This window comes from Clostridium sp. CTA-1 (genome assembly GCF_054768215.1).
Genome location: NZ_BAAAAP010000023.1, coordinates 1 through 57,646, shown reverse-complemented (window position 1 = coordinate 57,646; position 57,646 = coordinate 1). Strand labels below are relative to the sequence as shown.

The following is a 57,646-nucleotide window of genomic DNA, read 5'->3' as shown; positions in this document are numbered from 1 at the left end:
GGATAGATATGATCTTAAATAAAATATGTACTAAAAATAACAAATAATAATTATTATTTAATAATAAGTATTGACAAAATTTTCTTTATAAGTTAGAATATAATTGTAATTAAAAATTAATTTTAAGCTATTAAATTGTTTATTAAATTATATGAACTGTTGATAATATAACATAATATATAAATATATAAATATATAAATATATAGGAGGGTTTTTTATGAAATCATTAAGAGGTACAAAGACAGCAGAAAACTTATTAAAATCTTTTGCAGGGGAATCCCAGGCTAGAGGAAGATATACTTATTATGCTAGTGTAGCTAGAAAAGAAGGTTTTATACAAATCTCAAACATTTTTATAGAAACAGCAGAACAAGAAAGGGAACACGCAAAAAGATTTTATAAATTTTTAAAGGAAGATCTTCAAGGTGATGCTATTGAAATTACTGCTTCATATCCAGTTGCATTATATGATAATACTGCAGATAACTTAAAGGCAGCAGCTTCTGGTGAAAATGAAGAATGGACAGAGTTATATCCATCATTTGCAAAGGTAGCAAGAGAAGAAGGTTTCCAAGAAATTGCAGTGGCTTATGATATGATATCAAAAGTAGAAAAAGAACATGAAAAAAGATATCTTAAATTATTAGAAAATGTAGAAAATGATAAAGTATTTAAAAAAGATGAAAAAGTACTTTGGAAATGTAGTAATTGTGGATTTATCTATGAAGGAACTGCAGCACCAGAGAAATGCCCATCATGTTTGCATCCAAAATCTTATTTTGAAATAGCCTGTGAAAACTATTAATATATAAATATTTAGTGATATAAGTTATTTTAAAGGCTCAGTTAGTAAATTTTTATAGAACTATAGATTTTTATATTAAATACAAAAAGCTATGAAACAGAGGGATAACACCTTAATTTCATAGCTTTTATTTTACAATGAATCAAGTAATATTTAATAAAATACATCTTTAAATAGTGTTATGTTCTATATCTAAAATTTATAAATGATTTATTAGCATTTTTTCGTCTTATACATAATATAGATATGATGTAGTTAAAACTAAAAAATTATTGTGTTTAGGAGGAACGTTAAAATGAAAAAGATTATGGCGTTGGTAATTTCATCGGCTATAGTATTAGGAGGAAAGGGTGTAGTAGGAGCAAAAGGAGATTATAATGTAAATAGAATAGGTGGAGAAAATAGATATGAAACATCAATAAATATAGCTAAGCATTATAATAGTGAAAAGTTTGAAAATGTAATCATAGCGAATGGAAATAATTTTCCTGATGCTTTGGCTGGATCTGCGCTTTCAAAAAAATTAAATGCACCAATATTGTTAATTGATGAGAATATAAATTCTAGTAGAGAAACTATTAATCTTATAAAAAGTAAACTTGTTAAAAATGGTTCCATATATATATTAGGAGGAGAAGGGGCCGTTGATAGGGTATATGAAGATTGGCTTAAAGATCTTGGATATAAAAATATTAAAAGGTTAGGTGGAATAAATAGATTTGCTACAAATAAAAGTGTTGTAAAATCATTAGATGTAGAAAAGGGAAGTCCAATAGTTATTGTTAATGGTTTTGGATTTGCAGATGCTTTAAGTGTGTCTAGTCCTGCAGCGTCAAAGGGATATCCAATTTTTATGAGTAATTCAGATAAGTTACCTAATGAGATAAAGGATATAATAAAGGATATATCACCTACTAAAGCTTTTATAATAGGTGGAGAAGGTGTAATAGGAAATAGTATTGTGGATGAATTAAAAAATATTGTACCATCATTAAATAAAGATGATATAGAAAGGGTTGATGGTAAAAATAGATATGAAACATCTTTAAATGTATGCAGGAAGTTTAATTTGTCATCAGATACTGCTGTCATTACCAGTGGAGAGAATTTTCCAGATGCTTTATCAGGAAGTGCTTTAGCTTCTAAGATGGATGCTCCTATAATATTAACAGATGGTGTTAATGTATCACAGCAAAAGGAATATTTAGATGATAATAATTATAAAAACCTTATTTTGTTAGGGGGAACAGGAGTTATAAATACTGAATCACAGCGTATATTAGAAAACAAACCAGTTATTTCAGATAAAGATGCTAAAAACTTGCTATTTAATGGAGATGAAGAATTTAAGAAAATGCTTAAAATAGAAGTTCATAAAGAATCTTATATAGATTTAGCTGGAATAAGCTATGCTCCAGTGAAGGATGATCTAAGTAAATATGATTCTATATATGATTACTTAAATAAAAATTTTAAGCTTAACACTTATTATACAGAAAATTTTATAAAAAACATGATAAGCTTTGCATTTAAAAATATAGATGGACAATGCTATATGAGATATGGAAATCCTGAACCAAGGCTTATTGTTAAGAATGCTAAAATTATAGAAAAAAAATATGATGGAAATAAAGTTTATGTTTCTCTAAAAGGTTATTATCATGGTCAAAAAGACATAAGTACTTCAAAAGCTACATTGATATATGATGGAACTAAATGGGTTATAGATGAGTTTGATAATTGGTATTAGGTTAATTTATAAATAAATTTTAAATGTAAAAGGCTATGGAATATATGTTTATACCTTAATTTCATAGCTTTTATTTATAATTATAGATGATGTTTATGTTTAAAAATTATTAAAAAAATAAGCTTAAATCTTATTTAATTTAAGATTTAAGCTTATTTTTAAGTTCTTTTGTTTTCTATTATTTTAATTTAATGATATTGTCTTCTCCAGCTTTAACATGGTTGCCAAGTTTAGCAATTTCTAATTTTTGATCATCAGTTAAATTAGTAAATATTATTGGAGTTATTATTGAAGGAACTTTATCCTTAATTTTATCAATATCTACCTTTAATATTGGATCTCCTGCTTTAACTTTAGCATCTTGTTCTACTAAGGCTTCTAAGCCTTCACCTTTAAGATTAACTGTATCTATTCCAAAGTGAATCAAAAGCTCAAGTCCGTTTTCTGCTGTTATTCCTATAGCGTGTTTAGTTGGAAATACTGTAGTTATTATACCATCTACAGGTGATAATACAGTTCCATTTTTAGGTTCTATAGCAAATCCATCACCCATCATTTTTTGAGAGAAAACTTCATCTGGAACATCAGTTATAGAAAGTATTTTCCCTTCTATTGGAGATACAAATTTATCTTTAGAAGAAACTTTTACAGTTTCTTTTTTAGGTTCTTCTATCTTAACATCTTTAGTTACAGTTTTTCCGGATATAACATCTTTAATTTGCTCTTTTAACTGATCAGATTTTGGTCCAAAGATAACTTGTATATTATTACCAACTACCATAACTCCAGAAGCGCCTAATGATTTAAGTTCTTCTTTATTTACTTTATCAATACTATTAACACTTACTCTAAGACGAGTTATGCAAGCATCTAAGTTAGCTAAATTTTCTTTTCCACCTAAAGCTTCTAATACTTTAGCCGCTAAAGAGCCTTCAGAAGAATGGCTTACATTTTCAGTATTTGTATCATCTTCACGACCAGGAGTTTTTAGGTTCCATTTTCTTATAGCGAATCTAAATCCAAAATAATAAATTACGGAGAAAGCTAAACCTACAGGAATTACAAGCCACCATTTAGTTCTGTTTGGAACTACACCAAATAGGATAAAATCTATAACTCCCCCGGAGAATGTCATACCTATTTTAATGTTTAGTATGTGCATTGTCATGAAGGATAAACCTGCAAATAAACAATGTATTGCAAATAATGCCGGTGCAACAAATAAAAATGAGAATTCAATTGGTTCTGTAATACCTGTTAAGAATGCAGTTAGAGCAGCAGAGGCCATTATACCACCAACAAGTTTTTTCTTTTCAGGTTTAGCCTCTTGATATATAGCTAAAGCTGCTGCTGGAAGTCCAAACATCATGAATGGGAATTTACCAGTCATAAAAGTACCAGCTGTAAATGGAACAGCATCTTTTAATTGAGCAAAGAATATAGTTTGATCACCGTTTACTAATTGACCAGCTTTATTCACATATTCACCGAATTGATACCAGAATGGGTTATAGAATATATGATGTAATCCAAATGGAATTAATGCTCTTTCAATAACACCAAACACAAAAGCCGCTAAAGTTTTATTAGCATCTATCATATTATGAGAAAAGGTATTTAATCCACTCTGAATTGGTGGCCATATAAATACCATTATTAAACCTACAAAAATTGCAAAAGTTGCTGTTACTATCGGTACGAATCTTTTACCTGCAAAGAAGCCTAAATAAGAAGGTAATTCTATATTGTAATATTTCTTATATAATTGAGCCGCAATAATACCCATTATAATACCGCCAAATACTCCAGTTTGGAGAGTTGGTATACCTAAAACACTTGCAAATTCAGGGTGAGATTTACCTATTAATCCTGGAGTTATACCAGTTACAACACCCATAGTAACATTCATAATTAAGAATCCAACTATAGCTGCAAGTCCAGCAACACCTTCACCACCAGCGAGTCCTACTGCGACACCTACTGCAAATAATAGAGCTAGATTAGCAAAAACTATATTACCAGATTGCTCCATAACTTTTGCGAAACCTTGAAAAACAGGGGAATTTAATGCTGGAGCTAGTTTTAAAAAAGCTTCGTTTTGAAACATATTACCAAAAGCCAATAAAATACCAGCAGCAGGCAATAATGCTACAGGAAGCATTAAAGCTTTACCAACTTGTTGTAAAATACCAAATGATTTTTTAAACATAAATAAGTTCTCCTTTCATATCATACAATAAATTTATTTTATTAATAATATTGTTTACTAAAATACAAAAGGCATGAGCAAAACTTTAAATAAGATTAAAAAGTGTAGAATACACCTATAGTAATCTTAAATATTAAAGTCTCACTCATGCCTGATCGAATCAGTAACACGTAAACTTAACTATTAAATTTATATATACTATATCATATATTTTTTTTATTATCAATATAAGTTTTAAAAAATATATATAAAAATTAAAATGTAATTAATAATTTTTTAAATTTTTATGTATTTAGACAATATGAGAATATTCAAAAAAACAATAAAGCATAAAAATATATTGTTTTATAATAATGGTTGTTTTTTAAAATAATTATAAGTGTTTAAAAATACCATTATTGCGCATAATAATGGTAATTGAAATATTAAAATCCAAAGGAGGATAATTTATGAGAGTACCAAACCATATTGGTATAATTCCAGATGGAAATAGAAGATGGGCTAATAATAAGGGAATGGAAAAGCAGTGTGGATATGATTTTGGTCTAAATCCAGGGCTTATGCTATTTAGACTTTGCAGAGCAGCGGGAATAAATGAGATTACATATTATGGTTTCACTACAGATAATACTAAAAGACCTAAAGTACAAAGAGAATCTTTTACAAAGGCCTGTATTGAAGCAGTAGAAATGTTATGTAATGAAGATGCTTCACTACTTGTAGTAGGAAATACAGAATCACCAATGTTTCCGAAAGAACTTCTTCCCTATACAAAGAAAAGAAAAGTATTCAAAGAAGGTGGGATAAAAGTAAATTTCCTTGTAAATTATGGTTGGGAGTGGGATCTTGAAGCTTTAGAAAATAATAATTTAAGTAGTAGAAATAAAATAAATAAACATATAAAATCCACGGATATATCAAGGGTAGATTTAATAATAAGATGGGGAGGAAGAAGGAGATTAAGTGGATTTTTACCAATACAATCAGTATATTCTGATTTTTATATAATAGAAGATTATTGGCCAGATTTTAAACCAGAGCATTTTTATGGAGCATTAAAATGGTATGATGAGCAGGACATAACGCTAGGTGGTTAAATTTAGTATAAATAAATTTATGCACTAAATTTAATATATTAATATTATGGCGCATAATATCATATATAAGATAATCTACTATATAAACAAAATGGTAGATTAGGTACAAGATTTTCCTTATTGAATATAATAGAAATTGTGAAGAAATAAAATGAGGAGATATTTGTATGTATAATATGCAACGGATGATGTGCTGTAGTTTTTACGGAATGGATTTTACAAAACATGATTTTAATAAGGCGCTAGAGTTAGTAAAGGGTGCGGTTCAAGGTGAAAGAGAAGATGAGCTTTTATATGACTATTTAATAAGTAAAGCACCTACTAATGAAGAAAAAGAAATCATAAGAACTATACGAGATGATGAAAGAAAACATAGAAAAATGTTTAAATTTATATACAAATTTTATACGGGGAAAGATATAGAAGCTTCAGATGGAGCAGAGGACTTTGAAAAGCCTGAATCTTATATAGATGGAGTAAAAAAAGCTTTGTTCGGTGAGTTAGCTGCAATGGAAAAGTATAGAGAAATAAGAAAGGGACTTCCAAATAGATATCATAGGGATATGGTTTTTGAAATTTTAACAGATGAAATAAAACATGCAATTAAATATAATTATATAATAAGTACAACTCATAAAAAAAATAAAAGAATTACAGAAGCAGAAGAAAATATAGCTATGAATAACCATGAGATGAGAACAATAATGTGGTAATTTATAATCAAAAATTTATATTAAATATGGAACCAATAATATATACAATGCATAACATAATAATGTAATTTAAAAAATATTTAATGAGGTGTAATTATGAGAGATTGCAGTATGAGTAAAATGCCAGCGAAAATGAAAGAAAAGCCAATGGATAAGAAACCAATGTATGATGATATGGAAATGCATCATATGCATCAAATGTGTCACCCAATGCCAACTCCATATATGTCTTCCATGATGGGAATGGATAATATGATGGGAATGTACTCCATGATGGGAATGGATGATATGATGGGAATGCATCCTATGATGGGAATGCATCCTATGATGGGAATGGGTCAAATGCCTATGCAGGGAATGATGAATCCAATGCAAGGAATATGTTTTATGATGATACCATGCCATATGATGGGAATGCATCCAATGATGCCAATGCATATGCATCCTATGATGCATATGAAGGATATGAAAGGTATGAAAGATATGAAGTGTATGGATGAAGATTATATAGATATGGAATAACAGTATTATAACAAGTATATTTATTTTATTATTATAAAATAAAAGGTACATAATAATGATATATACTATTATTAAGATTTTTGTTATAACTAAATTTTAGTTTTTAGGGCCTATGCTTAGGTTAATATTTATTTAAACATATAGTGTTTTGTAAGAGTAATATATTATAGTAGTATATATCCATGTGCCTTTTATAAAATATATGTATAAGATAATAGAAATTTTAGTTAAAATTATTGACAGTTTTATAACAAAGGAGTATATTTAAAGTATACTCATTAAGTATACTTTTAGGAGAATAAATATGAAAATTACACAAGAAGCGGATTATGCATTAAGAGTTATACTCTATTTATCAAAATTAGGTTATGGAGAAAGAGTAGAGGCTAGAATTATATCAGAGCAAGAAGGATTACCTTTAAGATTTTTACTAAAGCTTCTAAGAAAACTTACAAAGTCAGGAATAGTAGTATCCTTTAGAGGTGTTAAAGGCGGATATGCATTAAATAAGCAGCCTAAGGATATAAATCTGAAAGATGTAATAGAAGCAATAGATGGACCAATTTGTATAAATAGATGTATATATGATCCTAGGTATTGTAATGCAGGTAAAAATGGAAATTGTGAAATACATAGGACTTTATGTAAAATACAAAGAAAACTTGTAAGTGAATTAGAAGCTGTAAATTTTCAAGAAATTTTAGATCAAAAGGGGTCGATAATTCTATGAAAATTAAAAAGATAGAACATTGAAACTTTGTTTATGTAAAAGTATACCTAAAAGGTCTATTTTTAGAATAGGAAATTTGTTGTTAGGAGTTAAAAATATAAGTAAATATATGAAAAGAAAGGAATTAAATATATTCCTTTTATAAATAAATAAAACTATACCAAATAGGTAAACATTATGAAGGAGGATGGGTTATGTCAATGTGTACAAATTGTAAAACTTGTAAATCAGCAGATAAAGTTCTTCAAGGATTTATATCTAATATGGATATGGAAACTTCTCATCATAGGGTAGAGGATCAAAAAATAAAATGTGGTTTTGGTCAGTTAGGTGTTTGTTGTAGACTTTGTGCAAATGGTCCTTGCAGAATAACTCCAAAATCACCAAGAGGAGTATGTGGTGCTAATGCAGATACTATAGTTGCAAGAAACTTTTTAAGGGCAGTAGCAGCAGGAGCAGGATGCTACCTACATATAGTAGAAAATACTGCAAGAAACTTAAAAGCCACAGGGGAAAATAAAGGAAAGATAAAAGGAGAAAAGGCTTTAAATAGATTAGCAGAAATCTTTGAAATAAAAGAAGAAGATATATACAAAAAAGCAGTTAAAGTAGCAGATATGGTTTTAAAAGATTTATATAAACCAAGGTATGAAAAGATGGAAATAGTAGAAAAAATGGCCTATAAACCAAGATATGAAAACTGGGAAAAGCTTAATATATTACCTGGTGGGGCTAAGTCAGAAGTTTTTGATGCTGTAGTAAAAACTTCTACAAATTTAAACAGTGATCCTGTAGAAATGTTATTACATTGTCTAAATCTAGGTATATCCACAGGCCTTTATGGATTAACATTAACAAATTTATTAAATGACGTAATGCTTGGGGAACCAGTTATAAGACCTGCTAAGGTTGGATTTAGGGTTATAGATGAGAATTATATAAATATTATGATAACAGGACACCAACATTCAACTATAGCACACCTTCAAGATAGATTGATAGATAAAGATATAGTAGAAATGGCTAAAAAAGTTGGAGCTAAAGGTTTTAGATTAGTTGGATGTACCTGTGTAGGTCAAGATTTACAATTAAGAGGAGAACATTATAAAGAAGTATTCTCAGGCCATGGTGGAAATAATTTTACCAGTGAAGCTATAATTGCTACAGGAGCAATAGATGCTATAGTATCAGAATTTAACTGTACATTACCAGGTATAGAACCTATTACAGAAAATCTAAAAGTAAAAATGATTTGTCTAGATGATGTAGCTAAAAAATCTAATGCAGAGTATTTAGAGTATTCTTATGAAGATAGAGAAAAAATCAGTGAACATATTATAAAAGAAGCGTTAAATGCATATAAAGAAAGAAGAAAAAATATCAAAGTAAACATACCTAGAGATCACGGTTATAATGATGTTATAACAGGAGTAAGTGAAGTTTCTCTTAAAGAATTTTTAGGTGGAACTTGGAAACCACTATTAGATTTAATAGCGGAAGGAAAAATAAAAGGGGTAGCTGGAGTTGTTGGATGTTCTAACTTAACAGCTATGGGACATGATGTATTTACAGTAGAGTTAACAAAGGAACTTATAAAAAGAGATATAATAGTTCTTTCAGCAGGATGCTCTAGTGGTGGACTTGAAAATGTAGGTTTAATGTCAACCTCAGCAGCTTCTCTTGCAGGAGATAATTTAAGATCAGTATGTGAAAGCTTGAAAATTCCACCAGTACTTAATTTTGGACCATGTCTTGCTATAGGAAGACTTGAAATTGTAGCTACAGAATTAGCTAAAGATCTTGGTATAGATTTACCACAGCTTCCATTAGTTCTTTCAGCACCACAATGGTTAGAGGAACAAGCTTTAGCGGATGGAGCATTTGGATTAGCTTTAGGATTACCATTACATCTTGCTATATCACCATTTATAGGAGGTAGTAAAGTTGTATCCAAGGTATTAACAGAAGATCTAAAGAATTTAACTGGAGGACAATTAATAATAGAGGATGATGTAAAAAAAGCTGCAGATAAACTAGAAGCAATAGTTTTGGATAGAAGAGAGAAATTAGGACTTAAATAGTCATTTCAATAATTATATTTTTACGTTGATCTGAAATTTAAGCTAATATTGTTTCGGATCAATGTAAAAATATTAGCTACAAGATTAAATTCAAAATGATTTAATATGATTATTATATTGGTTTTTAAATGAGTTAAGGGGGAATTCTTTATGAAAAGAATTATGATAAACAAGGATTTATGTGAAGGATGCCTAAACTGTGTTCTTGCCTGTATGTCAGAGCATAATGAAAGGGGAAAATCCATATATGATTTAGATTTAGAAGATAAGGTTAATGAAAGTAGAAATCATATAGAGTTAGATATGCTAGGTAATAAAACCCCTATATTTTGTAGACACTGTGATAATCCAGAGTGTGTAAATACTTGTACAACCGGAGCTATGAGTAAAGACGAAAAGACGGGTGTAGTATCTTATAATAAAGATAAATGTGCAGCCTGTTTTATGTGTGTAATGAACTGTCCCTATGGAGTATTGAAGGCAGATGAAAAGAACAGTAAAGTCATAATAAAATGTGATTTGTGTAATGAAAGAGAAATACCTAGATGTGTAGAAAACTGCCCTACAGGAGCTATTTATGTAGAAGAAATTTAAATTATATAATACAAGATTAAATAATCTACAGTGTTTTAGTTTAAGATTTTGTTAAGAATAAAGTTAACATTTTGTAGTTTAGATCATAAAATAAAAAATAGAATGGAAATAAACTACCAGAGATTAGTATGAAATTTTCTTTAATAAAAAGATAGATTTTAAAATACAATGAAAAATATTAAGGCTCAGGAGGTAAGTAATATGAAATATGTAGTAATAGGGTCTAGTGCAGCAGGAATTTCAGCAGTTAAAACCTTGAGAAAATTAGATAAAGATTCACAAATAGTTATGATTTCTAAAGATGATAAAGTATATTCAAGATGTTTATTACATCATTTTATAGGTGGAAACAGAGAAATAGAAGGATTATCTTTTATAGAAAAAGATTTTTTTGATAAGTATAATGTAAAATGGATAAAAGGTAAAAAGGTAGAAAATATAGATATAGATAAGAAGATAGTAAAGGTACAAGGTGAAATTTCAGAACATTATGATAAATTACTTATATCCTCAGGTTCGTATGCTTCTATACCACCAATTAAGAATTTAAGAGAAGCTAAAAGAGTGTATACACTAAGAGATTTAGACGATGCTATAGATATAAAAGAAGAGGCTAAAAAAATTAAAAAAGCAGTGGTAATAGGAGCTGGATTAGTAGGCATAGATGCTACTATGGGATTAATAGAAAATGATGTAGAAGTAACTGTAGTAGAAATGGGTAATAGAATGCTTCCTCTTCAATTAGATCAAAAGGCATCAGAAACCTATGAAGAATTATTTAGAAAACATAATGTTAATATAAAAACTAATGTAGGAGCTGAGGAAGCTTTAATAAATGAAGATGGCAATGTTTTCGGGATAAAATTAAACAATGGTGAAACAGTAAACTGTGATATTGTAATTGTAGCAGCGGGAGTTAGACCTAATATAGATTTTATAGATACTGAAAAAATAAAAATAGAAAGAGGAATAGTAATAAGCGATAACTGTGAAACAACAGTTAAAGATATATATGCTGCTGGGGATGTAACTTTTAGAGCTCCTATATGGCCGATAGCTATGAAGCAAGGAAGAATAGCTGCTCATAATATGGCAGGAGAAAAAAAATTATTAGATGATAATTTTGGTGCAAGAAATTCTATGAATTTTTTAGGGGTATATACTATATCTTTAGGTATAGTAGAACCACAGGATGAAAGCTATAAAGTAGATATAATAGATAAAAATGGGGTTTATAAAAAAATAATACACAAAGATGGAATTATATATGGGGCTATACTTCAGGGAGATATAGCTTATGCTGGAGTATTAACAGAACTAATAAAAAATAAAATAGATATATCTAAAATAGATAAGGATATATTTGATATAAGTTTTGCTGACTTTTTTAATATAAAAGAAAATGGAGAATTTAGTTACAGAAAATAAGGAAAATATTTAGTGTTTCCATCAGGCTGTTGATAAACATATTTTATCAACAGCTTTTTAATTTGTATAAAAAGTATTTTTAAGTTTTTAAAATAATAATAATTGATTAACATTGAGTTAACATTAATAATGATATAATTTTAAGAATGCAAATAGGGAGGAAGTAAATATGCGTTTACTAATTATAGAGGATAATATTGAGCTTGCTAATTCAATGAAAATGGGATTAGAAAAAATGGGATTTCATATTGATGTATCTAATACAGGGTCAGATGGAGAAGAAAAAGCTAGTATAAATGAATATGATGTAATTCTTTTAGATTTAAATTTACCAGATATAGATGGAATAGAGATATTAAATTATTTAAGAAGTGAGTCAATTGAAACACCAGTAATAATTGTTACTGCTAGAGATGAAGTAGAGCAGCTAGCTTTTGGATTAGATAATGGAGCAGATGATTATATAACAAAACCCTTTAAATTGTTGGAACTAAGAGCGAGGATTCATGCGATAATCAGAAGGTTTCATGGAAGAACAAATCCTATTATAAATATTGGAAATCTTCAACTAAATCCTATTACACGAACAGTAGAAATAGAGAATAAACCAGTTGCTTTAGCATCTAAAGAATTTGACATATTAGAATATATTTGTTATAGACATCCAGCAGTGGTATCTAGTGAAGAAATTGCAGAACATATTTATGATGAGAATTTCGATCCATTTTCATCTGTATTAAGAGTACATATTGCAAGGCTAAAAAAGAAATTAAGTAATGCTTCTGGAAAAGAAATTTTAATTAATATTAGAGGAAAGGGATATGTTTTATGTATAGAGTAAATATAAAAAGCGGTTTAGCTATAATTATATATTCTATAATCTTAACTTTAGTGTTAGGAATAGACATTTATGGTTTTAAAATTTCATTTAGTAAATCACCAGAAAAAGTGGTTATGGATAAGGCCAATGTTTATATGATGGATAAAAATGACTACGAAAACGTAATTTCGTTTAAAACAATAAAGCCTTCCATGAGTAAGATAACAGAAGTAGGCCAAATTGGAAGTGTTTATGAAAATATTGGATCTAAAAAATTATATATGTTTATATTTATGTTTTTTATTGTGCTAGTAATATCATCTTTTTTATTATGGATAAAATTAAGCCACATACATGATAAAGAGATGAAAAATATTATTAAAAAGTTAAATGTATTAGATGATAATATAGAACCTGATATAGTAAGTAAATCTTTTGCAATGGCCTATGAGAATGTCAAAAATAAATTTAATAAAAATTTAAATGACTACAAAACATTAAATTCTTATTTATCCCATGAACAGAAGAATGCTATATCCATTTTAAGAACTAATTTAGAAGCTGATGGAAATTATCGGTATATTAAATTTATTGACAATATTTCAGATAGTATAGATGATATTTTAACACTAAGTGATATAAGAGATGATAAAAATATGACAGAGGTAGATGTTTCTTTAATATGTGCATCAGTTTGTGATACATATCGAAAGATATATAAACATATAAATTTTCAGTTTGATGACGAAAGTAACACAACTATTTTGGCTAAAGAAAGATGGATTTATCGTGCTATAAGTAATTTAGTAGACAATGCTATAAAGTATGGTGGAGGAAATCCTATTGAGGTAACTGTAAAAAATAAAAATAATAGTGTCATTGTTACTGTTAAAGATAATGGTATAGGAATAGAGAAAAATTCCATAGAAAAAATTTTTAATAATAAATACAGGATTAATGAATTAAAAAAAGATGGATATGGAATAGGATTAAGTTTGGTTTCTCATGTATGTGAATTGTGCAACGGATTTGTGATAGCAGAAAGTGAATTAAATAAAGGTTCTTGTTTTTATTTATCCTTTTGTGAATATAAAAAAACCAATTAACATTGAATAAACAATTGATTTGTTATACTGGCTATACAATAAAATTCAAAAAAGGAGAGTAGGGCATGTATATTTTAAAAAATGCATTAAAAAATCTTACAAGAAACAAAGGGCGTAATATATTACTCTGTATTATTATGACAGCAATACTTTCTAGTGTAGCTATTTCTGTTATTATTAATACTACCTCATCTGAAATTGTAAAAGATTATAAAGATAAATTTGGGGCAGAAGTATATATTCAAACAGATATGAAAAAATTAAAAGAAGCTATGCAAAGTGGAAAGTTTGATTCTAATAAGGTAACAGGTATTACTAATAATTTAATTAGAGATCTTGCAAAATCTGAATATTTAAAAGAAACTAAGATGCAAAGTAAATATTATGGGGTTAGTGATAATCTTAAAGCATTGGATCAAGATGAGGATAATAGTCAAATGGGAGGAGTAATTATCGGAGATGCAGGTTCTGGGCAAGGAATTAATATGCCTAATTTGCCTGTTGTAGGTAATGATAAAATTGAAAACTTAGAAGATTTTTCAAAAGGAAATAGAAAAATTATAGATGGAAAAATGTATTCTAAGAAAGAAGAAGCTATAGTTAGTGAGGAGTTTGCTAAATTAAATAATTTAAAAGTAGGAGACACTATTGAAGTTGAAAATACTAATAAATCTGAGAAATATGATCCACTTAAATTAAAAATATCAGGAATATATCAAGATCTTACGACAGACAAAGAAAATCAGCAAGGAGTTATGCCTAAAATGGCTATAACTAATAAAAGAAATGAAATTTTAACATCTTTGGATACATTAGATTCTTATAACCAAAAAGTAAAAAAAGATAAAGATTTATTTACAATAGAAGCAAGATTTTTTCTAAAGGATCCAGATTTACTATCTAAGTTTGACAAAGAAGCTCATGAAAAAGGATTGAGTGATATGGCAAATGTATCAACGGATAAAGGAAATTATGATTCAATTGTTAAACCTGTTGAAGGATTGCAAAAAATATCTAATGTGTTTATGACGTTAGTATTAGTATTTGGAGGCAGTGTTTTAATATTAATATCTATATTAGGAATTCGGGAAAGAAAATATGAAATTGGTGTTCTCAGAGCTATGGGAATGAAAAAAGGAAAAATTGCTCTTGGAATTATGTTTGAAACATTATCTATAATAGTTATTTCATTGGTTTGTGGATTATCTATAGGTAGTTTTTCAGCACAACCAATTTCAAATATACTTATGAAAAATCAATTAAAAGTTCAAAGTGAAGCTATGAATGATGGATTTGCAAATATAGCAAGTATAGGTAGTAATATAACAGATGCTACAAATGCAACATTAACAAATCTAAATGTAAGTCTTACAGGAAGTGCTATTTTAGCAATTATAGCTATAGCACTATTACTTGGAGCAATCTCTATAGGTATTGGAGTTATTTATATAATGAGATATGAACCTATGAAAATATTATCAGAAAGGAATTAATTGATATGAGTATATTAAGATTAAAAAATTTATGTTATCGATATGAAGATGGAGATAAAGACGTTTTAAAAAATATAAATATAACTTTTAAAACAGGAAAAGTAATTGGTATTGTGGGGAAATCAGGATCAGGAAAGAGTACTCTTTTATCTTTAATATCTGGATTAGATACAAGTACGTCAGGAGAAGTTTTATATAAGGATAAAGATATAAAATCTATTGATAGGGATTTATATAGGGGAAAAAACATTGGAGTTATATTTCAAGGGTATAATTTATTACTTAATGCGACAGCTATAGAAAATATAATCTTATCTATGGACATAAGTGGGGTTAAAAAGAAATTTAAAGAAGAGTATGCTTATGAAATATTAGAAAAAGTAGGAATTGATAGAGAAAAAGCTAAAAGAAGGGTATTAAAACTTTCAGGGGGAGAACAACAACGTGTAGGAATAGCTAGAGCACTTGCTCATGATCCTGATATAATAATTGCAGACGAGCCAACGGGAAATCTAGATGGAGACACAGAAGAAACAATAATGGATATATTAGTTAAATTAGCCCATGAAGAAGATAAATGTGTTATTATAGTAACTCACTCAAAAAAAGTTTGTACCTATTTTGATGAAACCTGGGGTATAAATTCCGGTAGATTGATTTATGTAAAATAATATTTTAAAATTTAATCCTTATTAAAACATATTATATAGAAAGAGGTATCTCAAAATAAAATTAAATCTATTTTGAGATACCTTATTTTTGTGTTACTAAGAGTTATAAATTTATAACTTTATTTAATCTTAGTTTTCATAGGTGGTTTCAGAGGCGACTTCTAACTTTTTATGAGGTCTCTTAAATAATTTTAACAAAACTGATTTTTTTATTTCTAATAAAATTATAGACACAAGAATTAAAGCCATTCCTAATATTTGAACTAAATTTAAAGATTGATTAAATACTATAAAACCTAAAACAGAAGCTATAACTAGTTCCAAAGAGGATACCATACTAGCAATGCTAGCTTCTATATATTCTACAGACTTTACATAGGCGGTGTTTGCAATAAGGGTACCTATAACACTCCAGAATATGTTTTTAAATAGGAAAAATAAATTATTAGAGCTTTTAAAAATATGAATGTTGTTTTTCATATCCATAAAAGGAAATAAAAATATAGCTGCAAATAAAAATGAATAAGTCAGTAAAGAATTATGGTTATAATGGTATCTTTCATTACTTACTTTAGCTAAAAGTATTTGTAGTGCAAAGGTAAATCCAGATATAAGACCCCAAAATATACCCTTGGTACTTAGGTTAAAACTTCCTAATTTGTGCATTTCACACATCATAAAGCAACCTATTAAAATTAACAGCATAGATATTGCTTTTTGTGTTGTAAACTTTTCTTTAAACATAAAGTAGGAAATAGTTACCACCCAAACTTGAGAAGTGTATAAAAACATAGTTGCCAAGGCTAAAGGAAGTAAATTTATGGTTATATTAAAGGCTATAAAACATCCTGCTATAACCACTATGCCATAAATTATAAAAAATAAAACACCTTTTTTATCTACTTTAAACAAAGAAGGATCTTTTTTAAAGGAATATATCAAGTAAAATATTGCAGGTATACTTGTTTTAAAAAAAGAAATAGTATAGTTATCAAAACCTAGATCTGCTAAATGCTTAGTAGGAACTCCTACATATCCCCAAAACATAGCTGCTAAAAAAACTAATATAAGTCCTAATTTTTTGTCGCTTACACTTTTAAACATTTTATCCCTCCACAATTTATAAAGACACTTTTGCCATCTTTCTTTTGTTTATAATAGTCATATGGAAATAAGTCCAACTTATGTACGTCAATACAATTATATCATTTTATTTATATTATGATAATGTTCTATCAAAGACTTTGTAATTATAATGCTCCTACATGATATTGAAAATCATTATCCTATATGATAATATTATTAATGGATACATATATTCAGGGGGCGTTTTATGATAAAAAGAGTTTTATTATTAATTATAGGGTTTATTTCTTTAGGGTTAGGTGTAATAGGTGTATTTTTACCTATATTACCTACAGTTCCTTTTTTATTATTATCATCTTTTTGTTTTATTAAAAGTTCTAAAAGAATAAGTATATGGTTTGAAAATACTAATATTTATAAAAAACATGTAAGAAGTTTCAAAGAAAATAAAGCTATGACATTAAAAACTAAATTATCTATACTAATACCTGTATATGTAATGCTTATAACTTTATTTTTTGTGAAGGATATTTTAGCTATGAGAATAGCTATAGTTGTTTTATTAGTAGTTAAAACTATAGTATTTATAAAAATTAAAACACTTAAGGAGGCGTGAATTTTATGATGCTAGATAAAAGACTCATAAATTTATGTAGTGAGTCTAAGAAATATGTAAAGCTTACGGTATTGATGAATTGGATATCTATGATTTGTAATGCATCCGTAATAATATTATTAGGTAAATTTATTAACTGTGTATATAAAGAGGACAAGGTAAATTTAATAAAATATACACCTTTAGTAATTTCTATTTTGATTATAAGATTTATATGTAATATTTATTATAGTAAATTTTCTTATTTATCCTCTGCAAAATCAAGAAGTACACTAAGAGAACTTATTTATAAAAAGCTTTTAGATTTAGGACCTAACTATAATAAAACCTATAGCACCTCAACTATAGTACAGTTAACAGGAGAAGGAGTAGAAACTTTAGAAAATTATTTTGGAAGATATTTACCTCAATTTTTCTATTCAATGTTAGCTCCAATTACTTTATTTTTTATTTTATCTTTTATATCTATCAAAGTAGCTTTAATTTTAATAATTTGTGTACCTTTAATACCTATATCCATAGTGTGTATTATGAAAATAGCTAAAAAAATATTCAGAAATTATTGGAATATATATTCTGATTTAGGAGAAACTTTTTTAGAAAACCTACAAGGATTAACTACGTTAAAAATATTTAATAGAGATGAAGAAAGACATGAAAAAATGAACAAAGATGCAGAAAACTTTAGAAGAATAACTATGAAAGTATTATCTATGCAATTAAACTCTATAAATGTAATGGATTTTATTGCTTTTGGTGGGGCTGCTTTAGGAAGTATAGTTGCACTAAATGAGTTTAAAAATGGAAATGTATCTTTAGGGGGAGTTTTAATAATAATTCTTTTATCTTCAGAGTTTTTTATACCTTTAAGATTATTAGGATCTTTTTTTCATGTATCTATGAATGGAATAGCAGCATCAGAAAAAATATTTAAACTTTTAGATAGTAAGGTAGAAAATGAACAATGTTCTTTTAAATCTATAGAAGAAAAAAATAAGAAAATAAGTATAAAATTAGAAAATGTAGACTTTGGCTATGATAAACATAGAAAAGTACTTAGTAATGTAAATTTATATATGGATAATGGTGAATTTGTAGCAATTGTAGGAGAAAGTGGTAGTGGAAAAAGTACCATTGCTTCACTTATATTAAAAAACTATGGAATAGATAAAGGGAATATAAAGATAAATAACTTAGAATATAAAGATATTTCTTTTAAAGATATATGTAAAAAAATTTCACTTATCTCTACTAATAGTTATATATTTAATGGAACAATTTTAGAAAATCTGTTAATGGCTAAAAAAGATGCAACTAGGAAAGAAATAGAGAGAGCTTTAAAAGTTGCAAATTTATATGACTTTGTAGAAGCTTTACCTAATGGATTAAAAACTAAAGTAGGAGAGGGTGGAAGTTTATTATCTGGTGGTCAAAAACAAAGATTAGCTTTAGCCAGAACTATTTTAGGGAATAGAGATATGATTATTTTTGATGAAGCTACCTCTAATATAGATGTGGAAAGTGAAGAAAAGATTTGGCAGGCCATTTATAAATTATCCAAGGAAAAAACTATATTAGTGATTTCCCACAGATTAGCTAATGTGAAAAATGCAGATAAAATTTATGTGCTGGATAAGGGGAAAGTTGTAGAAAATGGAAATCATATAGATTTATATGAACAAGGGTCATATTATTATGATATGCTTACAAAACAACAGGCATTAGAAGGCTTAGGAGGTGCATAAAATGAAAAGAAGATCTGGATTTAGTATAATGAAAAGGCTTATTTTAGAAGTTAAGCCTTTAATGCCAATAATGACCATTACAGTAACTATGGGGGTTTTAGGGTTTTTAGCAGCTATTTCTATTACTTCCTTTGGAGCTGTAGCTATAGGGGATGTTTTAGGAGGAAAAAGCATAGTATCCTTTAAAAGTGCCATAACAATAATTATTGTTTCTGCAATATTAAGAGGTTTATTTAGATATGTAGAACAACTTTCCGGTCATTATATAGCCTTTAAAATATTAGCAATATTAAGAGATAAAGTTTTCACTTCTTTAAGAAAATTAGCACCAGCAAAATTAGAAACAAAAGAAAAAGGAAATTTAATTTCTATAATAACCTCTGACATTGAACTTTTAGAAGTTTTTTATGCTCATACTATTGCACCCATATTAATAGCTATAATTACATCAACTATAATAACCATAGTATTATTTAATATTAATATTTATTTTGGGATATTAGCTATAGTATTTTACTCTATCATAGGTTTTGTTATTCCTTATTATTCTTCAAAGATAGGCAATAAATCAGCTTTAGAATATAGAAATACTTTTGGAGAAACTAATTCTTATTTGTTAGATTCCTTAAGAGGATTAAAAGAGATATTACTTTATGATAATGGACAAGAAAGATTAGATAATATAAATAAAAACTCTAATAAATTAAATGAAAAATTAAAGGGTATAAAAAATCATGAGGGTATAATAAGGGCTACAACAGATTTTACTATAATGTTTGCTATAGTAACTTATAGTTTAGTAGGATACAATTTATATATGAAACATATATTAGATCTTAGTTATATGATTTTAGCAATTGTTATTATTGCTTCATCCTTTGGACCAGTGGTAGCTTTAAGTAATCTTTCAAATAATTTGCTCTATACCTTTGCCTCTGCTGAAAGAGTATTTAGTATTTTAGATGAGGAGCCTATGGTAGAAGAAATAGACAGGGGAGAAAAAATATTAAATACTAATATAGTATATGATAATGTAAGCTTTTCCTATCAAGGAAGAAAAAATAAAATATTAGAAAATGTGAGATTATCTATAAATGAAAAAGAAAAGATAGCCATAGTAGGAGAAAGTGGTACAGGCAAAAGTACCTTTGTAAAACTTCTTATGAGATTTTGGGATGTTAATAAAGGGGATATTTTTATAGGAGAAAATTCTATTAAAAATATAGAAACAAAAAATCTTAGAAAAAATCAAACCCTAATAAGTCAAGAAACTTTTTTATTTAATGAAACTATAGAAGAGAACATAAAAATGGGAAATATAAAGGCTAGTAGGGAACAGGTAATAGAATCTGCTAAAAAAGCATCTATACATGATTTTATAGAAAATCTTCCTAAAGGCTATGAAACAAAAGTAGGAGAGCTTGGTGGAAATTTATCATCAGGAGAAAAGCAAAGGATAGGGCTTGCAAGGGCGTTTATAAATGAAGCACCTATATTAATACTAGACGAGCCTACTAGCAATTTAGATACTTTAAATGAAGGACAAATACTAAAAGCAATAAATGAGAATTGTGAGCATAGAAGTATAATACTTATATCCCATAGAAAATCTACCACAGCTATATGTAATAAAACTATAGAATTAAAGAATTCAAAGATGGGCCTAGTTGAAAGTAGTTTTGCTTTAAAATCTATTGAAAATGATGATTTAAATAAAAAATCAGAAAGGAAAGTGGCACTAGCATAGATTTAATAAAATTAAATATTTAAAAGAGCTGCGGTTTTAAGGGGTGTTATTTATATGAAGAAATCCAGAATAGAAAAGCAAAAGGAAAGTATAGAATTTATGATAGATCTATATTGTAGAAAAAAACATAAAACAAAAGAAGCATTATGCGATGAGTGCAGGGAACTTTTACAATATGCCAATTTTAGATTAGATCATTGCAGATTTGGAGAAAATAAACCAAACTGTGGTAGTTGTAAAATTCATTGCTATAAAAAGGAAATGAGAGAGAAAATAATAGAAGCAATGAAATTTTCTGGACCAAGAAGCTTAATATATAATCCTAAAATAGCCTTTCAACATTTAGTAGATAAGCTTAAATATAAATAAAATATTAAAGTGGGATGTCTCAAGATAAAATAGATTTAATTTTAAAACCCCAAATATAAAAATTAAATCTATTTTTAGACATCCCATTTTAGTTTTATTTGTACATACTTTGTAAAAAAAATTTTTACTATGGTAAATTTCTTAGACTATATTGGATATTTATAGTAATAATTTATAATTATAGTCCACAAGAGTTTTAACTTCATATATAAGTTTATACAAAATAGTTATAGTATTCGTTCTTTAATCTTTTTTCGTCTATAATTTTAATTTTCTTATATCCTAAGGAAATCATTCCTTTTTCTTGAAAAGAATTTAATGTTTTAGTAACTGTAACTCTACAGCTACCAATAAGTTGAGCAATTTCTTCATGAGAATAATCAATTATATAACATTTATCATTTTTATTTTTCTTAAAATGCACACCTAATCTTACTAGTAATTGAGCAAGTTTTTTTTCAGCAGGTAAAAAGGCCATATTACTAACTTGAATTGATAGATTTTTCATTGTTAAAGACATAAGATGAAACATTTGAACCATTAATTCTGGATACTTAGTTAAATAGGGATATAGATTTTCAAGACTTACTGAAATTAGTTCAACATCTGTGGCAGCACTAACAGATGTTAACCTAGATCCATAACTAAAACAGGAGGATTCTCCAAATAATTTTCCCTTTCTTAATATTTCAATAGTAAGTTCAGTTCCTTCTGGTGAAATAAGAAACATTCTAACACGGCCAGATTTTATTAAATAAAAGTTTTCTGCCACATCCTCTTGGAAATAGATTATTTCATCTTTGTTATATTTTTTAATTGTACCAGCTTCTTCAAATATTTTATAGAAATCAGAATTAATATCTATAGAAGAGCCAGGAAGAAATCTATTGTTTTTTATCATATGTAGTCCTTTCTTAAAATGAAATTTTATAAATCAATTGTAGCCTAAACTACAATCTTTTTTCAAGATTAAAGGTAAAATTTAATTTGCAGAATTTTTATGGGAGGCAAAAATATTATGGAAACTAAAGAAAAGCTATGGAGCAAATATTTTATATTAGCATTAATTATTACAGTAGGGGTAAATTTAACTTGTAATTTATTATTATCTACCATATCTATATATGCTAAAAAAATTACTGGGGTAGACAGTTATGCAGGTATAATGACAGGAGCCTTTACATTAGCAGCTTTATTTATAAGAATATTTGCAGGAAAGTTATTAGACAAACTTGGAAGAAAAAAAATATTGATATTAGGGGTAGCTATTACTGCTTTTTCAACTATAGGATATATTTTTAGTAATGGGATAGTATTACTTGTAATATTTAGAGTAATGCAAGGCTTTGGTTTTGGTATTTCATCTACAGCAATAGCTACTATTGTTACTGATGTTACACCACCAACAAGGATGCTTGAGGGAATAGGGTATTCAGGTGTTGGTATAACTATTACTACAGCTATAGGACCATCTATGGCACTTCACATAGTTGGAGGTGGATACGATAAGTTTAACTTATTATTTATTACAACTTTTGCAGTGGCTATAATTACTATATTAGTAGCACTTTTCTTATCCTATGAGAAAAATATTAATACACACTGTGAAAAATTTAAGACTATAAAAAGTGATACAGATTCTAATGGTATTAGTAAAGAAATATTAGTGCCATCTTTAATTCTTTTTTTAGCAGCAGTTGCAGAAAGTACTATATTATCCTTCACAGCATTGTATGGCATAGAACTAGGATTTAGTAATATAGGTTTATTTTTTACAATAAACGCACTAGGAATATTAGCATCAAGATTATTTATAAATCAAATAGTTGATAAGCTTGGAATGAATACTGTATTGTCTATTGGACTTATAATATTTGCATTTTCTATATTTGGAATGGCTATGGTAAAGACAATGTATATATTATTAATATTGGGATTCTTATGTGGTATTATGATGGGATCATTGTTACCTATAATTAATGTAATGATTTTAAATACTGTAAATCAAGATAAAAAAGGGGTAGCAAATGCTATTTACTATGCATTATTGGATGGTGGCTATGGAATAGGATCAATATTGTGGGGAAGCATTGTTATAACCTATGGATATAGAGCTATATATGCCTTAGCAGGTATTGTATTAGCGGTAGCTTTTGTAATATTTGCATTAAATTTATTTTATAGGGGATCTACAATATTAAAAAGACACTATGAATAAAAGGAAAGTTATAAAGCCATGAGAAATTTATTTTTCTCGTGGCTTTTTTATAAAGTAATGTAAATATATCTAAATCAGGATAAAGAATAAGAATAAATTTAAGAATATAATATATGCATAAAAAACTTATAATAATAGGTAAACATAAAGGAGTTTAGTTAATTTGAATGCTTGACGGTAAATTATTGCAAATATATAATAGATTACTGAAGCTTAATAATACTTAAATATAAAAAAATAAGTATTAAAGCGTATTACATAAGAAATCAGACGATATATAAAAGAAGGGATGTAAATCATGAAAAATTTAAAAAGAAGAGTATCAGTGATTATTTGTATTATGCTAGCTTTTATGCTAGTATCATGCAATTTAAAGAAGGGAGAAAATAAAGAAGCACAAAAAAATATAAAAATTACAGATTCCTATGGGAAAGAACTAACTTTTGATAAAGCTCCAGAAAGAATAGTTAGCCTTTCACCTGGAGCAACGGAAACCATATATGCTTTAAATAAAGAAAATACATTAGTTGGAAGATCAGATTTTGATGATTATCCAGCGGCGGTTAGCAAAGTAAAATCAGTTGGTGGAGTAAAGGATCCAAGTATAGAAAAAATAACTGAATTAAAACCAGATTTAGTTATAGGTGGAGCTCATTTTTCAAAGGATACTGTGAAAAAACTTGAAGACTTAGGAATTAAAGTAGCAGTTCTTTATGGTGCAGAGGACCTAGATGGAGCTTATAAAAACATAATGGATATTTCTACTATATTAGGAGTAGCTGAAAAAGGTCAAACTATAGTTAATGCTATGAAAAAGAAAGTTGAAAGTGTTGAAAATAAGGTAAAGTCATTAAATAAACCTAAGATCTACTATGTGGTTGATTTTGGAAAAGCAGATTTTACTGCTGGAGGAGATACTTTTATAGGTAAAATGATTGAAAAAGCAGGTGGAGATAATATTGCTAAGGACACAAAGGGATGGAATTATTCTTTTGAAAAAATAGTTGAAAATAAGCCGGAAATGATAATATTATCAGATAAATTTAATATTAAAAAGAATTTTTTAGCTACTGATAAGTATAAAGATCTTCCTGCAGCAAAGAAAAATAAAGTATATGAAATTGATGATAACATGTTATTAAGACAAGGCCCAAGACAAGCGGATGGACTAGAAGCATTAGCAAAAATTATTCATCCTGAAGCATTTAAATAATCAATAATGAGGAGACATTAAATGAAAAAAAAGAGTTTATTCATTGGGTTAATAATAATTGCTATAATAGCTTCTTTAGTTTCTATAACTATTGGAGCTGCTAGTATAACTCCTTTTAAAGTTATAGAGGTCATTTTAAATAATTTTGTGGGAAATATAAATGATTACACACTACAGAAGATAATATGGGACATAAGAATGCCAAGAATAATACTTGCGGCTTTGGTAGGAATAGGTCTATCTGTTACAGGAACGTCTTTTCAAGGAATATTTAAAAATTCAATGGCAGATCCTTATGTTCTTGGAATATCTTCAGGAGCAGCTCTTGGAGCAACTATATCTATAGTTTATAAATTAGAGACAAAAGGAGCTTTAGTAACCACTTTATGTGCATTTATAGGAGCTATTTTAACTATTTTTATAGTTTATAATATAGCTAGAGTAGGAAATAAAATTCCAACCACTACATTATTATTAGCAGGAATAGCTTTGAACTTTTTTATGTCCTCTTTAATTTCAATGTCTATGATATTACATAAAGAAGCTATAGAGAGAATTATTTACTGGACAATGGGGAGTTTCGGAAATGCTTCTTATAAACAAATTTATTTTTTAGCTCCAATAGTTATAATAATATCTTTTATTTTTTATTATAACTATAGAGCGTTAAATATAATGGCCACAGGAGAAGATGGTGCATATATACTAGGAATAGATAGTGAAAAGTTTAAAAAGAAGATGATAGTTTTAAGTTCAATAATGGTAGCAGCAATAGTATCTGTTAGTGGAATAATAGGATTTGTAGGATTAATTACTCCTCATATAGCAAGGCTTATAGTAGGAGCTAACCATAGAGAAGTTATTCCTTTTTCGATGGTTTTAGGAGCTTTATTTTTAATAATATGTGATGCATTAGCAAGAGGTATAATGACGCCTACAGAATTACCAGTAGGTGCTGTTACCAGTTTATTTGGGGCACCTTACTTTATGTATTTGCTTTGGAAGAAGAAAAGAGGGTAGAAATGAGTTTTCTAAGTTTAAAAAATATTTCTTATAAGAATAGAAATAATGAAATATTAAAAGGATTAAATATAGATTTTCAAAGAGGACAGTTTTATGTAATCGTAGGACCTAATGGAAGTGGTAAAACTACCTTATTAAAAACTATAATAAAGAATATAATACCCTCAAAAGGAAGAATAGAATTAGAAGGAGAAAATTTAAAAAATATAAAGGCAAAGCATTTAGCCAGTAGAATTAGCTATGTTCCACAAAACACAAATATAGAGCTTGAATTTACTTGTTATGATTTAGTTATGATGGCAAGAAATCATAAACTTAAAACTTTTCAATCAGAAGGCAAAGAGGACAAAGACATAGTTATAAATGCAATGAAAAAGATGGAAGTGCTACATCTTAAAGATAAAACGATTACCCAAATAAGTGGTGGAGAAAAGCAGAGAGTTATCTTAGCTAGAGCTATTGCTCAAGAAACGAGCTGTATTATATTAGATGAACCTATTTCTAATTTAGATATAAAACATCAAATATTAGTTATGAAACATTTAAAAAAATTAAGAGAAGAAGGTAAAACTATTATTACCGTATTACATGATTTAAATTTTGCTTTAAATTATGCGGATTATGGAATTTTAGTTAGTAAGGGTAATGTATTTTCTAAAGGGAAAATAGAAGATGTAATAACTCCTAAAACTATAAAAGAGGTTTATGGAGTAGAAAGTGAGATTATTGAAAGAAATAATAAATGTTTTGTAATTTATTAAACTAATGTTATATAAGGTTGGGTTTAAAATATATCTTGATAACAAAAAAGGAAGATTAATAACTGCGGATAACAACGGAAAGTATAAATTAAAAAAATAAAGGACAATAAATTCCAAGCTTATAGAGGCTTTGGGATTTATTGTTTTTTATATATAGAAATGAGAAACTGCAATTAAATGGAAAAAAGTTAAATAAAATGTTATAATTAACATTAGAAGAAACAAATGTAATATTCATAAAAATTAGACCAACTAGTAAAAGTTGATAAAAATTTTAAAAAGTTTATTCTGTATAATTTTTAAATTTACCAGATTCATTAATAGAAGGGTTAACCCCAATGTATGCAACTAACAGTTTAGGTTTTAAGAAACCTTGAAAATCTCTGATTTCAGTTAGTATAGTTATAGCTGAAATAAAACCAACATAGAAAAGATAAAATGAAGTGATTAAGTATCTTATAGGTTAAATAAAATATAAAAATAATTTTCACAAGTGAGTTAATAATGTTGGTTACAAAATAAAGATGTTTTCTATCAAATGGTACAACTACATTATATAAGGGGGATAATCATGATATTTATTAATCACAACAATACCAATCCTTATTTTAATCACGCCGCAGAGCAATATGTATTAGAAAACATTAAAGATGAATGCTTTATGCTATGGAGAAACGAGCCGTGTATATTAGTAGGTAGAAATCAAAACGCTATGGCAGAAGTAAACGGTGATTATATAAAAGAAAAAGGTATGAAAATAGTGAGAAGACTTACAGGAGGGGGAACTGTTTTTAATGATTTAGGTAATATAAATTTTACATTTATAGGGAGAACTTCAGAGAATGTCGAGGAAAACTTTAGAAAGTTTACAAAACCTATAATAGAGGCATTAAATTTTTTAGGGGTACAAGCTAAGTTTTCAGGTAAAAATGATTTAGTTATAGAAGGAAAAAAAATTTCAGGTAATGCTCAATATTATTATAAAGATAAGGTTTTACATCATGGAACATTGCTTTTTTCAGTTTCTATGGGGGAATTAATTAAAGCGCTTAAAGTAAACCCATTGAAGTTTAAAGATAAAGCTGTTAAATCTGTGGAAGCTAGGGTAACAAATATAAATAAATATTTAAATAATATGGATGTTATAGAGTTTAAAAATTATGTGGTAGATTATGTAATGAAATGTTTTAGTAAAAAAGAATTATATGAGTTTTCAGAGAAAGAATTAAAACAAATAGATAAAATAGTTAAAAACAGATTTTCAACCTGGAAGTGGAATTTTGGGGATTCACCTAAATATAATTATTCAAAAGAAGGGAGATGCGGTAAAAATACTATTCAAGTTAATTTAAATGTTGAGAATGGTTATATAAAGGAAATGAAGTTTTATGGAGATTTCTTTTTTAAAAAAGATATAAAAGGATTAGAATATAAATTTAAAGAAATAAAACATGAGGAAAAACATGTAAAACAGGTATTAAATAATATTAATATTAATGAATATATAAATGGTGTAAAAAATGAAGAAATTTTAGAACTTATGTTTTAGATATAAGTTAGGTAGTTTCCAAAAACAATTGATTTTGGGGTGTGAAGTATGTATAAAAGAAAACCAGAATGGCTAAAAATAAAGTTTCAATTTGGTGATAGCACAAAGAAGATTAATGCACTTAAAAGATCATTAGGATTAAATACAGTTTGTGATGAAGCTAATTGTCCTAATAGATTGGAGTGTCATAATAAAGGAACTGCAACTTTTATGATATTGGGTAGTGTTTGTACAAGAAATTGCAGATTTTGTAATGTAAAAACTGGTAAAGCACAATGTGTAGATAAAGAAGAACCATTACATGTAGCACAAGCTGTAAAGGAATTAGGATTAAAGCATGCAGTTATAACTTCTGTTACTAGAGATGATTTAGAAGATGGAGGAGCAAGTCAATTTGCAGAGGTAATAAGAGCAATTAGAAAATTGACACCAAATACAACAATCGAGGTGCTCATTCCAGATTTAAAAGGTAATTGGGAGGCATTGAAGGTTATTTTAGATGAAAAACCAGAAATATTAAATCATAATATAGAAACCATAAGTGGATTATATAAAAAGGTAAGACCAGAAGCTATATATACTCGTTCTTTAGAACTTTTAAGGAAAGTAAAAAAAATAGACAAAAGTATACTTACTAAATCAGGATTTATGGTAGGTCTTGGGGAAAAAGAAGAAGAAGTTATAGAGTTACTAAAAGATTTAAGAAAATACCAGTGTGATATAGTTACTATAGGTCAATATCTTCAACCTTCTAAAGAACATATTGAACTTGAAGAATATGTGCATCCAGAGGTATTTAAGAAATATAAGAAAATAGGACTTGATATGGGATTTAAATATATTGCTTCATCACCATTAGTTAGAAGTTCCTATAATGCAGCAGAAGCGCTAAAATAAAACTAAATTTTTCTAATTTTGTTTAAGAATATTATTTAACTTTTTCAAAGCCTGCTTCACCATAAATATTATGTGGAAATTTATAAAAAAGACATTAAAAATCAAAGGTATTTTGCTTGATTTTTAATGTCTTAAATTACTTTATTTTATCTTTTCTTCCCACCATCCAAAGGCGACTCTACCTTCAGCAGGTTCATTAGGTGCTTCTGGATTTGATAAGAAAATAATAAAGGATCCTCCAGGAGGAAAAATAAATTTACCTACTTCCTCATCCGCAATTGTAACCTCTGGGAGAACTCTTCTAACAAAGGCTTTAACTCCACCTTGAGGTTCTCCTCTAACATTACTTGCTTCAAGAAGTTTAATCCTTGGGTGTGGTAATGGACAAAGAGCTGTATTAGCTGGAGTAACTAATTCTGATATAGTTGGTTGTCCAGGTGGATCTGAATTAAACCATATTTGTGCTCTTATTGGAGAGGTTCCGATATTTGTAACAGTCCAAACATAAACGTGTAGATTAACTCCAGAACCACAAGGATTTATTAATCCTGCCCATGCACTTCTACCATTTCCGAATTTTAATTCATCTGCATATCCTACAAAATATTTTCCTTGAAGTGAAAGATATAAGGCATAGGGCATACTAGCCACCTGAGTTATAGGATTAGGTAAAACAATTGAATGTTCACAATTATTTATGCAGTCCATTTTTATCATATCTCCCATTAAAATATTTTTTCTAAATAATATTTTAGTTACCTTATATTGTTGTTACAAATATATACAAATTATAATTAATTTCCAATTAATAAATCATTTTCTTTCAAATAATATATTCAATCTAGAAGATTTACACAAGAAGTACTTGTTTACTAAAATTCAATTTATATTAGTACTTAACCTTATTATATGATTAAGAATTTATTAATGTTACGATAACATTAGTGATTATGGCTTTATATATAGTGATTAGGAATACAAGTTTTTAGAAGAATACTTTACTTTGTAGATGAATATGAAAAATGCATAGAGAACTTAATATGATATAGAAGATGTTATCTATGCATTTTGAAGATAGATTTATAGAGATGGAACTTCATTTGAAACTTTTTCTATTAAATTTATAAAATCCTTTTCAGATTTAACACTTAAATATATATTTAATAAAGTTTTAGTGGACATGGTGTTATAACCTTTGCAGCCATTTTCTAAAATTTCAGTTAGTGTATCTATAAAGTAATCTTTACTTTTATCTATGTCTTTAAGAATTTTATCTGCCTTATCATTTATTAATTCTGTTTTTATATGATCTCTAAGTTTTTCAGCATAATTTTTCATATAAATTTGTGTTTCTTCTGGATATGCTGAAAAGTTACCAGATAAAATATCTTCTATTTTTATCAATGATAAAACCTCGCTTCTGTTTTATATATTGTATATTAATTATATGTATTTGAAGTGATTTTAAAAAATTATTTAAAATTATTAAGTATTTTCCAGGAGTTTAGCCAAATAAACAGATTTCATTTGTTTACTTGCCATTGCTCTTTTTAAAGGAGGAAGCTTAAGGATGCTTCCTAATATAGCCGCCATGGCTTTATGGCTCAAATGAGCGTTATTATCAAAAATTAAATTTTGCAGCTGGCCTTTTTCTATTGCAGATAATACTGCTCTATGAACAGTGGTTACAGGTGTGATAACATTTTCTTTTCTACGAACTAACTTAATAGCATTAGTTTTGCAATTTTTCACACAAACCCCACAGCCAAGACATAAATCTTCGGAGAGTTCAGCTATTTTAGAATTATGATTTTCTAATGAAGTTTCCTTTAATTTAATTGCTTCCATAGGACAAACTTTAGTGCATTTTCCACAGCCTACACACCTATCTTTATTTATGTTAGGTAAATAACTGGTGGTGTTAACTGGAACTAAGAATCCAAATTTTTTTGCAGATACAAATGCTTCACAATGACATTTACAACAATTGCAAATAAAGTTTGGTTGCTTTTGAACATTTTCTCCACATTGTACTAGATTATAATCATAGCACATATTTAAAATATCTAGAGCCTCAGAAGCATCTATTTTTCTAGCATAATTATGCTTTATAAGAGTGTAAGCAGTGGTAGAGAAGCTCATGCAAGTTTCCATAGGGGCGTAACAGTCATCCCCTAAATGATGGGCTTTATGTCGACAATAACATGAACTAACACCTATATGTTTAGCATTTTTTATTATGTAACTTGCTTTTTCATAATCTAATATATTTATAGAATTTTCATCATTTAAAACCCTCTCTTGAACAAAGGCTCTACCTAATTTTGTTTCTGTACCCCAAAATAGCTCTTTAGAGAAATCATCTTCCACATTAAGATATTGATGAAATAGTTCACTAAGAACCTTTTGGTCAAGGTGTGTACCAACTCTCATTAAAGCAAATTCAAAAAAACCAGCCATTGGAGGAGCCATCATATATTTTTGCTCTCCATCACTTTCACATTCAAGATCTAAAATTAATGCTTTAGAAGCTAAGGCTTGAAGGATATTAGCAGCTTTGACTTCACTAACTCCCCAAAGCTTACTAGCAGTTTTTATGTTAAATGATTTTATAGGGAGTTTTGCAACCATTGCTGCTTCTTCTTTAGTAAACATCATAGATAAGATTTTATAAAGTGTTTCAGAGGGTGGAGCCCCTTGTGGAAAGCTATTTAATCTTTCTTCTAAACTTTTGTAGGCATCTTTTCCGACTATATGTGACATGTTTTCACCTCAATCTAATTGTTAATTATATGATTACATAGATTGGTAATAAATGCAATAATTTAATATAATTATTAAGAATAATTATGTTCCTATAATAATTTTAGATGATGATATTAGTATTTTATAGGGGGAAAATATAAATGAAGAAGATTATTTCTATACCATACTATATATCATATGTTGAGAACAAAAGTTAGCAATTAGGTTTAGTATTTAAATATTTTAGTATATAATAATATATAAGTAATTTCAGAGTAGAGTAATTATAGAATGATCATTAGTACGAAGATATAAATATGAAGATAAACTGAATGCTGAATTATATTTAGGTTGATGAAATTAATTAAAAGCTTGAAGTTTGGAGAACATTTAGAAAGAAATAATAGAAAACTGAGGTGAAGTATGGGAGTTTTTTTTAGAATAAGAGAAAATTTTGATTCTATGACTAAATCAGAAAAAAAAATAGCAGAATATATTTTTAAAAGTCCAAGGGATATAATAAATGATTCTGCTCAAGAAATAGCAATTAAAACAAGTACTTCTCCAGCATCCGTTATTAGATTTACTAAAAAAGTAGGATATAATTCTCTTAATGAATTTAAATTTGCACTTGTTGCAGAAGAAGATACTGAAAAAAATACAGAGTTTGATTATATTATAAATTCTAATGATAGTATAGATTTAATTATTAATAAGCTTGGAAATAAAGTAATTGATACCATAAATGATACTAAGGAATTAGTAGATGATGAAAAATTGTTAGAGGCTGTTGAAGCAATAAAAAATGCAGAAACAATTTATCTATATGGTGTTGGAGCATCTGCTATGGTGGCTATGGATTTTCAATACAAATTGCTTAGAATAAATAAAAAAGTAATGTTCCAACTGGATTCACATCTACAGTTAGCAGTAGCAGTACATATTACAAATAGAGATGTTGCTGTAGCTATTTCATATAGTGGAAATACAAAAGAAGTAAATTTAGCAATAGAGGAAGCGAAAAAAAATGGTGCCACTACTATAGCTATAACTAAATGTGGAAAAAGCAATTTAAGCAATATTGCAGATATAAATCTAAATATACCCAGTATAGAAAAAGATTTGAGAATAGGGGCAATTTCTTCTAGAACATCTCAATTATTTGTAACTGATAGTTTATTTTTAGGAATTGCAAAGGAAAATTTAGATAAAACAGAAAAGAATTTAATTAGTACAAGAAATTTAGTAGAAGTTTTAAAAAGAGAATAGATTATAAAACTTTTTATTTAGAACTGAAAAGTTAATTTATATTGTGAAGCAATGAGTATAATAATTCATTGCTTTTATTTATTTAAACATAAGAAAGAATACTAAAATTTATTTTAGGTTATATGGAAATAATCTTATATAAATTTATGAAATAATATTTCATAAAATAAATAAAATACTTGAAATTTTATTTCTTAAGGGTATAATGAAGATGAAAGAAAAGGTTTTCACATTCTTTGATATATAAATTATGAGGAGGTTTTAAGTATGACTAATATTAGTTTAGATAAATTAGTAACTGAGAGTAGAAATGAAAACACTAAAAATATAGATAGAGTTGAAACTTTAGAGATGTTAAAGATGATAAACGATGAAGATAAAAAAGTTGCAGAAGCCGTAGAAAAAGAGCTTATTCATATAGCAAAGGCTGTTGATAAAATAGGAGAAGCATTTTTTAATGGAGGTAGACTTATATATGTAGGAGCTGGTACATCAGGAAGATTAGGAGTATTAGATGCATCAGAGTGTCCACCAACATATGGGGTGAGTTATGATTTAGTAAGAGGGATTATAGCAGGAGGACAATCAGCTATGTTTAAAGCTAAGGAAGGAGCAGAAGACTCTAAAAAACTTTGTATTAAAGATTTGAAGAATATTAATTTTGCTGAAAATGACATATTGGTTGGAATTGCAGCTAGTGGAAGAACACCCTATGTTATAGGAGGACTAGAATATGCAAATGGCATAGGTGCTACAACAATTTCAGTTACATGCAATCCAGAATCAGAAATGTCTAAGATTGCAAATATTTCAATAGCACCAGTAGTAGGGCCAGAAGCTATAACAGGATCTACTAGAATGAAAGCAGGAACAGCTCAAAAAATGGTTCTAAATATGTTATCAACGGGTGCTATGGTTAAGACTGGTAAGGTCTATGGTAACTTGATGGTTGATTTAAAAGCTACTAATGAGAAATTGGTAGAAAGAGCTAAAAGAATTGTTATGCAGGCTACAGGGGCTAAAAGAGCGCAGGTGGAAAAGATTCTTGAAGAAACAAATTTTGATGTTAAGTTGTCCATTTTTATGATAGAAAGTTCATTAGATAAAATAAAAGCTAAGAAAATACTAGACAAAAATAAAGGGTATATAGTAGAAGCAATAAAAGAAATAAGTTAAACACAAAATAAGTAGATAAAAATAGAATAAATTATAGGGTGTAATTTAAATAAGATTATTATTTAAATTTAAAATGTTCAATTATATTTAAAAATAAATAATAAAATAAAGGGGGATTTTATTATGTCAAATGTAAAAGATATAGCCCAAAGTATATATGACATAATTGGTGGCAGTAGCAATATAGTTTCATTTACACATTGTATGACGAGATTAAGACTTGTGCTTAAAGATCAAAGTAATCTAAATATGAAGGCTATAAAAAAAATTGATGGAGTCATGGGGGTAGTAGAGCAACAAAATCAACTTCAAATAATTCTTGGACCAGGTAGGGTAAATAAAGTTACAGAGGAATTTGAAAAGATTTGTGGAATTCAGACAGAAGAAGTAACAAAAGAGGTTGAGTTTGGAGATGGAAGTAAGTTAAGAGAAGAAATAAAGGAAAAGAATGCAACGCCATTTAAATTATTTTTAAAGAAATTATCTAATATATTTATACCATTAATTCCAGCATTTATAGCTTGTGGATTAGTTACTGCAATACTAAATATAGTGCTTAAATTAGATCCGGCATTTGCAGAAACAACAGTTGGAGGATTATTAAAAATAGCAGGTAATGCAGTGTTTTGGGGGTTGAATTTATTTGTAGGTGTTAATGCAGCTAAAGAATTTGGTGGTTCTCCAATGCTTGGAGGTACTATGGCGGCTATAATATCTCATCCAGAATTAGCTAAAGTAACATTGAATGGGCAAAAGCTTTTACCTGGTAGAGGCGGCATTATTGCAGTATTATTAGTTGTTGCATTTTCAAGTTTCTTAGAAAAGAAAGTAAGAAAAATAATGCCAGATTCATTAGACTTATTTATGACTCCATTAATAGTAATATTAGTATCAACTTTTGTTTCAATATTTGCATTGCAACCAGCTGGTGGATTTATTTCAGATGCTATAGGTAATGGAACTAAAGCAGCAATTTCAGGTGGTGGAGCCGTAACAGGATTTATATTAGGAGGATTTTTTCTACCATTAGTAATGACAGGATTACATCAAGGATTAACACCAATACATGCAGATCTATTAAAAACTACAGGGTTAAATCCACTTCTTCCAATACTAGCTATGGCAGGAGCAGGACAAGTAGGAGCGGCTATAGCGGTATTATTAAGAACTAAAAATAAAAGATTAAAAAAGACAATAATTTCAGCATTACCAGTAGGGATTATGGGAGTTGGAGAACCTCTTATATATGGTGTAACATTGCCATTAGGAAAGCCATTTATAGGAGCATGTATAGGGGGAGCAGTAGGCGGTGCAGTTCAAGCTTTATTTAAAGTTTCTTCAACATCAATGGGATTATCTGGATTACCATTAGCCGCAATAACTAGTACACCATTATTATTTGTTATAGGTTTAGTAGCAGCATATATAGGTGGATTTTTTGCAACATTACTTTTAGGATTTGAAGATCCAATAGAATAATCTTTAATATATATAAAGCTATAGTTAAATATCATTAATATATTAATGAGTAAAGTAAAAAAATAATAGATGAAATATTCGGGAAAAATTCAATGTAAAAATATAAAGAGGCTATGTCAAAATAAGATTAGCTTTAATTTTAATATAGTAAATATAAATAATACATGTAATAAGCATATGAATAAGCTTTAGTAGTTCTTAATTTGACGGAATTAAAAATTTTTGTAATTTCTCACAGGACGTGAGGAGCCAGTAGTGAAGCCAAGGATGGCGCCTTTACTGGGTAAAAAAATTTTTATGGAGTCAAATTTAGAACTACTTAGCAAAATGAAGTGCTTTATGAATGTATTATTTATATTTACGGTTTTAAAATTAAAGCTATTTTGAGACAGTACCTAAATGTTTGTAACAAGGAGATTGATTATGGGTAAGGGAATATCAGTTTTTTTAGGAATGGATAATAGTATAGATGAGATATTGGAATTAATTAAAATAGCAAAAAATAATGGTTATGATAGAATATTTACATCGCTTCATATTCCAGAAGCTAATTATGAGGCTATAGTAGAGAGTTTTAAAAAGGTTTTAGATATAGCAAAAGAAATAAATATGAAAATAATTGCGGATATATCACCTAAAGGCTTTGAATATCTAGGAATTAAAGATATGGATTTAAGTAAAATTAAAGAGATGGGTATAGGTGTATTAAGACTAGATTTTGGATTTACAAATGAGCAAATCGCTAAATTTACAAATAATAACTTAGGGATAAAGGTTGAGCTTAATGCATCAACAGTGACAAAAGATTTCTTTAACAAATTAAATAAGTATAATGTTAACTATAAAAACATTCAAGCATGCCATAATTATTATCCTAGAAAAGATACAGGGATTTCAGAGAGTTTGTTCTTAAAAAAGAACGCTATGCTAAAGGAATTAGGAGTAAAAATTTCAGCATTTATACCTTCTTTAGTAGGAAAAAGAGGACCTATATATGAAGGACTACCTACCATTGAAAAACATAGATTTATGAAGCCTTATTTATCTGCAAAGCATTTATTTGCAATGGGTGTAGACAATATTTTCTTTGGAGACTCAATGCCATCAAAGGAAGAAATAATGGAAGTTGGAATGATTAAAGAAGATATAATAGAGCTAAGTGTAAGTTTAGAGGATGATTCTTTAATAGCATGCAATTATCTAAATAATGATTTTTATACGAATAGAACTGATGCGGCTGAAAATGTTATAAGGGCAGCAGAAGCAAGACTTATGTTAAACCACGATATAATAGAGTCATTTAATACAATAGAAAGGGAATTAGGAGATGTAACTTTAGACAATAAAGGATATTTAAGATATATGGGAGAACTAGAGATAGTACTTAAGGATTTAGGAAAAGATGATAGGGTAAATATTATAGCAAAAGTAAAAAAAGATGAACTGTTTTTATTAAAGTATATAAATGAAGGAAAAAAATTTAGATTTAAAATAAAATAATTAATATTTATAAAACAAGAAATAAGAGGATGTCTCGAAATAGAATAGATTTAATTCTAACACTGCAAATATAAAAATTAAATCTATTTTAAGATACCCTCTTATAATAATTTTATCCTTTAATTAATAATGAAACCTACATAATTCATAATAAGTATTGAATATTAGTGATATAACATTCAATTGCAATTAAGATAAAATAGTTATAAAATTTAAAATAACATATCTCTCATATCTGTGCATGAAATGAGAGGTTTTTGTAATAATTATTTACTATACTATTATTTGTAAGGGAGATGGCTTGATGGAATGGTTAGAAAGATTAAATGAATCGCTTAAATATATTGAAGAAAACTTAGATGGAGAAATTGAATATGAAAAGGCAGCAAAAATTGCATGTTGTACTGTATATCATTTTCAAAGAATGTTTTCATATATAGCAGGAATACCATTATCAGAATACATAAGAAATAGAAGATTAACAAGAGCTGCTTTAGATTTACAAAATGGAGATAAGGTAATTGATGTAGCCGTACGCTATGGATATGAGTCTCCGACTGCTTTCAATAGAGCTTTTCAAAAGATACATTATGTATCACCTTCAGTAGCACAAAAAGAGGGAACCTTTCTAAAAGCATATCCTCCCATTAGTTTTAAAATAACAATAAAAGGGGTAGGAGAAATGAAGTATAGTATAGTTAAAAAGGAAGAGATCAGAATAGTGGGAGTAAAAGCACTATTAGAAAAGAATATTGAGGAAAATTTTAAAACTGTACCAAAATTATGGCAAGAAGCAGCACAAAGTGGAGTAATTAGCCAGATAATATCTCTTATGAATGCAGATTCTAAGGGAATATTAGGGGTTAGTGCTTGTGTGGATAGCTTAGATAAATGGGAGTATTATATAGCTACCCAAACAGATAAAGAAGTACCAAAGGGTATGGATGAATATATAATACCAGCAGGTACTTGGGCAGTTTTTCCTGGAGAGGGTGCTATGCCAAACGCAATTCAAGAAATCGAAAAAAGAATAATTACAGAGTGGTTACCAACGTCAGGGTATGAATATGCAGATGCACCAGATATTGAATTATATTTAAATGAAGATCCAACTAATGCAAAATTTGAAGTTTGGGTACCAATTAGAAAGAAGTAATATAATTAGTTCAATACTTATTATAATCTGTGAGGTGAATATTTTTGGGGAAAGCAAGAGTATCACAAATAACAGCATATTTTAATTGTAATATAAAGTTTGTTTGGAATGTAGTTACTAATAATAGTGATTATAAATGGAGGAGTGATCTTAAAAGAATCGACATTGTTAAAGATGGAAAAGAATTTATTGAATACACTCATAGCGGAATTACTACAAAATTTATTATTACTAAAAAGAATGAGTATAGTGAATATGAATTTAATATGGAAAATAAAAGGTTTACTGGCTTTTGGACTGGATATTTTTTAGAAACAGAGACAGGTGGAACAAAAATAGTTTTTACAGAAAATATCTTTATTAAAAATCCTATCATTAAGGTGTTATCTTATTTTTTTATGGATTTAAAGAAAATGCAGAGAACCTATGTTTCAGATTTAAAAAAGAAGTTAGGCGAGCAATGATGACAAAAAATGAAATAATATTTAAAGAGGAAACTTGCAAAAGTGCTTTAACTAGATTAAAGAGGAAGATGCCTTATGGGTGGGATCTAAATATTTATAGAGGATGTCAACATGGATGTAAATATTGCTATGCTGTGTATTCTCATAAATATTTAGATTCAATAGACTTTTTTACAGATATTCATATAAAAACTAATATAGTAGATGAATTAGAGAAGGAGTTAAGAAATAATAGTTGGAAAAGAGAAGTTGTAAATATTGGCGGTGTAACTGATAGTTATCAGCCAGTAGAGGCTAAATATAAACTTATGCCTGAAATATTGAAACTTTTTATAAAGTATAAAACACCGGCTATAATCTCAACAAAATCAAAACTTATATTAAGAGATTACGATTTAATAGATGAACTATCAAGAATAACTTATGTTAATATTGCAGAGACGATAACTACTATGGATGAAAGTGTTAGAAGAAAGATAGAGCCATTTGGAGCAACAAGCTTAGAGCGATTTGAAGTTTTAAAAGAGTTTGGAAAAACTAACGCCAGTACTGGGTTGCATGTTATGCCAATAATACCATATATTACTGATAGTTATGAGAATTTTCATAGTATGTTTAAGATGGCAAATGACTGTAAAGTTAACTATGTATTACCAGGAACTCTTTATTTAAGAGGAGATACTAGGGGGATATTTTTTAATTTTATAAGAGAAGAATATACACATTTATATGAAAAGTTACAAGTCTTATATAGAAAAGGTGGGGCAAGTAAAGAGTATAAAGAAAAATTATATTTAGTAGTTAATGAATTAAGAGATAAATATAATCTGTCTAGTACTTATACTAAGGCCATGAAAGAAAAAATGAATACTGAGGGAAATATTCAGATCTCATTATTTGATAAATAAGAATCTACTAGCTTAGATGGTAGATTCTTATTTTGTTAAAGAGAGATTACGGATAAAAATTGACTCTTAAACATATGTTTGGTAAAATTATCTAAAATAGATTTTTAAGAAAGAGTGAAAAGATATGGGGTTAATTAAAGAAGAAAATAACATTAGTATGGATGTAATGTGGAAGACATTTAATGGTGTAGGATTAGAACATTTGCTATTATTGAAGAATCATGAGAATATTAAAGTAAATTCAGTTATTTTAACAATGAGAGGTAATATGCCAGTTCGTATATTGTACAATATATACTGCGATTTAGATTGGAAAGTTAAGAAATTTGATATACAGATATTTTGTGATAAACATAAAAATATTATATTACAATCAGATGGAAATGGAATTTGGATAACTGATAGTAATGAATCAGTAGAAGATTTGAAAGGGTGTATAGATATTGATATTTCTATTACACCTTTTACAAATACAATTCCAATCAGACGGTTATTATTAAAGGTAGGGGAGTCAAAAGAAATAAAGGTAGTTTATGTTGATATTTATAATTATAGTTTAACACCTGTAAAACAGCGGTATACTTGCTTAGACTCAAATCTTAATGGTTATAAATATAGATATGAAAATTTAAACAATGGGTTTACAGCGGAGTTTTTCGTGGATAAAGAAGGGGTTGTTATAGATTACCCAGATTTATTTGAAAGGGTTTATAATATTGAAAGTTAAAAATAGTTTTATTTTTAGTATGAACCTAAATATATTAAAATCAAAGAAGTGGTTGCTATAGATTACCCAGATTTATTTGAAAGGGTTTATAATATTGAAAGTTAAAAATAGTTTTATTTTTAGTATGAACCTAAATATATTAAAATCAAAGAAGTGGTTTTAATTAGGGTTAATATACTATAGATTATAAATATTCAATGTTGGTATCAAAGAAGAATATGATATAGCATATTCTTCAAATAAAGATGCATGTTAATTATTTCTTTATGAATTTTACAATGTAAAATAAAGTTTATTAAGTCTAAGTTCCAGGGATACATGCAATACTGGCTTATTTATTTAGAAATTTAATTTTAGGAGTGGTAGAAACATGGATAAAAATGTTGCATGGTATATTGAAAAACAGGCTGAAAGAACTATAAAAAATCTAAATAGCCGCAATATGGAAGGATATTATATCAATAATATAGATCAATTATTTAAAAAATTAAAAGAGCTTATACCAGAAGGTTCAATAGTTGGTGTAGGAGATTCGATGACTCTTTTTGAAGCTGGGGTAATAGATTTTTTAAGAAGTGGAAATTTTAATTTTTTAGATAAATACCAAGATAAACTGACAAGTGATGAAAAAAGAGAGATATATATTAACAATTTTTCTACAGATACTTTTATTTGTAGTACTAATGCCATAACAGAAAGTGGAGAACTTTATAATATAGATGGAAATGGAAGTAGAGTTGCGCCGATAATATATGGACCTAAACAGGTTATTCTTATAGTTGGAATAAATAAAATTGTTAAAAACATAGAAGAGGCTGAAATTAGAGTAAGAAGCTATGCTGCTCCTATTGATGCAAAAAGATTAAATAAAGACACACCATGTACAAAACTTGGTTATTGTGTTGATTGTAAAAGTCCAAATAGAATCTGTAATGATTTTGTGGTAATTAGGGGACAGTTTATTAAAGGGAGAATAAAGGTGTTAATCCTTGGAGAAAACTTAGGTTATTAAATTGTTTACTTATAATTAAAAGTACATAGTAATATAAAACAAACTATATTTAAATAGGTTAGGGTAGAATTATGCCATAAATTATGTGGAGTTTGTTTTTAAAAGATTAAAAGAACTGCTTATATAGGCAGTTCTTTTGTTATTCATAAAAAGATATAGTGACATATATGAAAAAAATTAATAGGGATTGCTTTTGTGCATTAATTTTAAATGAAAAGGAAATATTAATACATAGTTATATTTATTTAATAAGAAGTAACGGAGGTAATTTTGAATGAAAAAGCTATCCACAAGTATAGCTATATTTTTGTGCGTAATACTAATTTTAGGGCAAATTAGAATCTTTAAAAATGTTGTTTTCCCTAGTGAAATAAAGCATGAAAATAATAGGACTCATTTAAATACAGGAAATACCATTAGAATTTCAGGGAAATCTTCAAAAGAGATAGGTACTAAAGTTACAGATATATTGTTTCCAGCTTTAGACTATGAAAGTAAGCCCGACGGATTAATTATTTATAAGGGAGATAATTGGAAAGATATATTAGCTTTAATGCCTCTTGTAAAAAAATATAATAGTACCATAATACCTTTTAATGAAAAGGACGAAAGTTCTCTTGTAAGTTATATAAATAAATTAAAACCAAAGGGAATTTCAAAATTAAATGGTGCGCAAGTTATTATTTGTGGTGATAACATAAATACATTAAAAAACAATTTAAAAGGAAAGGGTATAAGGGTAACTAATATAAATTATAAGGATACAAATAGTATTTTACAGGAAGTTTATAATAATATTTTTTTAAATTCTAATAAATCTTATGGCTTTATAGTTTCAGATGAGAATCCATTAATGACTATTCCAGTAGCAACATGGATGGTGCAAAATGGAGGCGTTCCATTGTATTTAAATAGTGAAAAGAAACTTTATACCGCTTCAAAAAAAATATTACCGCATATAAGCAAAATATATGTAGTTGGAAAGAAAGATAATGCTGATGATGAATTTATTAAATCTTTAAAAGTACCTGTAGAAAAAGTATATGGATATAATGCTGAAAATTTTGCTGTTAATTTTGCCAAATTTTATGATAGAGAAGAAGGTTTTGGGTGGCACAGCAATAAAAGCAGAGATGATAGTAATCACAACTTTATATTATGTTCAAAAGAAGAACCATTAATGGCTTTAATAGGAAGTCAGCTTGCCTTTAAGGGAAAAGTAGGAGCAATTCTTTGGACGGATAAGAACTATTTGTCTCCTTTAACAGAGAATTATCTTTGGAGAATGAAGCCTAATTATTGGGTAACTCCAGCGGAGGGACCTTATAATAGTTTATGGGTAATAGGCAATGAAAATATATTACCTTTTTCAATTCAAAGTAGAGCAGATTATACTGAAGAAATTAAGCCTTATAAAACTATGGGAGATCAAGGTGTTAGCGGATTGGATGGTATCTCTATAATATTTAGTTTAATATCAATATTAGGTGCTATATGGGTTTCACTTCATTTATATTTTAGAATGAAAAATTTAAGTACATTAACAAAGCTTATGTGGATACTTACAGTATTACTTTTAGGACCTATAGGTATATGGTTTTATATAATATCTTATATAAATTCACCTTGGATAAAGATGAATGGGAAAATCATTTATCTTAGATCTTTGTGGAAACAAACCTCTGTAGCAACTTTATCTGGTTTAGCTTTTGGAGGGGCTAGTTTGATTGTAGTAAATTATATATTAACTTATATAGGTTCGCCATTAATTCCCTTTTATGCGAGATTTGGTTTTTATTTATTAGGTAATCCTATGATAATAAAGATGTTAATATCTTATTTAATATCTTTTTTATTAGATTTATTTGTTTTTAGACCTACTATGTTAATAGAAATGAAGGATATTAAATATAAAGATGCAGTAAAAGAATCAGTACTTTTAGTTTTTATTTCTGTTACATCAATTTCAATAGGAATGAGGTTAAGTATATGGTGGTTTAACATGTCTTATTCTCCTACAATGCTTCAGGAAGATAATATATTATGGTTTGGTTTTATGGCTATATCAGTATTTATAGGATTTTTAACCGCATATATTCCTAATTGGATTTTAGTTAGAAGTGGTAAAAAAATGGGCACCCTATAATAAATTATTTTTTCCAACTAAAAATTTAGAGGTATAAAAAAAGAGGTGATAAATTGATAACAAATGAAAATTTGAATAAAATATATAAGATAGTTTTAACTATTATTCTTATAATTTCTACTTTTCTTATAGGCTTATTATTTTTTTATAAACCTAATTATTATAAAAATAAAATTAATATAAAAAATGAAAATAGATATCAAAGAGTTACTGCAAATACAGTTAGGATAGAGGGGAAAGATTTATATGAGACTTGCACATCTATATCACAAATAGTTTATCCATCTACATTTAGAGGAGATAGACCTAACGCAGTTATATTAGTTAGAAGTGATAAAGTACAGGATGCTATGTTAGCTGCTAGAGTTTCCCATGATCCTATAAATGCTCCTATACTTTTTACTAAAAAGAATAGTATTCCAGAAAGTACTTTAAAGGAAATAGAAAGACTAAATCCTGAAGGATTATTTGTAGATGGTAATGCAAAAATTATATTAATAGGTGATATAGGTGAAGAGATAAAAAATACTTTGAATAAAAAAAATTTAAAATATAGACATATAAAAGGAAAAGATGTTTATGATTTAAGTCTTAACATTGACAATTATTTAGCTGCATTTCAGGGAGATCATAAGGATGTAGTAATAATAGCGCCTATAGAGAAACCGGAGTATTCTCTAGCACAAGCTTCTTGGAATGCTCATAATGGAGATGGATTCTTTTTTGTAGAAAAAAATAAAGTGCCAGAACCTGTTAAAAAAGCTCTTAAAGCTAGATATGGCGGTGCTTATATTTATATATTAGGAGATAAAATTCATATATCTAATAAAGTTAAAAAGGAACTTGCCAAATATGGTCATGTAGAGAGAATCCCTGGTGGGGAGAATATATATAATCAAGCAGTTTCTTTTGCAACTTACAAAGATGTAGGTAAAAATTTTTCATGGTGGTTTCATAAAAAAAGTAGAGATTTTGGTTGGGGAATTACACAACCAGGGCATAATTTTATATTTGTAAATCCTGATAATTGGCAGGTAGCAGTAGCTTCATCCCTATTATCACATAAGGGAAAACATGCCCCTATACTTTTAGTATATAAAAATTCTATACCAGAAAACTTAAAAGATTATCTTTATACTATAAAGCCAAGTTACATTTCTTCACAGGAAATTAGTAATAACCATGGATGGATAATAGGAAACAGTGATTATATTAGTGATATAAATCAAGTTAAAATTGATAGTCTTTTAGAAGGTGAAAGGAGCAATAGGTAATGGCGTCAGGGGATACTGAAATTCAAGAACAGATGCAGCAACAAATGAAACAAAGGCTTGAAAACCTACCTAGATTTACTTATAGAGTTACAAGATTTTTTAAAAATAAAAGTGATTTACAGCAAGCTATTGATGATTTGAATAATGGAGGTATTCCTAATCTTAATAGCAAGAAACTTACAGATAATTATATAGAGGAAATATATGAAATGTGCTTTTTATTTAAAATAGAGGGAAGAAAAGTTTTAAAAGGTTTTATATATGGAGCTTTAATAGGTGCAATTTTAGGAATACTGCAGGGAGGGGGATTTTTAGCTTTTCCTCTATTAAATCCTATTTCAGCTGGAGGAATGATGGTTTCAACCTTAATAATTTCACTTATTGTATCTGTAATATGTGGAAGTTTTACAGCTATAGTTTTACTTTTTAGGCCTATAAAAAAAGTAGATTCATCCTTTTATATGCTTACGGTTTATTCAGATTATGAAAATAAGCAGACTATAGAGGATATATTAAATAAACATATAACTTTTGAAATATAGTTTCCTTATGCACATTTAAATTATAAAATGTATAGATTTAACCGATATTATAATTTTATTTATGTGTAATTATTATTTAATGTAAATAACTTAATTAAATAAAATAAAACACTATCAAATTTATAAAAAATGTATTTGATAGTGTTTTATTTACAAAACTTTGGTTGCTATTTTTTATAAGTGTGTATTATTGTTGTTGTTGATCTTGTTGCTGTTGTTGCATTTGAATTTCTTGCTGTATTTGTTGTTGTTGTTGTTCAGGCTGATATTGAGGTTCTTCGCTCATAACAAAATTAATTCTGCTTTGAAGCATGTTTTCACACATTTTCATATTTTCAGCCATTTGATTAAACATTTGTTTTGCATTAGGATCATCTGTATCCATAGAAAAAGTTTTACAATTAGATTCGGTGCTCTTTAACATTTCCATTGTTTGATTAAGTTTATTAATAACAGTCATTAATAATACCTCCAATTTTTATAATTCATTATTTAGTATTTCATAGTATAAATAAATTTATACTAATTAGTAAATTTATAATGAAAAAAGTAATTGAATGTTCTATATGTTAAATTTTTCTACAAGGGTTGTTAAATCCATAACCATGTTACTAGTTGTTTATGAAGCAGAAATTAAGTTTTTATATATTAAACCGATATTAATATGACATAAAAATTTTAGTGATTTATAAATAAGGAGAACTTATTATGTTAACAGAAGAAATACTTGAAATTGCAAATAATATTAAAGAAGAGTTAATAGATGTAAGAAGATATATGCATATGTACCCAGAATTATCCTTTGAAGAATTTAAAACCAGTGAATTTATAAAAGAAAAACTTAAAGAACATAATATAAATTATATTGAGGATTTTCATAAAACCGCTGTTGTAGCTTTAATTAAAGGTAGAAAAGAAGGTAAAACTATATTAGTAAGAGGTGATATAGATGCATTACCTATTGAAGAAAATAACAGTTTAGAATATAAATCTTTAAATAAAGGAGTAATGCATGCTTGTGGCCATGATGCACATATAGCTTGGACTTTGGGTACTGCAATAATATTAAATAAACTAAAGGATAAAATAAAAGGCAATGTAAAATTTATATTTCAGCCTGGAGAAGAAAATCAATGGGGAGCTAAAGAGATGCTGAAATATGGTATTTTAGAGAATCCTAAAGTAGATGCAGCCATTGCAGGCCATGTATGGCCAGACGTAGAATCAGGGAAAATTGCTATAGTAAATGGATGTGCTATGGCCTGTGCAAATAAATTTAGAATAGAAATAATAGGAAAAGGTGGCCATGGAGCGTCCCCACAAGATACTTTAGATCCTATTGCAATAGCTAATGAGGTATATATGGCTATTCAACAAATTGTAAGTAGAAAAGTAGATCCTTATGATTCTGTAGTTATTAGTATTGGAGTTTTTAAGGCACAGGGTTCTTATAATATAATACCAGATAAAGTTGAAATGGAGGGTACTATAAGAACTCTAAGTAAGGATAAAATGAAGGAAATAATAAGATTAATAGATAATATTTTAAAAGGAATTGTGCTAATACAAGGGGCAAAGTATAGATTTGATGCTACAGAAGGCGTATATCCATTAATAAATAGTGAAGAATTCGTATATTTAGCTAGAGAGGCAGTAGTTAAAGTTTTAGGAGAAAGCAATGTGGAAATATTAAAGCATGGATCTATGACAGGAGATGATTTTTCTTATTTTCTAAATAAAGTCCCGGGAGTATTTATGTATATTGGTACTTTAAATAATGAAAAAAATATAAATAAACCTCTTCATAACTGTAATTTTGATATTGATGAGGATATTATATATAAAGCATCAACAGTATTGTCACAATTAGTTATTGATTATTTAAATTCTTAAATATAAAAAAGTATAATTTAATAAATTATGACGGTTGTTCTTAATTTAAAATTAGGGGCAACTTTTTTATTTTTGCATAATTATCTAATTTAAGATATTTATTTCTAATTTTATTAAATATCAATAAATTACCAATAAAAATCAATAAAATTTTTTAAAAAAGTATTGTATAATTATAAAATAATATGTATAATAATAAAAAATAAAAAACTATAACCCTTGATATTTAAAGAATATACGGGGGTGGTTATTGAAAAAAATATGTATAAATATAAAAAGGGGTGCGCTATTATGAAGAAAACTTTGCTTTTAGTATCTAGTGTTATTCTAAGTATTGCATTATTAGGTGGATGTGGGAAAACTGATAAAAAATTAAATTCTCTTGAAAAAATTAAAAAGGAAGGAAAGATTACAGTAGGGTTAGATGATTCTTATCCTCCTATGGAATTTAGAGATAAAGAAAATAAACTTGTGGGCTTTGATATAGACTTAGGAAATGAAATAGGTAAAAAGTTAGGCGTAAAAACTGAATATACAACTACAGATTTTAATGGTATATTATTGGCTCTTAACTCAGGTAAATTTGATGTTATTATTTCAGGATTAAGTATTACTGATAAAAGAAAAGAGGCTATAGATTTTTCTGAACCTTATGTAATGGGAGGACAAGTTATAGCAACTAATAAAAATAACAATACTATAAATAAATTAAGCGATTTAAAAGATAAGACTATAGGATGTCAGTTAGGTTCCACAGGAGATAAAGCTGCTACAGAAATAAAAGGGTTAAAAGAGATTAAAAGATATGACAAAATTACAGAAGCCTTTCATGAATTATTAGCAGGAAGAATAGATGCTGTTATAATGGATGCACAGGTAGGAGGATATTATATATCTAAAGAAAAAGATAAGTATAAAGTTTTAGAGGAAACTGTAAGTAAGGAACCAATGGGTATAGGCTTTAAAAAGGAAGATAAAGAATTAAAAGAAGCGGTTCAAAAGGCTTTAGATGAATTGAAAGAAGAAGGAAAATTATCAAAGCTTTCTATTAAGTGGTTTGGATTTGATACTTATAAAAAATAAAATTTTTAGGTAATAAAGAAGAAATGCAACCATTGACAAGGTTATATAAAACATTTTAGATATAATCATAAATTAAATTGTAGAAGGGAGTAAGAACTTGGATTTTAATATTATAAAACAGATAACACCAGTTTTAATAAAAGGAAGTATAATTACTATTGAATTAACGGCTATTTCTGTATGCTTAGGTAGTATTATTGGTATTATAGTGGCTTTATTAAAATTATGTAATAATAAATTAGTTTTTTATGTTGGAGGATTTTACACTTGGATTTTTAGAGGAACTCCACTATTGTTACAATTATTTTTTATATATTATGGACTACCCTTTGTAGGTATAAAATTTACACCTTTTTCAGCTGCTATTTTAGGATTAAGTTTAAATGCTGGTGCGTATACAGCTGAAATAATAAGAGGTGGAATTATTTCAGTAGATAAGGGTCAATTTGAGGCTTGTAGAGCTCTAGGCTTTAATTATTTTCATACTATGAAGAATATAATTTTACCACAAACCTTTAAAATAATAATTCCATCTTTAGGCAATGAATTTATAACTATGTTAAAAGATACATCATTAGTTTCTACTATAGCTATGGTGGAAGTTATGAGGTCTGCTCAGCTATTATATTCATCTACATTTAAGCCCATGGAAACTTTTATATTAACTGCTGTTCTTTATTTAATAATGACTACAATATTTACTACAATCTTTGGTGTTTTTGAAAAGAAAGCTTCCGTATATTAGTGAGGGGGATAAAATATGTATATGATAGAGACTAAAAATTTAACAAAAAAATTTGGGAAACTTACTGTATTTGAAAATTTAAATATTAATGTAAAAAAGGGAGAAGTTCTTGTTATAATAGGACCTTCAGGCTCAGGGAAAAGTACTTTTTTAAGATGTTTAAATCATATAGAAATACCTACAGATGGAGAGGTTTTTGTAGAAGGGAAAAAATTAAATATAAAAAATAAAAAAGAACTAAGAAAAACTATAGAAAAAGTGGGGATGGTTTTTCAAAATTTCAACCTATTTCCTCATAAAACAGTTATGCAAAATATTATGGAAGCTCCCTTAACTGTTAAAAAAGAAAATAAAGAAGAAGTTTTACAAAAGGCAGAAAAACTTTTAGAAAAGGTTGGCTTAAAAGATAAAGCTAATGTATATCCATCAAAACTTTCAGGTGGACAAAAACAAAGGGTTGCTATAGCTAGAGCATTAGCTATGAATCCAGATATAATGTTATTCGATGAACCAACTTCAGCTTTAGATCCAGAACTTGTAGGAGAGGTTTTAATAGTTATGAAGGATTTGGTTAAAGAAGGTATAACTATGGTGGTTGTAACCCATGAAATGGGATTCGCAAAGGAAGTAGCAGATAGGGTAATTTTTATGGATGGAGGAAAAATAATAGAAGAAGCATCACCACATGAGATTTTTACAACGCCTAAGCATAAAAGAACAAGAGAATTCTTAAATAAAGTTATAAAGGAATAAGTATTAAAGTAGCATTTAATCTAAAGCAGATTAAATGTTATTTTTTTTCATAGATTTATTGCAGTTTAGAAAAAAACATGGTAATATTTAAATATAATAACTGGATAATTATTATTTGGTAATAATAATTAGAGTAAATGATGCTATAATAAACAATCTTTAATTTTATTAATAAATAAGAAGAACTTTAGGAGGACGGGTTATGGAAAATTTAAAAGTAAAAAACAAAATACTTTTCATGAGTTCAATTATGTTGATTTTTACAATAATTGTAGGGGTAACAGGATATTATTTTAATGCTAAATCTAATAAAGCTATTAAAAAACTATATGAAGATAATCTTATTAGTGTAAAAGTATTAAATGATGCAAGAGCTCAAGCAAGGGGGGCAGAAGCAGATGTTGCTAGAATAGTCATCTTATCTAAGGATGTAAAAACTCAGGAAAAATTAAAAAAAGATATTGAAAGTAGAGTGGAAAAATTTAATAAAGATATTGAAGAATTTAAAAGAATAGGTCTCAATAGTGAAAAGGAAAAAGAACTTTTAGAGTATATGGAAAAAAATTTAAATGAGTTTAGACAAAGAAGAGAAGAAGTATTTAAAGTAGCTAAGGAAGGAAAAATGGATTTAGCTGCTAAAAGATTTAGTGAATTAAATGAGGTAAATGAAAATTATCAGACAGCTCTTATAGAATTATCAGATTATAATGTTAAAGAGGCAGAAAAATTTAAGATTGAGAATGATAGAGCTAATGTTTTTTCAAATAGATTTATAACAATAATTTTAATTTTAAGTATAATTATAGCTCTAGTTATTACTAATATAATTTCTAAATCTATAATTAATCCATTAAAGGAATCAGTAGAATACTTAGATAAATTGTCTACAGGAGATTTTACGGAAAAGGTTTCAGATAAGCTTTTAAAGCGAAAAGATGAAGTTGGACAATTAACTAATGCAGTTAGCACAATGTATGAATCTATAAGAAATATAATAAATGATGTTTTAAATGAAATGACTAATTCAAGTAATGTAGTTAATAACATAGATGAAAACATTAATGGTTTAGATAAGAGAATACAAGAAAGTTCAACAGCTACAGAAGAATTATCTGCTAGTATGGAGGAGACAGGAGCTTCAGCAGAGGAAATGAGTGCAACTTCAGAGGAAATAGAAAAGGCCGTAGAGGATATAGCATTAAAAGCAGAAGAGGGTGCAAGTAGTGCAGGCAAAATATTAACTAAAGTGGAAGAACTAAAATTTAATGCTATAGAATCTCAAAAAAATGCAAATAAAGTTAAAACTAATATAGATAGTGCCACCAAAGATGCTATAGAAAAGTCTAAAACCATAGAAGAAATAAATATATTATCTGAAGCTATACTTGAAATAACTTCTCAAACAAATTTATTAGCTTTAAATGCGGCTATTGAAGCTGCAAGAGCAGGAGAATCTGGTAAAGGGTTTGCAGTAGTAGCTGAAGAAATAAGGAAATTAGCAGAACAATCAAGTCAAACTGTAGTGAGAATACAAGATACTACAAAGGAAGTATTGAAAGCTGTAGAGGAGCTTAAAAAAAATTCAAGTAATGCATTAAACTTTATAGATAGTTATATAGTAAAAGCTCACCAAGATACAGTAGAAGTTTTTGATTCTTATAGTAAGGATGCTACCTATTATAATGATATATCTAATGATTTAAGTGCTACATCAGAAGAATTACTAGCTTCTATAAAAAACATAGTAGAAGTAATTAATAATGTAGCAGGTGCTGCTAATGAAGGAGCTAAAGATACCACTAATATAGCTCAAAACAATGAAAAAATCGTAATAGCTAGTGAAGATATTGTTAAATCTACAGATTCATTGAAAAAGAGTTCACAGAAATTAATAAGTTCTGTTACAAAATTTAAAATTTAATAAAATATAGATGGCCTTTTAAGAAGGGTCATCTATGTTTTTATTTGGATAAATATTAAGGCTATAATGCTATATTTTATATATTAGTTATAATAATTTTAATTTTCTCAATATGAGAAAATGTGAATAAATTATCAAAATGATACAATGTTTTTTCTCAAAATGACACAAAGGCTTAAAATTTAACAGAATTTGATACTTTGCCCATTGGCATGAATTTTGCTCATTATATATATGTGCATAAAATATATTAATTTTAGGAGGAAGGAAGGCAACATGAAAAAAATGAAATCAATTAAAAAAGCTACGGCTATGTTGTTAATTGCCTTATTTACATTGCCAATAATATTTACTGGTTGTTCAAGTAAAAAAGAACAATCAGAAAAAGATGATAAAAAAGGCAAGACAGTAGTTTATGGTGCAGAATTTGAAGATGAAAAATTAAATCCTGTATTAGCGCCGGCCTATGCTAACGATTTAATTTTTAGAGGTCTTATGAGATTTGATAAGGATAATAAGCCACAATGTGATATTGCAGAATCTTATAAGAAATCTACAGATGGATTAACCTACGATTTTAAAATTAAAAAAGGTGTAAAATTCCATGATGGAAAAGAGCTTAAAGCGGAGGATGTTGTATTTACAATAAAGTCAATACAAGATCCTAAGGTTAATACAGAGATGAAACCAGAATTTGAAGAAGTAAAGGACATAAAAGCTGAAGGTGATTATAATGTTAAGGTTACATTAGCAAAGTCTTTTCCAGCACTTTTAGACAAATTAACAATTGGAATAGTTCCAAAACATGCCCTAGAAGGAAAAGATTTAAATAATGCAGAGTTTAATCAAAAACCAATAGGAGCAGGGCCATTTAAATTTGTAAAATGGGAAAAGGGTAATAATATAACATTAGCAAAATTTGAAGACTATTATGATAAAGACAAAACAGGAAATGTAGAAAAGTTCATATTTAAATTTATACCAGACTATAATGTACGTGCTATGCAGCTTGAAACAGGGGAAATTGATTTAGCTTATGTAGAACCAAGTCAAGTAGGTAAACTAGAAAAATTAGAAAAAATAAAAATCTACAATGAAAATACAGCGGATTATAGATGTTTTATGTTTAACATGAGAAAAGAATTGTGGAAAGATGTTAATGTTCGTAAAGCTTTCAACTATGCAGTAGATAGAAAAGGTATGGTGGATGGAATAGTAAAAGGTTTTGGAGTAGAAGCTTATTCACCACTTCAAAAGAATAAATTTAATAATGCTAACGTAGAAAAATATACTTATGATTTAGAAAAAGCTAATGAATTGTTGGATAAAGCAGGTTGGAAAAAAGGACAAGATGGTATAAGAGAAAAGGATGGAAAGAAATTTGAATTTACTTTAACTGCACCAAGTACTGACGAAGTTAGAGTGAAAATAGCTAATTACTTAGCTTCTCAATTCAAAAAAATAGGAGTTACTGTTAAAGTTGCAGCACTAGATTGGAATGCTATAAAAATAGATGAATGTGAAGCCTTTGTATTAGGATGGGGAAGCCCATATGATGCAGATGATCATACATACAAATTATTCCATTCAAGTCAAATAAAGAATGGTAACAATTTTGGAGCTTATTCAAATCCTAAAGTAGATAAATTATTAGAAGAGGGAAGAACTACAGAAGATGAAGGAAAGAGAAAAGAAATATATGGTAAACTCCAAGAAGAATTAGCTAATGACCCACCATATAATTTTGAAATTTATGTAAACGCTATATATGCTGTAAACAAAAAGGTTACAGGAATAAAAGAAAAGATATTAGGACACCACGGAGCTGGATTCATATGGAATGCAGAGGAGTGGAAGGTTCAATGACCTCAAGATATATACTAAAAAGATTAGGACAGGGTATATTGATTGTATTTTTTCTAAGTATAATATCCTTTCTTATCATAAATGCTGCGCCGGGAGATCCGGCGGTAGCTATTTATGGGGGAAAAGCTGATAGATTAACCAACTCAGAAAGATCTAGAATAGTAAAAAATTATGGGTTAGATAGACCGGTAATGGAGAGATACATAAAATGGTCTGGTCAAATGATAAGAGGAGACATGGGCATATCTTACATAGAAGGAAGATCAGTGTTAGAAATATTGAAGGAAAAAATTCCAAATACTATGGTGCTTTTTATAAATTCTATACTTTTGATAAGTTTAATTTCAATGATTTTAGGATTAAAAGCAGGGTTTAATGAAGGATCTATATGGGATAAACTTCTTAGTACTTTAAGTATAATATTTTATTCTATCCCACCTTTTTGGTTAGCTCTTATTTTTATATTAGTATTTTCTGTTTATACAGGTTGGTTGCCTTCCTCAGGAAATATGAGCGTAGATGGGGAAGGAAGCGTTTTAGATGTACTAAAACATGCCATACTACCTATAGCAGTTATAGTAATTACTCATGTAGGTGCCTATTCAAGATTTATACAAGAAAAAGTAAAAGAAGAGGATAAAAGTTATTATGTTATGGTAGCTAGAGCAAATGGAGTTTTAGAAAAGAAAATAAGAAAAGGGATAACTAAAAATGCAGTAGTACCTTTTATAAATTATTTAGGCATAACTATTCCAACTTTTTTTAGTGGCTCTGTAATGATAGAAACGGTGTTTTCTTGGCCTGGTCTTGGAATGCTTACAGTTAAAGCTGCCAACTCAAGAGATTATCCATTGCTTATGGGAGCTATATTTATAACTGGAGTTTTAGTTGTTTTATGTATGATAGTTACAGATATAATAGAAATAATAGTTAATCCACATCTTAGAAAGTAGGTGCAAATATGAAGAAAAAATATTATAAAATATGGATCATAGTTTTTTCAATAATAATATTAAGCTCTGTTTTTGCATCTCTAATAACTAAGTTTAATCCTTATGAGGTAGAACTTACAAAAGTACTTATTAAGCCTAATAAAATACATATAATGGGTACGGATAGTATGGGAAGAGATGTTTTTTCAAGAGTATTGTATGGTGGAAGGGTCTCTTTAAGTGTGGCTCTATTATCTGTATTAATATCTACTACTATAGGAACCTTATATGGAGTTATAAGTGGATATTTCGGTGGAAAAGTAGACAGTGTGATGATGAGAATATTAGATACATTTTTAGCCATTCCCACATTAGTAATAATGCTTGCTCTTCAATCCATTATAAGAGGTGGTATAACAAGCATGATTATAATAATGGGACTTACAGGATGGCTTCAAACTGCAAGAATAGTAAGATCTCAAGTAATGAGTATAAAAAATAAAAATTATGTTAAGGCAGCTAGAGTGCTTGGAACTCCAACCTATAAAATTATGATAAATCATCTTTTGAGAAATAGTTTGCCAGCTATATTGGTTATATCTGTTTTAAATTGTGCACAGGCTGTTTTCACGGAAGTTTCTATGAGTTTTTTAGGTATAGGAGTACCTCAGGGAATGCCTTCCTGGGGTAGCATGCTAAACTGCGCTCAAAATGATATACTATCAGGGGCTTGGTGGATAGCCTTTTATCCAGGTATATTTACAGTAATATCTATGCTTAGTATAAACTTTATAGGAGAAGGTATTAAGAAAAAATTAGCCGCTTATTAGGGAGAAATTTAATTTTATAAATATATAGTCATTAAACAAGTTTTACAGGTTAAAAGCTTTTTTCCAATCATTCATTTAACCTTTTAGGAGGGAATAGTTTGAACATTTTAGAAGTCAAAGGCCTTAGGATAGAAGAAGAAAAAAATAAAAAGATTTTAGTTAGGAATACTGATTTTAAAGTAGAAAAAGGAAAAATTACTTGTATAGTAGGAGAAAGTGGAAGTGGGAAAACTATGACAGCCATGTCTATAATAGGAATGCTTCCAGAAGGAGTTAGAGTTACAAAGGGGGAAATACTTTTTATGGGAGAAAATGTTTTTAACTTCTCTAAAGAGAAACTAAGAGATTTTAGAGGAAAGAAAATTTTTTCTATATTTCAGAATTCTATAAATTGTTTTAATCCCTCTGTAATTATGGAAATACAAATATATGATATGATATGTAGTCATTATAGTATAGATAAGGAAAGTTTTAAAAATAAACTCATAAATATAATGAAAAATATCAATTTAAAAAATCCTGAAATTATATTAAAACAATATCCTTTTCAATTAAGTGGAGGTATGCTTCAAAGAATGATGATTGCAACCGCTATACTTATGGAACCAGATATAATAATAGCAGATGAACCAACTACTGCCTTAGATTTAACATCTCAAAAAGATATATTAAATCAATTAAAAATGATAAAAGAAAAATTAAATACTACTATATTAATGATAACTCATGATTTTGGAGTAGTAGCAGAAATTGCAGATAATGTAGTAATTATGCAAAATGGAAATATTATAGAAAAGGGAAATGTATATAATATATTTGATAATCCTCAAGAAAATTATACTAAAACTTTATTAAATGCTACCTTTAAAAGAGAGGTAACTTATGTATGTTAGAAGTTAAAAATGTAGTAAAAAGTTATAATCCTAAATTAAGTTTATTTACAAAAAATAAATTAGATTTTAAAGCTATAGATAATGTATCCTTTAAATTAAAAGAGGGAGAAGCTATAGGACTTGTAGGAGAGTCAGGCTGTGGTAAAAGTACGTTGGGAAGGCTTATTTTAAGACTGGAAAATACTACAGAAGGTTCAATAAAATACAAAGGGAAGAATATATGGAGTTTTAAGGGGAAAGAGCTAAAAAGTTTTAGAAAACAGTGTCAGATAATATTTCAAGATACATATTGTTCTTTAAATCCTAATATTAGAGTAATAGATTCCCTTATGGAGCCTTTAGATAATTATTTTACTGAGTTATCTAAAGAAGAAAAAACAAATAAAATAGAAAGTATCATAGGATTTGCTAAATTAGATAAGGATATATTAGAAAAATATCCTTCATCTATAAGTGGAGGGGAAAGACAAAGAATAAACATATGTAGAGCTTTGCTTTTAGAACCTAAGCTTTTAATTTGTGACGAAATAATATCAAGCTTAGATGTATGTACACAAGCATCAATAATGTCTATGGTAAAAGAGCTTAGAGAAAAAAGTAACACAGCTATATTGTTTATATCACATGATATAAGTGCTGTAGATTATCTTTGTGACAAGATTATTGTAATGGAATCTGGAAGAATAATAGAAACTATAGAAAATAAAAAGTTAGGGCTATATTCATATAAAAAAGATTATACAGAAAAACTTTTATCTTCGGTTCCTATAAATCATCCTTCCAAAAGAGTAAATACTATTTATTAATAAATTATTATGCTAATAATATGACTACTTAATAAAAAATTTAGAATATAAAATCTAAATTTTGTTAGAACCTCCTTTGAATAAGAATAAGAGTAAGAATAGTAATGCTTTGTTTGAAATGTAATCAAAGTATAGATGATGAAACCCTATAATATGTTAAATAATATTGTTAAATAAAATTGTTAAATAAAAAGTGAATATCTAGTGTTAAGTAGTCATATTTTAAAGAGTTGAATATAAATTTTAATGGATTTATATTCAACTCTTATTTTAATATAATGT

53 protein-coding genes are annotated in these 57,646 nt (G+C 27.9%); 45 read left to right on the top strand and 8 right to left on the bottom strand.

Annotated features, from left to right (window positions below):
• Positions 1-218: 218 nt before the first annotated feature.
• Both rbr and ACYUEW_RS15565 read left to right on the top strand, forming a co-directional pair.
• Entirely contained in the window at positions 219-806 is a 588-nt protein-coding gene (rbr, locus tag ACYUEW_RS15570; RefSeq protein ID WP_003486830.1) for a rubrerythrin, read from the top strand.
• A gap of 295 nt (positions 807-1,101) precedes the next feature.
• The gene (locus tag ACYUEW_RS15565; protein ID WP_460277195.1) at positions 1,102-2,556 is read left to right on the top strand and encodes a cell wall-binding repeat-containing protein; all 1,455 of its coding nucleotides are present in this window, start codon (positions 1,102-1,104) and stop codon (positions 2,554-2,556) included.
• Positions 2,557-2,734: 178 nt separating this feature from the next.
• Here ACYUEW_RS15565 and ptsG read toward each other — a convergent pair whose 3' ends face one another.
• On the bottom strand, positions 2,735-4,765 hold the full coding sequence (gene ptsG, locus ACYUEW_RS15560) for a glucose-specific PTS transporter subunit IIBC (RefSeq protein ID WP_460277193.1): 2,031 nt from the start codon (positions 4,763-4,765) through the stop codon (positions 2,735-2,737).
• A 449-nt stretch (positions 4,766-5,214) separates the two neighbouring features.
• Between ptsG and ACYUEW_RS15555 the strand changes: the two genes are divergently transcribed.
• The 11 genes from ACYUEW_RS15555 to ACYUEW_RS15505 all read left to right on the top strand — a co-directional run bounded on the left by ACYUEW_RS15555 (position 5,215) and on the right by ACYUEW_RS15505 (position 16,020).
• Entirely contained in the window at positions 5,215-5,862 is a 648-nt protein-coding gene (locus tag ACYUEW_RS15555; RefSeq protein ID WP_003486824.1) for an undecaprenyl diphosphate synthase family protein, read from the top strand.
• Between the two features lie 167 nt (positions 5,863-6,029).
• Positions 6,030-6,575: a ferritin-like domain-containing protein gene (locus tag ACYUEW_RS15550; RefSeq protein WP_043031785.1), complete on the top strand. Its 546-nt coding sequence runs from the start codon at positions 6,030-6,032 to the stop codon at positions 6,573-6,575.
• Positions 6,576-6,671: 96 nt separating this feature from the next.
• Positions 6,672-7,097, top strand: coding sequence for a hypothetical protein (locus ACYUEW_RS15545; RefSeq protein WP_042385253.1), 426 nt, complete (start codon positions 6,672-6,674; stop codon positions 7,095-7,097).
• A gap of 304 nt (positions 7,098-7,401) precedes the next feature.
• On the top strand, positions 7,402-7,827 hold the full coding sequence (locus tag ACYUEW_RS15540) for an RrF2 family transcriptional regulator (protein WP_003486818.1): 426 nt from the start codon (positions 7,402-7,404) through the stop codon (positions 7,825-7,827).
• Positions 7,828-8,021: 194 nt separating this feature from the next.
• Positions 8,022-9,908 carry an anaerobic carbon-monoxide dehydrogenase catalytic subunit gene (gene cooS, locus ACYUEW_RS15535; RefSeq protein WP_460277190.1) on the top strand — a complete coding sequence of 629 codons (1,887 nt, stop codon included), beginning with the start codon at positions 8,022-8,024 and terminating at the stop codon, positions 9,906-9,908.
• Positions 9,909-10,058: 150 nt separating this feature from the next.
• Positions 10,059-10,502 carry a 4Fe-4S dicluster domain-containing protein gene (locus ACYUEW_RS15530; RefSeq protein ID WP_030034527.1) on the top strand — a complete coding sequence of 148 codons (444 nt, stop codon included), beginning with the start codon at positions 10,059-10,061 and terminating at the stop codon, positions 10,500-10,502.
• Between the two features lie 201 nt (positions 10,503-10,703).
• Positions 10,704-11,930, top strand: a complete 1,227-nt coding sequence (locus ACYUEW_RS15525; protein WP_460277188.1) for an NAD(P)/FAD-dependent oxidoreductase — start codon at positions 10,704-10,706, stop codon at positions 11,928-11,930.
• A 169-nt stretch (positions 11,931-12,099) separates the two neighbouring features.
• Entirely contained in the window at positions 12,100-12,771 is a 672-nt protein-coding gene (locus ACYUEW_RS15520; protein ID WP_134864534.1) for a response regulator transcription factor, read from the top strand.
• Positions 12,759-13,856, top strand: a complete 1,098-nt coding sequence (locus ACYUEW_RS15515; protein ID WP_460277185.1) for a sensor histidine kinase — start codon at positions 12,759-12,761, stop codon at positions 13,854-13,856. Before ACYUEW_RS15520 ends, ACYUEW_RS15515 begins: the two co-directional genes overlap by 13 nt.
• Before the next feature lie 65 nt (positions 13,857-13,921).
• Positions 13,922-15,349 carry an ABC transporter permease gene (locus ACYUEW_RS15510; RefSeq protein ID WP_163224671.1) on the top strand — a complete coding sequence of 476 codons (1,428 nt, stop codon included), beginning with the start codon at positions 13,922-13,924 and terminating at the stop codon, positions 15,347-15,349.
• Positions 15,350-15,354: 5 nt separating this feature from the next.
• Positions 15,355-16,020 carry an ABC transporter ATP-binding protein gene (locus ACYUEW_RS15505; protein ID WP_265203784.1) on the top strand — a complete coding sequence of 222 codons (666 nt, stop codon included), beginning with the start codon at positions 15,355-15,357 and terminating at the stop codon, positions 16,018-16,020.
• Between the two features lie 129 nt (positions 16,021-16,149).
• On the opposite strand, the gene ACYUEW_RS15500 is transcribed toward ACYUEW_RS15505, so the two are convergent.
• The gene (locus tag ACYUEW_RS15500; RefSeq protein ID WP_460277183.1) at positions 16,150-17,124 is read right to left on the bottom strand and encodes a DMT family transporter; all 975 of its coding nucleotides are present in this window, start codon (positions 17,122-17,124) and stop codon (positions 16,150-16,152) included.
• Positions 17,125-17,353: 229 nt separating this feature from the next.
• On the opposite strand from ACYUEW_RS15500, the gene ACYUEW_RS15495 reads away from it, so the two are divergent.
• Genes ACYUEW_RS15495 through ACYUEW_RS15480 form a run of 4 tightly spaced genes read left to right on the top strand, consistent with a single transcriptional unit; the run spans position 17,354 to position 21,583 of the window.
• The gene (locus ACYUEW_RS15495) at positions 17,354-17,722 is read left to right on the top strand and encodes a YbaN family protein (protein WP_460277181.1); all 369 of its coding nucleotides are present in this window, start codon (positions 17,354-17,356) and stop codon (positions 17,720-17,722) included.
• 5 nt (positions 17,723-17,727) lie between these two features.
• Positions 17,728-19,467 (top strand): ABC transporter ATP-binding protein/permease, encoded by a 1,740-nt coding sequence (locus tag ACYUEW_RS15490; RefSeq protein WP_460277179.1) that lies wholly within the window; start codon positions 17,728-17,730, stop codon positions 19,465-19,467.
• Position 19,468: 1 nt separating this feature from the next.
• Positions 19,469-21,214, top strand: a complete 1,746-nt coding sequence (locus ACYUEW_RS15485; protein WP_460277177.1) for an ABC transporter ATP-binding protein — start codon at positions 19,469-19,471, stop codon at positions 21,212-21,214.
• A gap of 54 nt (positions 21,215-21,268) precedes the next feature.
• Positions 21,269-21,583 carry a nitrous oxide-stimulated promoter family protein gene (locus ACYUEW_RS15480; RefSeq protein ID WP_460277175.1) on the top strand — a complete coding sequence of 105 codons (315 nt, stop codon included), beginning with the start codon at positions 21,269-21,271 and terminating at the stop codon, positions 21,581-21,583.
• Positions 21,584-21,797: 214 nt separating this feature from the next.
• Here the strand turns inward: ACYUEW_RS15480 and ACYUEW_RS15475 are convergent, their stop codons facing one another.
• On the bottom strand, positions 21,798-22,484 hold the full coding sequence (locus ACYUEW_RS15475; protein WP_460277173.1) for a Crp/Fnr family transcriptional regulator: 687 nt from the start codon (positions 22,482-22,484) through the stop codon (positions 21,798-21,800).
• 117 nt (positions 22,485-22,601) lie between these two features.
• Between ACYUEW_RS15475 and ACYUEW_RS15470 the strand changes: the two genes are divergently transcribed.
• The 4 genes from ACYUEW_RS15470 (at position 22,602) to ACYUEW_RS15455 (ending at position 26,798) form a co-directional block, all read left to right on the top strand.
• Complete coding sequence (locus ACYUEW_RS15470; RefSeq protein ID WP_042385243.1) at positions 22,602-23,801, top strand: MFS transporter; 1,200 nt, start codon at positions 22,602-22,604, stop codon at positions 23,799-23,801.
• 298 nt (positions 23,802-24,099) lie between these two features.
• Complete coding sequence (locus ACYUEW_RS15465) at positions 24,100-25,014, top strand: ABC transporter substrate-binding protein (RefSeq protein WP_216471587.1); 915 nt, start codon at positions 24,100-24,102, stop codon at positions 25,012-25,014.
• A 21-nt stretch (positions 25,015-25,035) separates the two neighbouring features.
• Positions 25,036-26,034 carry a FecCD family ABC transporter permease gene (locus ACYUEW_RS15460; protein WP_460277170.1) on the top strand — a complete coding sequence of 333 codons (999 nt, stop codon included), beginning with the start codon at positions 25,036-25,038 and terminating at the stop codon, positions 26,032-26,034.
• Positions 26,035-26,036: 2 nt separating this feature from the next.
• Positions 26,037-26,798 carry an ABC transporter ATP-binding protein gene (locus ACYUEW_RS15455; protein WP_042385240.1) on the top strand — a complete coding sequence of 254 codons (762 nt, stop codon included), beginning with the start codon at positions 26,037-26,039 and terminating at the stop codon, positions 26,796-26,798.
• A 283-nt stretch (positions 26,799-27,081) separates the two neighbouring features.
• On the opposite strand, the gene ACYUEW_RS15450 is transcribed toward ACYUEW_RS15455, so the two are convergent.
• Positions 27,082-27,213 carry a transposase gene (locus ACYUEW_RS15450; protein ID WP_080265260.1) on the bottom strand — a complete coding sequence of 44 codons (132 nt, stop codon included), beginning with the start codon at positions 27,211-27,213 and terminating at the stop codon, positions 27,082-27,084.
• A gap of 156 nt (positions 27,214-27,369) precedes the next feature.
• Between ACYUEW_RS15450 and ACYUEW_RS15445 the strand changes: the two genes are divergently transcribed.
• Both ACYUEW_RS15445 and lipA read left to right on the top strand, forming a co-directional pair.
• Positions 27,370-28,347 carry a lipoate--protein ligase gene (locus ACYUEW_RS15445; RefSeq protein ID WP_265203792.1) on the top strand — a complete coding sequence of 326 codons (978 nt, stop codon included), beginning with the start codon at positions 27,370-27,372 and terminating at the stop codon, positions 28,345-28,347.
• Positions 28,348-28,395: 48 nt separating this feature from the next.
• Positions 28,396-29,244, top strand: a complete 849-nt coding sequence (lipA, locus tag ACYUEW_RS15440; RefSeq protein WP_265203793.1) for a lipoyl synthase — start codon at positions 28,396-28,398, stop codon at positions 29,242-29,244.
• 141 nt (positions 29,245-29,385) lie between these two features.
• Here lipA and ACYUEW_RS15435 read toward each other — a convergent pair whose 3' ends face one another.
• The 3 genes from ACYUEW_RS15435 to ACYUEW_RS15425 all read right to left on the bottom strand — a co-directional run bounded on the left by ACYUEW_RS15435 (position 29,386) and on the right by ACYUEW_RS15425 (position 32,007).
• A complete protein-coding gene (locus ACYUEW_RS15435) occupies positions 29,386-29,952 on the bottom strand; it encodes a DUF6143 family protein (protein ID WP_265203794.1) in 567 nt (188 codons plus the stop codon).
• A gap of 372 nt (positions 29,953-30,324) precedes the next feature.
• On the bottom strand, positions 30,325-30,648 hold the full coding sequence (locus ACYUEW_RS15430; RefSeq protein WP_003486795.1) for a hypothetical protein: 324 nt from the start codon (positions 30,646-30,648) through the stop codon (positions 30,325-30,327).
• A gap of 81 nt (positions 30,649-30,729) precedes the next feature.
• The gene (locus ACYUEW_RS15425) at positions 30,730-32,007 is read right to left on the bottom strand and encodes a 4Fe-4S dicluster domain-containing protein (RefSeq protein ID WP_003486793.1); all 1,278 of its coding nucleotides are present in this window, start codon (positions 32,005-32,007) and stop codon (positions 30,730-30,732) included.
• Positions 32,008-32,412: 405 nt separating this feature from the next.
• Between ACYUEW_RS15425 and ACYUEW_RS15420 the strand changes: the two genes are divergently transcribed.
• The 12 genes from ACYUEW_RS15420 to ACYUEW_RS15365 all read left to right on the top strand — a co-directional run bounded on the left by ACYUEW_RS15420 (position 32,413) and on the right by ACYUEW_RS15365 (position 45,642).
• Positions 32,413-33,258 carry a MurR/RpiR family transcriptional regulator gene (locus ACYUEW_RS15420; protein WP_003486791.1) on the top strand — a complete coding sequence of 282 codons (846 nt, stop codon included), beginning with the start codon at positions 32,413-32,415 and terminating at the stop codon, positions 33,256-33,258.
• 267 nt (positions 33,259-33,525) lie between these two features.
• Positions 33,526-34,434 carry an N-acetylmuramic acid 6-phosphate etherase gene (gene murQ / locus ACYUEW_RS15415; protein WP_460277165.1) on the top strand — a complete coding sequence of 303 codons (909 nt, stop codon included), beginning with the start codon at positions 33,526-33,528 and terminating at the stop codon, positions 34,432-34,434.
• A gap of 123 nt (positions 34,435-34,557) precedes the next feature.
• Positions 34,558-35,913 (top strand): PTS transporter subunit EIIC, encoded by a 1,356-nt coding sequence (locus ACYUEW_RS15410; protein WP_460277163.1) that lies wholly within the window; start codon positions 34,558-34,560, stop codon positions 35,911-35,913.
• A 423-nt stretch (positions 35,914-36,336) separates the two neighbouring features.
• On the top strand, positions 36,337-37,413 hold the full coding sequence (locus tag ACYUEW_RS15405) for a DUF871 domain-containing protein (protein ID WP_460277161.1): 1,077 nt from the start codon (positions 36,337-36,339) through the stop codon (positions 37,411-37,413).
• A gap of 304 nt (positions 37,414-37,717) precedes the next feature.
• Positions 37,718-38,569, top strand: a complete 852-nt coding sequence (locus ACYUEW_RS15400; protein ID WP_043031790.1) for an AraC family transcriptional regulator — start codon at positions 37,718-37,720, stop codon at positions 38,567-38,569.
• 44 nt (positions 38,570-38,613) lie between these two features.
• The gene (locus tag ACYUEW_RS15395; RefSeq protein WP_003486782.1) at positions 38,614-39,033 is read left to right on the top strand and encodes a hypothetical protein; all 420 of its coding nucleotides are present in this window, start codon (positions 38,614-38,616) and stop codon (positions 39,031-39,033) included.
• On the top strand, positions 39,030-39,941 hold the full coding sequence (locus ACYUEW_RS15390; RefSeq protein WP_043031791.1) for an SPL family radical SAM protein: 912 nt from the start codon (positions 39,030-39,032) through the stop codon (positions 39,939-39,941). The genes ACYUEW_RS15395 and ACYUEW_RS15390 overlap by 4 nt, the downstream gene beginning before the upstream one ends.
• A 124-nt stretch (positions 39,942-40,065) precedes the next feature.
• Positions 40,066-40,668, top strand: coding sequence for a putative glycolipid-binding domain-containing protein (locus ACYUEW_RS15385; protein ID WP_043031792.1), 603 nt, complete (start codon positions 40,066-40,068; stop codon positions 40,666-40,668).
• 370 nt (positions 40,669-41,038) lie between these two features.
• Positions 41,039-41,680 (top strand): lactate utilization protein, encoded by a 642-nt coding sequence (locus ACYUEW_RS15380; RefSeq protein WP_043031793.1) that lies wholly within the window; start codon positions 41,039-41,041, stop codon positions 41,678-41,680.
• A 274-nt stretch (positions 41,681-41,954) separates the two neighbouring features.
• Positions 41,955-43,826, top strand: coding sequence for a DUF4396 domain-containing protein (locus tag ACYUEW_RS15375; RefSeq protein ID WP_043031794.1), 1,872 nt, complete (start codon positions 41,955-41,957; stop codon positions 43,824-43,826).
• Positions 43,827-43,879: 53 nt separating this feature from the next.
• Positions 43,880-45,100 carry a cell wall-binding repeat-containing protein gene (locus ACYUEW_RS15370; RefSeq protein ID WP_043031795.1) on the top strand — a complete coding sequence of 407 codons (1,221 nt, stop codon included), beginning with the start codon at positions 43,880-43,882 and terminating at the stop codon, positions 45,098-45,100.
• Positions 45,100-45,642 (top strand): hypothetical protein, encoded by a 543-nt coding sequence (locus tag ACYUEW_RS15365; protein WP_043031796.1) that lies wholly within the window; start codon positions 45,100-45,102, stop codon positions 45,640-45,642. The genes ACYUEW_RS15370 and ACYUEW_RS15365 overlap by 1 nt, the downstream gene beginning before the upstream one ends.
• A 187-nt stretch (positions 45,643-45,829) precedes the next feature.
• Here ACYUEW_RS15365 and ACYUEW_RS15360 read toward each other — a convergent pair whose 3' ends face one another.
• Positions 45,830-46,102: a DUF1657 domain-containing protein gene (locus ACYUEW_RS15360; protein WP_003486769.1), complete on the bottom strand. Its 273-nt coding sequence runs from the start codon at positions 46,100-46,102 to the stop codon at positions 45,830-45,832.
• A 248-nt stretch (positions 46,103-46,350) separates the two neighbouring features.
• On the opposite strand from ACYUEW_RS15360, the gene ACYUEW_RS15355 reads away from it, so the two are divergent.
• The 10 genes from ACYUEW_RS15355 (at position 46,351) to ACYUEW_RS15310 (ending at position 57,364) form a co-directional block, all read left to right on the top strand.
• Complete coding sequence (locus ACYUEW_RS15355) at positions 46,351-47,535, top strand: M20 metallopeptidase family protein (protein WP_003486767.1); 1,185 nt, start codon at positions 46,351-46,353, stop codon at positions 47,533-47,535.
• Between the two features lie 291 nt (positions 47,536-47,826).
• Complete coding sequence (locus ACYUEW_RS15350) at positions 47,827-48,618, top strand: ABC transporter substrate-binding protein (protein ID WP_043031798.1); 792 nt, start codon at positions 47,827-47,829, stop codon at positions 48,616-48,618.
• A gap of 97 nt (positions 48,619-48,715) precedes the next feature.
• Positions 48,716-49,363, top strand: coding sequence for an amino acid ABC transporter permease (locus ACYUEW_RS15345; RefSeq protein WP_460277155.1), 648 nt, complete (start codon positions 48,716-48,718; stop codon positions 49,361-49,363).
• Positions 49,364-49,378: 15 nt separating this feature from the next.
• Positions 49,379-50,116, top strand: a complete 738-nt coding sequence (locus tag ACYUEW_RS15340; RefSeq protein ID WP_460277153.1) for an amino acid ABC transporter ATP-binding protein — start codon at positions 49,379-49,381, stop codon at positions 50,114-50,116.
• Positions 50,117-50,318: 202 nt separating this feature from the next.
• On the top strand, positions 50,319-52,037 hold the full coding sequence (locus ACYUEW_RS15335) for a methyl-accepting chemotaxis protein (RefSeq protein WP_460277151.1): 1,719 nt from the start codon (positions 50,319-50,321) through the stop codon (positions 52,035-52,037).
• A 276-nt stretch (positions 52,038-52,313) separates the two neighbouring features.
• Positions 52,314-53,903: an ABC transporter substrate-binding protein gene (locus ACYUEW_RS15330; protein ID WP_460277149.1), complete on the top strand. Its 1,590-nt coding sequence runs from the start codon at positions 52,314-52,316 to the stop codon at positions 53,901-53,903.
• Positions 53,900-54,856, top strand: a complete 957-nt coding sequence (locus ACYUEW_RS15325) for an ABC transporter permease (protein WP_460277197.1) — start codon at positions 53,900-53,902, stop codon at positions 54,854-54,856. The genes ACYUEW_RS15330 and ACYUEW_RS15325 overlap by 4 nt, the downstream gene beginning before the upstream one ends.
• Positions 54,857-54,864: 8 nt before the next feature.
• Positions 54,865-55,665: an ABC transporter permease gene (locus ACYUEW_RS15320; RefSeq protein ID WP_207129989.1), complete on the top strand. Its 801-nt coding sequence runs from the start codon at positions 54,865-54,867 to the stop codon at positions 55,663-55,665.
• Positions 55,666-55,763: 98 nt separating this feature from the next.
• A complete protein-coding gene (locus ACYUEW_RS15315; RefSeq protein WP_460277146.1) occupies positions 55,764-56,558 on the top strand; it encodes an ABC transporter ATP-binding protein in 795 nt (264 codons plus the stop codon).
• Positions 56,552-57,364 (top strand): ABC transporter ATP-binding protein, encoded by an 813-nt coding sequence (locus tag ACYUEW_RS15310; protein ID WP_003486748.1) that lies wholly within the window; start codon positions 56,552-56,554, stop codon positions 57,362-57,364. The genes ACYUEW_RS15315 and ACYUEW_RS15310 overlap by 7 nt, the downstream gene beginning before the upstream one ends.
• Positions 57,365-57,646: the final 282 nt, after the last annotated feature.

What these genes read in the sequence shown, in the direction of transcription:
- rbr (WP_003486830.1), top strand. Translation starts at nt 219, where the DNA reads ATGAAATCATTAAGAGGTACAAAGACAGCAGAAAACTTATTAAAATCT.
- ACYUEW_RS15565 (WP_460277195.1), top strand. Translation starts at nt 1,102, where the DNA reads ATGAAAAAGATTATGGCGTTGGTAATTTCATCGGCTATAGTATTAGGA.
- ptsG (WP_460277193.1), bottom strand. Translation starts at nt 4,765, where the DNA reads ATGTTTAAAAAATCATTTGGTATTTTACAACAAGTTGGTAAAGCTTTA.
- ACYUEW_RS15555 (WP_003486824.1), top strand. Translation starts at nt 5,215, where the DNA reads ATGAGAGTACCAAACCATATTGGTATAATTCCAGATGGAAATAGAAGA.
- ACYUEW_RS15550 (WP_043031785.1), top strand. Translation starts at nt 6,030, where the DNA reads ATGTATAATATGCAACGGATGATGTGCTGTAGTTTTTACGGAATGGAT.
- ACYUEW_RS15545 (WP_042385253.1), top strand. Translation starts at nt 6,672, where the DNA reads ATGAGAGATTGCAGTATGAGTAAAATGCCAGCGAAAATGAAAGAAAAG.
- ACYUEW_RS15540 (WP_003486818.1), top strand. Translation starts at nt 7,402, where the DNA reads ATGAAAATTACACAAGAAGCGGATTATGCATTAAGAGTTATACTCTAT.
- cooS (WP_460277190.1), top strand. Translation starts at nt 8,022, where the DNA reads ATGTCAATGTGTACAAATTGTAAAACTTGTAAATCAGCAGATAAAGTT.
- ACYUEW_RS15530 (WP_030034527.1), top strand. Translation starts at nt 10,059, where the DNA reads ATGAAAAGAATTATGATAAACAAGGATTTATGTGAAGGATGCCTAAAC.
- ACYUEW_RS15525 (WP_460277188.1), top strand. Translation starts at nt 10,704, where the DNA reads ATGAAATATGTAGTAATAGGGTCTAGTGCAGCAGGAATTTCAGCAGTT.
- ACYUEW_RS15520 (WP_134864534.1), top strand. Translation starts at nt 12,100, where the DNA reads ATGCGTTTACTAATTATAGAGGATAATATTGAGCTTGCTAATTCAATG.
- ACYUEW_RS15515 (WP_460277185.1), top strand. Translation starts at nt 12,759, where the DNA reads ATGTATAGAGTAAATATAAAAAGCGGTTTAGCTATAATTATATATTCT.
- ACYUEW_RS15510 (WP_163224671.1), top strand. Translation starts at nt 13,922, where the DNA reads ATGTATATTTTAAAAAATGCATTAAAAAATCTTACAAGAAACAAAGGG.
- ACYUEW_RS15505 (WP_265203784.1), top strand. Translation starts at nt 15,355, where the DNA reads ATGAGTATATTAAGATTAAAAAATTTATGTTATCGATATGAAGATGGA.
- ACYUEW_RS15500 (WP_460277183.1), bottom strand. Translation starts at nt 17,124, where the DNA reads ATGTTTAAAAGTGTAAGCGACAAAAAATTAGGACTTATATTAGTTTTT.
- ACYUEW_RS15495 (WP_460277181.1), top strand. Translation starts at nt 17,354, where the DNA reads ATGATAAAAAGAGTTTTATTATTAATTATAGGGTTTATTTCTTTAGGG.
- ACYUEW_RS15490 (WP_460277179.1), top strand. Translation starts at nt 17,728, where the DNA reads ATGATGCTAGATAAAAGACTCATAAATTTATGTAGTGAGTCTAAGAAA.
- ACYUEW_RS15485 (WP_460277177.1), top strand. Translation starts at nt 19,469, where the DNA reads ATGAAAAGAAGATCTGGATTTAGTATAATGAAAAGGCTTATTTTAGAA.
- ACYUEW_RS15480 (WP_460277175.1), top strand. Translation starts at nt 21,269, where the DNA reads ATGAAGAAATCCAGAATAGAAAAGCAAAAGGAAAGTATAGAATTTATG.
- ACYUEW_RS15475 (WP_460277173.1), bottom strand. Translation starts at nt 22,484, where the DNA reads ATGATAAAAAACAATAGATTTCTTCCTGGCTCTTCTATAGATATTAAT.
- ACYUEW_RS15470 (WP_042385243.1), top strand. Translation starts at nt 22,602, where the DNA reads ATGGAAACTAAAGAAAAGCTATGGAGCAAATATTTTATATTAGCATTA.
- ACYUEW_RS15465 (WP_216471587.1), top strand. Translation starts at nt 24,100, where the DNA reads ATGAAAAATTTAAAAAGAAGAGTATCAGTGATTATTTGTATTATGCTA.
- ACYUEW_RS15460 (WP_460277170.1), top strand. Translation starts at nt 25,036, where the DNA reads ATGAAAAAAAAGAGTTTATTCATTGGGTTAATAATAATTGCTATAATA.
- ACYUEW_RS15455 (WP_042385240.1), top strand. Translation starts at nt 26,037, where the DNA reads ATGAGTTTTCTAAGTTTAAAAAATATTTCTTATAAGAATAGAAATAAT.
- ACYUEW_RS15445 (WP_265203792.1), top strand. Translation starts at nt 27,370, where the DNA reads ATGATATTTATTAATCACAACAATACCAATCCTTATTTTAATCACGCC.
- lipA (WP_265203793.1), top strand. Translation starts at nt 28,396, where the DNA reads ATGTATAAAAGAAAACCAGAATGGCTAAAAATAAAGTTTCAATTTGGT.
- ACYUEW_RS15435 (WP_265203794.1), bottom strand. Translation starts at nt 29,952, where the DNA reads ATGGACTGCATAAATAATTGTGAACATTCAATTGTTTTACCTAATCCT.
- ACYUEW_RS15425 (WP_003486793.1), bottom strand. Translation starts at nt 32,007, where the DNA reads ATGTCACATATAGTCGGAAAAGATGCCTACAAAAGTTTAGAAGAAAGA.
- ACYUEW_RS15420 (WP_003486791.1), top strand. Translation starts at nt 32,413, where the DNA reads ATGGGAGTTTTTTTTAGAATAAGAGAAAATTTTGATTCTATGACTAAA.
- murQ (WP_460277165.1), top strand. Translation starts at nt 33,526, where the DNA reads ATGACTAATATTAGTTTAGATAAATTAGTAACTGAGAGTAGAAATGAA.
- ACYUEW_RS15410 (WP_460277163.1), top strand. Translation starts at nt 34,558, where the DNA reads ATGTCAAATGTAAAAGATATAGCCCAAAGTATATATGACATAATTGGT.
- ACYUEW_RS15405 (WP_460277161.1), top strand. Translation starts at nt 36,337, where the DNA reads ATGGGTAAGGGAATATCAGTTTTTTTAGGAATGGATAATAGTATAGAT.
- ACYUEW_RS15400 (WP_043031790.1), top strand. Translation starts at nt 37,718, where the DNA reads ATGGAATGGTTAGAAAGATTAAATGAATCGCTTAAATATATTGAAGAA.
- ACYUEW_RS15390 (WP_043031791.1), top strand. Translation starts at nt 39,030, where the DNA reads ATGATGACAAAAAATGAAATAATATTTAAAGAGGAAACTTGCAAAAGT.
- ACYUEW_RS15385 (WP_043031792.1), top strand. Translation starts at nt 40,066, where the DNA reads ATGGGGTTAATTAAAGAAGAAAATAACATTAGTATGGATGTAATGTGG.
- ACYUEW_RS15380 (WP_043031793.1), top strand. Translation starts at nt 41,039, where the DNA reads ATGGATAAAAATGTTGCATGGTATATTGAAAAACAGGCTGAAAGAACT.
- ACYUEW_RS15375 (WP_043031794.1), top strand. Translation starts at nt 41,955, where the DNA reads ATGAAAAAGCTATCCACAAGTATAGCTATATTTTTGTGCGTAATACTA.
- ACYUEW_RS15365 (WP_043031796.1), top strand. Translation starts at nt 45,100, where the DNA reads ATGGCGTCAGGGGATACTGAAATTCAAGAACAGATGCAGCAACAAATG.
- ACYUEW_RS15360 (WP_003486769.1), bottom strand. Translation starts at nt 46,102, where the DNA reads ATGACTGTTATTAATAAACTTAATCAAACAATGGAAATGTTAAAGAGC.
- ACYUEW_RS15355 (WP_003486767.1), top strand. Translation starts at nt 46,351, where the DNA reads ATGTTAACAGAAGAAATACTTGAAATTGCAAATAATATTAAAGAAGAG.
- ACYUEW_RS15350 (WP_043031798.1), top strand. Translation starts at nt 47,827, where the DNA reads ATGAAGAAAACTTTGCTTTTAGTATCTAGTGTTATTCTAAGTATTGCA.
- ACYUEW_RS15340 (WP_460277153.1), top strand. Translation starts at nt 49,379, where the DNA reads ATGTATATGATAGAGACTAAAAATTTAACAAAAAAATTTGGGAAACTT.
- ACYUEW_RS15335 (WP_460277151.1), top strand. Translation starts at nt 50,319, where the DNA reads ATGGAAAATTTAAAAGTAAAAAACAAAATACTTTTCATGAGTTCAATT.
- ACYUEW_RS15330 (WP_460277149.1), top strand. Translation starts at nt 52,314, where the DNA reads ATGAAAAAAATGAAATCAATTAAAAAAGCTACGGCTATGTTGTTAATT.
- ACYUEW_RS15325 (WP_460277197.1), top strand. Translation starts at nt 53,900, where the DNA reads ATGACCTCAAGATATATACTAAAAAGATTAGGACAGGGTATATTGATT.
- ACYUEW_RS15320 (WP_207129989.1), top strand. Translation starts at nt 54,865, where the DNA reads ATGAAGAAAAAATATTATAAAATATGGATCATAGTTTTTTCAATAATA.
- ACYUEW_RS15310 (WP_003486748.1), top strand. Translation starts at nt 56,552, where the DNA reads ATGTTAGAAGTTAAAAATGTAGTAAAAAGTTATAATCCTAAATTAAGT.